Source organism: Brevibacterium aurantiacum (genome assembly GCF_003932995.1).
Lineage (GTDB): Bacteria > Actinomycetota > Actinomycetes > Actinomycetales > Brevibacteriaceae > Brevibacterium > Brevibacterium aurantiacum.
This window is the reverse complement of record NZ_CP025333.1, coordinates 3,968,978-4,026,648: the sequence shown is the minus strand read 5'-3', so window position 1 is coordinate 4,026,648 and position 57,671 is coordinate 3,968,978. Positions and strand designations below refer to the sequence as shown.

Here is a 57,671-nt window from a genome sequence, read left to right as displayed (position 1 = left end):
CCGCGGTGTATCCGGCCGGACCCGACCCGATGATCACCAATTGTGTATCAGTCATGTGAAAATTCCCTGTTTCTGCTCGCTGTGTTCTCAGTGCCCCGCTCGACGGCGGCACGGAATGCCTATCGTACTTGTAACGGTACGGCGGTTGCGACTATTCCGCACCTGCTGATGAGGGCAGCGGGTGGCTTTCTGCGCCGCTGGCGTCTGATTTGCGAAGTTGAGGAACAGCCGTCTGTCTATGATTCTTACTTGATGTCGACGGTGTTGACGATGGCGCGGAATCCGCCCTCGTCCTGGGGCAGCTCGGTGACCCAGAGAATCAGGTTGTCGGTTTCGACGTCATCATCGAGTTTGATCGTGACGCCATCCGAGTCGAACTCCCCTTCGCCCACCTTCTTTGCATCCTCAGGGTCGGAACCATCGCGAATCTCGAAGGTTCCCCCCGAGTTCGAAGACTTGACCTTGACCTCTTTCACCGTGGTCTTGTCTTCGAGTTCGAACAGCAGACCGACGCCGGACTTCAGGTTGCCGAAGGACGCCGAGTTGTAGCGGTCGGTGCGCCAGGACCCGTCGGTGTTGGGAACGACATCCTGAGCCTGGTCGTCGTTCTCCTCATTGTCGCCTTCGGGATCCAAAGCTGTGACCTTATCGATCTTCGGAGGTTTGGCCTGAGGTTCCTCTGTCTTCTTGTCTTTGCCGTCATCCGTGTCTGCCGGAGCCGAGGTTTCAGCGACTGGGTCGGGGTTCTCTTCGCCTGAGTTGAAGCTGAAGACGGCGATCGAGATGACGATGGCGGCGATGACCACCAGCGCGAGGACTAGCCAGGCGAATGGCCTTCGGGTGTTTTTAGGGTCCTCGTCCGAGCCGTCGCCGGTGTTCGTAGGCCCGCCTGGCGCTGCACCTGCACCGCCGGCCGCTGCACCCGCAGACCCTGCTGCTGCACTCCCTGCGCCAGACTTCTTCGCCGGTGCATCTGAGTTCGCTGTGCTGCTGCCGGTCGAGGCTCCTGCCGTTGCAGATTGCTTTTTGCCCGCGGACTGTTTCTTTCCTGCGGCCTGTTTTTTGCCTGCGGAACCGTCCGCTTTCGAAGCACCGGCAACCGCAGCTGCACCGGCGGCGCCGACAGCCGCCGCACCCGCGGCACCTGCAGCCCCTGCCTTGCCGGAGCGCGAGTTGTCGTCGGACTGCTTATCGGGCGAGACCGCGGGAACGGGAGCAGTCGTCCGAGCCGACTTGGTGTCTGAATCATCGACCGAATTGGGCGAGAGCCTGCGCACCTGCTTGGGCGGCGTGGAGGTGCTGGCCTCTTGCCGCTTACTTGCCGACGAGGCCTCGAGCGCGGCGATGCGCCGGCGGGCTTCGTCTTCCTTGGCCTTGGCGATGCGGCGTTCGCGTTCGTACTCGCGCAGCTGATGCTCGCGCTGCTGCTCATTGGTCTCGAACATCCCGCCCAGGAACCACGACCCGTCATCGTCTTCGTCCATGATGGCTCGAGTGTCGTTGTCGTCCCCGTCCATGATGACTCGGGTGTCGTTGTCGTCCTCGGCCTCTTCAACACTGTCCTCGGAGACGATGTCGAGTGCCTGAGTATCGGGATCCGAATCCTGAGCATCACGATTCATGATCGGAGAGGTCAGATTCTCGTCATACTCGTGATCGGCGTACGCGGAGTACTCCGAATAGGTCTGCTCCGGCTCCCATTCCTCCCAGTCCTGGGCGGCATTGTCGAGCTGGTCCTTACCGATGGGGAAGCTGGATGCCTCACGCATCTGCATCCGATCCGCATACTGTCCCGTCGTCTTTCCGACGACTCCCACAGCCAGTCCGCGAGTTCCCGGACGGGTGATGCCGATGCGAACCAGAGCTGCCTTGACCTGGTCGTCGCTGGCGGTGTTCGCAGGGGCAGAACCGATCGATGTCGATCGTGGTGCGGGCAGACTCGTTGCCTCGTCGAAGCTGCGGGGTGACTGGTTGAAGACGCTGTCGTTGTCGAGCACCGGTGCACGGTTGACGTAGCGCAGCAGCTCGGCATCCCACTCATCCAGGTAACCCAGCACCTCTGCCACTGATCCCGGTCCCGGATCAGATCCGGTGAGGATTCCGCTGACGAAGTCATCGAGTTCATTGGAGATCTCGGGATTGAGAGCCTTGGCGCGTGCGATGCGGGAGTTCTCACGACCGGCGGCGGGGATCCCGTTGAATGCTTCCTCAGACGGCCAATAGCCGGTGATGGCGGCATAGAAGAGCCGAATGAGCCCCAGTGCATCCTCGCGTGAGGCCTTCGTCGGCGTATAGTCCTCGGGCGAAATGACCCCGGTGCCCAGAGCCAGGGCGGCATCGATGCCGATGCCGGAGACCAGGACGGTGCCCTTGGTCGTGATTCCCACCGTGTTCGGGCGCAGGAACATATGGAACAGGCCGCGTCGGGCGGCGGTGACGAGAACCGTCCCGATCTCGCCGATGAGAGCGCAGGCGGCATCGATGGGAAGCGGTGATTTGGGGAGGATCTCACTCAGTGGCGTGACGGCGATGCGTTTGGACACGACATAGTCGAGTCCGTTCGAATGGCCGACGTCCAAGGTCGGGGCAATGCGATGATCGCCGAGGATGGAGACCCGTCGCGCTGCCTCGAGCACATCCGTGGATCCATCGGCATCGGCGACGTGGATGAGCACAGGTTCATCGAGGATGGCATCGAGGGCTGTGCACACTGCCCCCGCTTGCGGTTTCTCCTCGAGCCAGCGACGGTCGACCGTTGATACGACGTAACGACCGGCAACTACCATGCCGGGTTCGATATCGATCAGGGTGACCACCTCCAGAGGGGCTTCAGTGCGCAGGCTATTTTCTTAGTTTTCCAGCAACGACGCCAATAATCGAATGCAACTCTCTGACTTTCAGCAAATAACATGCTCCCAGGAAGACAATGAGCATGAGTGTGCCGACGGCGGCGGTGGAGACGAAAGCCTGCCACTGGCCCGACAGAGCGAAGTCCGGGAAGAAGAAGAGAAGACCGTAACCGGCAATTCCGGCAATCAAGGCTGCTACCAAGAACTTCATATGGGCGGTCAGGATCCCGCGGAGATCAATGTCGCCGAGGCGTTTCTTCAAGAGCGTGAACGACAGGATCATGGCGAGGAGATAGCCCAGACTCATCGCCAGGCCGATGATGGCCACCGTGACCGAATTCGGGAAGATCGAGGCCGAGAGCACCAAAAGGGATTGGAAGATCACCTGTGGAAGTTGGATGAAGAACGGCGTCTTCGCATCCTCATAGGCGTAGAAGACCCTCTGTGCCAGGTAGTTGGCACTGAAGGGAATGAGCCCGAACACCATAGCGATGATGACGAGCCCAACTGCCATTGCCTGTTCGCGGCCGTCGCCGGCGATGATCATCGCCACGGGCGAGGCGAGGACGATGAGCGCTGCCACGGCGAAGGAGTTGATGAGGCCGACCATGCGCACACCCATGGAGAAGTCGCCGACGACCGCCTCGGTGTCCTTGTTTGCGGCATTCTTGCTCAACGAGGTGAACAGTGCCGTGGCCAGCGATACCGCGATGAGCGAGTGCGGGAGCATGAAGACGAGATAGCCGTAGGAATACGCGGCGTTTGAGGCATTGCCCTCACCCGGGACGGAGGCTCCGGCAGCGACGCGGGAGATGATGAGGAAGCCGATCTGTCCGATGAGCATGGCCGAGAAGGTCCAGAACGCCACCTTTCCTGCTGTGGCCAGACCGACCCCGCGGAAGCCGAAGGTCGGCTTGTACTTGAACCCGATGCGCTTGAGCGGCCAGATCAGGATGAGTGCCTGAGCGACGACTCCCAACGTGGCTGATCCCGCCAGGAGAGCGATCATGCCCGGATCCCAGGTGCTCAGCCCATGCGGAGACGCTTTGTCCGTGCCGAACATCAGGATGAAGACCAATAGACCCACGATGGCCACGACGTTGTTGAGCACAGGTGCCCACATGTACGGACCGAACGAGGACTTGGCGTTGAGTACCTGGCCCAGAAGCGTGTAGAGGCCGTAGAAGAACAGCTGCGGCAGGCACCAATAGGCGAACGCCGTCGCCAAGGCCATCTGATCCGGACCCCAGCCCGAGGAGTAGAGCCAGACGAGCAGCGGTGCGGCCAGGGTCGCGATGAGGCCGACCGCCGCCAGAATGAGGAACGCCAAGGTCAGCAGACGGTTTGTGTAGTCTTCGCCCCCGTCCTTCCTCTTCGACGCCCGAACGAGCTGCGGGACGAGGACGGCATTGACAACACCGCCAGCCAGCAGCATGTACAGGGTGTTGGGCACCTTGTTGGCGACATCGAAGGCGTCGGCCTGAACCGCGGTGACCCCGATCGCCATTGCGAGCAGCGACGCCTTGACTAAGCCCAAAATGCGCGAGGTCAGGGTACCTGCGGTCATAATGGCCGAGGATTTGGCCAATGATGAAAGATTGGACAAGTCCTACCTCGTTTCCGATTCGTCGTTCTTCGCGCGGGCCATCGCATCAGCCAGCTGCTGTTCGGGGATCTTCCTGCGGCCGCGGGAGATCGTCTTGATCAAGCCGATCACGAATACGGCGGCCAGTGCCAATCCGACGACCGCCGTGCCGATGTTCTCCCAGTCGGCCCGCACTCTGACAAGCAGCGTCTCGTCCTTCGGCAGAACGACGTCATCGGTGGCGACCATCTCGATCGTCGTCGGCACGTCGGCGTTTGCCAGGCCTTTGACCGGAACGTCGACGCGCATGGTCTCCTCAGCTGGCACGACCACGGTTTCTGTGGGTTCGGCCCGCAGCTGCGGGGTATTCGGCTTCATCCTGATGCTCATCTTCGCCTCGGCGGAGGAATCGTTGACGATCGTCACCGGAATGGTCGTCTCCTCACCGGTGACCAGCAGCACCGAGGAGCCCTTCTCGAGATGGATGCTGTTCCTCACCTTCTCACTCGACGCCTGAGCCTCGTCAGCGCAGCGAGTCGCATTTCCACCGAGCGTCCATGCCACCGAGGTGCAGCTGAGCAGTTCGCGGTCCAGCCGAGCATTCGCTCCTGCCGGATCGGAGAACACACTGTTGAATTTCCTCTGCGTCGTCCGGGTCTCTGCAAGGCTCTTCACAGCCTTCGCGCCGATGGTCTTCGAATCCGTCCCGGTCTGCAGCACGCCACGGGGCACGACATCGGTGTCGAGGAGCTCATCGATGCCGGAGGGGTCGACCCACGGGGCGTCCGCGACGGCCCCGACCGTCTGCTCCCAGTTCGCCGAGGCTGCTGTACGTGGCATGGGCAGCAGCAGGTGCCGTGTCCGGTAGGGGGCCTCGGCCTGGATCGCAGCGGTCGTTGCGACCAATTCCGAGATCCCGGAGGCCGGATGGTCCGAGTCGGCTACCTGAGCGCTCTGCTTCGCCAGAGCCGAATCGCTGATCAGAGTGTCGATCGACGACTGAGCATCGGAGGTGAGTCGGGTCTTCGAATGGGCGTTGTCGTGGACGCCACCCAGAGAGGGCTGCTGGGTGTTGTCGAGGATCACTGCCTTGTCCCCGGCTTTGGCGAAGGCGGCCAGGTCAGAACGCTGAGCGGAGCCGGCGATGGGCCAAGCGATGTCGGTCTTGGCCTTCGGCAGGACATCCTTGACGATCATCCGCTGCTTCCGTGCGAAGGTCCCCAGGCTCTTCAGATCGCCCTTGCGCAGAGTCGTCTGATCGGGATCTCCGAAGGGCAGAGCGATGACGGTGTGCGACTGTGCCTCGTCAAGGAAATCCTGATACCAGGTGTCGAGGCGCTTGCGCTGCTCTTCCTGGGCCTTCAACTCATCGGCGGTGAGCCCGTCGGCACTGCCCTGATCATCGGAGTTCGCACCAGGGTCGGTGTCCTGGGCATCGGGTCCTGCGGTCGCCGTTTCGGTGTCCTGCGGAGTGGGTTCGTCGGTCTCCTCGGGATCCGACCCTTCATCCTCGGAAGCTGGGTCGGCAATCGCGGCCTCGAAGGAGGCGATGACCCTGGGGTCGACTGCGATGCCCACTCCAGGATTGTCGAGCACGTTCCTGATCGCGGTCAGGGAACCGCCCTTGCCGATCGCCTTGTCGAGTTCGTCGGGATCGATGATCCCGTCGGTGGTGTGAGCCGGAAGCGTCACCGGGGCGAGCATGCTGACCTTGGTCTTGTCGAACTTCGGGCTCGGATACCAGGTGGAGAATCCGACTTCTGAAGCCAGACGTCCGGTGTCATCACCGAGCTGCACACTCAGGCCGCGTGGACCCCAGGCCGAGACCGGAGAGGACTTCTGCAGCCCCAACTCATCGGCTGGGACGGAGAACGTGAATTCCGAGGAGGACCCGGCCGCGATCTCTTTGTCGAAGGCGGTGTCCACCTCAGTCATCGGATCTGCGTCCTCGGCCGAGTCCTGCCCGGCGTCCTCTGACTTCTCGCGAGCATCGGGGCCGTCGTTCTCGATGTCAGCGACCAGACGGTTCCGGGACTGATCGGTCTTCCAACTCTGGATCTTGCGTCCGGAGTTGAGCTTCTGTGTGGACATCGCCAGAGCCAGATTGGGATCGGAGATCGCCTGATCTGTGGGATTTGTGATCGTGCCGCGCACCGTGAGCGTGCCCTTCTCATCCACCCATGGTGTGACCTCGTCGAGGGTGATCGAGACCTCGGCGTCGCTCGAATCGGTGTTCGTCGCCGCACGTGCGGGGTCTGCTCCACTCATGAGCGGGACAGCGAAAACTGACCCTGCGAGCAGCAGGACTGTGCTCAGCAGGGCGAGGAGGAAACGCATATGGCTGATGGGTTTCACTGCTCCAATCGGGCGACCATCGGACGGGCGGCGGCAACGATGCGACGCTCATTGGCGAATGAGAGCCGGGAGCGCAGATCGTTGAACGGAATCCACGCAGCGTCGATCGCTTCCTGGTCAGGATCATTATCCACGGTCAACGTCCCCGACCGTGCACGCAACAGGAAGTGGTGGACGAGTTTATGGATTCGGATTCCGGTCACCGTGAACCAGTAGTCGACGGTGCCAAGGGGGCAGACAATCTGCCCGAGGATGCCTGTCTCCTCTTCCACCTCACGGCGAGCCGCCTCGGCGGGGGTCTCAATTCCTTCGAGGTGACCCTTGGGAAGGCACCATTCGATCCGTCCTGCCCGGTTGATCCGGGCGATCACGGCCACGGTCAGTTCCGGGCGTGTGAAGTCGACGACGATGCCCCCGGCGGATATCTCCTCTACCGTGGTGCGACGAGACGCTCTGGGTCCCGGCTTGGGCATCGGTGTGGTCATTCTCCTACCTTAGTAGGCGATTCTTGGAAGTGTCGTGGGGCGCGCTCCCGGTAGGCTGGACTCGGCTGTAGATGAGTCGTCTCCGATTGGAACGAACACGGTAGAACACGAAGGAGCTCGGTGGACCCGAAGACCGCGCACGCCCGTCTGTACGACAAGCTCGATGAGCTCGAGAACATCCTCGGGCCCTTGGGCAAGCGCTTCGCCGCGGCCGGATTCGAACTCGCGCTCGTCGGCGGCTCCGTTCGCGATGCACTGCTGGGCCGTCCGATGCCCGATCTCGACTTCACCACAGATGCGCGCCCCGATGACATCCTCTCCCTCATCTCCGACTGGGTGGACACTCATTGGGACATCGGCCGGGAGTTCGGCACCATCGGCGCGATCAAATCCGGTGCGCAGATCGAGATCACCACCTACCGCGCCGAGGCCTATGATCCGGAATCGCGGAAGCCGACGGTGCAGTTCGGCACAGACCTCGACGCTGATCTGGTCCGACGCGACTTCACGATCGGCGCAATGGCGATTCGACTCCCGGCGATGACCTTCGTCGACCCGTTCGACGGCTTCACCGACCTCGTCGAGGGTGTCATCCGCACCCCGGGCACCGCCGCGGATTCGTTCTCCGATGATCCCCTGCGCATGATGCGCGCCGCACGATTCACCGCTCAGCTGGGTCTCGATCCCGTCGCCGAGGTGGAAGCGGCGATGCGTGACATGGCCGATCGGATCGCGATCATCTCCGCCGAACGCATCCAGGTGGAGCTGTTCAAGCTGATGACCGGCATCGACCCGGCCGTGGGCATCGATCTGCTGGTACGCACCGATGTCGCCGATCATGTTCTGCCCGAAGTCGCCGGCCTGCAGCTCGAGACCGATGAGCATCATCGCCACAAGGACGTCTATCAGCACTCGTTGACCGTGCTGCGCCAAGCCGTCGAGCTTGAAGAGCAGTATGCGGCCAAACAACGCGAAGCCGGGTTAAGCGCCGATGATCCCAACCGCCTCGTGGTGCCGGACTTCGTCGTCAGGTTCGCGGCGCTGATGCACGATGTCGGCAAACCCGCGACCCGCAGGTTCCTGCCCGGTGGGGCCGTCACCTTCTATCACCACGATGCCGTCGGTGCAAAGCTGACGGCGAAGCGGATGAAGGCGCTGCGCTTCGACAAGGACACGACCAAGGCTGTCGGCCGCCTCGTCGAACTGCATCTGCGCTTCTACGGCTACGGCGACGCCGGCTGGACCGATTCTGCGGTGCGCCGCTACGTCACCGATGCCGGTCCACTGCTCTCCCGCCTGCACATCCTCACCCGGGCAGACGTGACCACCCGGAACAAGAAGAAGGCCGATCGGCTCGCCTTCGCCTACGACGATCTGGAGCACCGGATCGAGAAGCTCAGCGAACAGGAGGAGCTGGCAGCGATCCGTCCCGACCTCGACGGTCGCCAGATCATGGCCATCCTCGACATCAAGCCCTCGCCGCTGGTGGGCAAGGCCTACAAGCACCTGCTCGAGGAGCGGATGGAGCACGGCCCGCTGGGGCAAGAGCGCGCCGAAGAGGTTCTGCGGCAGTGGTGGGCCGAGAACGGGCCCACCGAAACTGAGCCTGGCGAACAGCCTTAGGCTCCACCCCGCCTGTTGTCCTCCTCACAGCAACTGATAGCTTCGTAAATCGCGTATGTTTGTGCTTGTCGTCACATGATGTGGCGCAGGCGACGATGTGAGGAGATCCGGATGACTGTGACCGATGAGTTCCGTGCAGCCAGAGACAAGCTGATCGAACTGCGCAGCGATGCTGCCGCGGCGGGCGACGGCTTCGAATGGCCGCGCTTCGACCACTTCAACTTTGGCATCGACTGGTTCGACAAAGTCGCCGAGGGCAACGACAACCCAGCGCTGTGGATCGTCGAGCAGGACGGTTCAGAGGGCAAGTGGAGCTATGCCGAACTCTCCCGCCGCTCGAACCAGGTGGCCAACTTCCTCCGCCGCTCCGGTGTGAAGCGCGGCGACCACGTCATGATCATGCTCAACAACCAGGTTGAGCTGTGGGAGACCATGCTCGCCGGCATCAAACTCGGCGCGGTCCTCCTGCCCACGACGACTCAGCTGGGTCCCATCGATCTCAACGATCGCGTCGATCGCGGCAAGGCCGAGTTCGTCATCGCAGGTGCTGAGGATGCCGCGAAGTTCGACGACGTCAACGCCGAGGTGGTCCGCATCGTCGTCGGTGCCGACGCCGCTCGTCAGCAGGACTACAGCTACGCCGACGCCGACGACGAAGACATCAGCTTCGACCCGCAGGGCACCTCGCGCGCCGATGACCTGCTCCTCCTCTACTTCACCTCGGGCACGACCTCGAAGGCGAAGATGGTCGCCCACTCACACGTGTCCTACCCTGTCGGCCACCTGTCGACGATGTACTGGATGGGCCTGACTCCCGGAGACGTCCACCTCAATGTCGCCTCTCCAGGCTGGGCCAAGCACGCCTGGTCGAACATCTTCACCCCCTGGATCGCCGAATCCTGCGTCTTCCTCTACAACTACACGCGCTTTGACGCGAATGCCCTGATGGAGACCATGGACCGGGTCGGAGTCACCAGCTTCTGTGCCCCGCCGACCGTGTGGCGCATGCTCATCCAGGCAGATCTCAGCCACCTCAAGAACCCGCCGAAGATCGCCCTGGGCGCCGGTGAGCCCCTCAACCCGGAGGTCATCGACCGGGTCAAGCAGGAATGGGATGTGCTCATCCGCGACGGCTACGGCCAGACGGAGACGACCCTGCAGGTCGGCAACTCTCCCGACCAGGAGCTCAAATACGGTTCCATGGGCAAGGTTCTGCCCGGCTACGACGTGGTCCTCATCGATCCGGCGACCGGCGAAGAGGGCAATGAGGGCGAGATCTGCCTGCGCCTGGATCCCCGCCCCTTGGGCCTGACCAGCGGGTACTGGTCAAACGAGGAGAAGACCGCTGAAGCCTTCGAGGGCGGCGTCTACCACACCGGTGACGTGGCCGAACGCGACGAGAACGGCTACATCACCTACGTCGGCCGCGCCGATGACGTGTTCAAGGCCAGCGACTACCGTCTGTCTCCGTTCGAGCTCGAGAGTGTGCTCATCGAGCACGAGGCCGTCGCCGAGGCGGCTGTGGTCCCATCGCCGGATCCCGTGCGTCTCGCTGTTCCCAAGGCCTACGTCGTCCCTGCCGGCGGATTCGAGCCCAACGCGGAGACCGCGCGAGCCATTCTCGCCTACTGCCGTGAGCATCTCGCCCCTTATAAGCGCATCCGCCGGCTCGAGTTCTCTGAGCTGCCGAAGACGATCTCCGGCAAGATCCGCCGCGTAGAGCTCCGCGCCCGTGAGGACCAGCTGCACCCGTTCAGCGGTGAACCGGTCGTCGAGGGCAAGGAGTTCGCCGACACGGACTTCGACCTCAAGGGCTGAGGGCACTCCCATCCCTCGCCGAGTGCTGAGGGATGGGAGTGCACAGTTCTGTGCACAGGGGTGGACCGACAGGCGGCCAACAGCTGAAAAATCGGCTAAATGTGAGCAATTCCGCACTGGATGTGGTCGATGACCGTGCTGGACGGTAAAATCCCTGGTGAGGGCGGATGAAAGACGCTACTCGCATGTACTGACAGGTAACTACTGGGGCAGAAGGGCGCTGGATTCAGGAGATTTTCACACTGTTCCAAAGAAGGCGTGCCACACTGAAGCTCAAGTGTGACCTTATCGAACCTCGTCGCCACGCAATGCGGCAGGCAAACTGACCTGGAGGACCTTGGGTGGCTAAGGGACAAGAACAAGCCAAAACCAGAGGCAAGAAAACAAAGAATATTCTCAACTATCCGCGCTCAGGTGTGCGCGGATGGACGCGTTTTCTGCCCAGCATCCGGCTGCTCGTCGTCGGCGGACTCAGCATCATCATCGCCTTGTGCGTGCTGTTCTCCATCGGCTACGCCGCCACGGACGTCCCTGAGCCCAATATCGAGGCCACTGGTCAGACGTCGACCGCCTACTTCAGCGACGGCAAGACTCCCATCGGTCAGTACAAGGTCCAAGACCGCAAGTCCGTGAAGATCGATGAGATCTCCGAGCCGATGCGCAAGGCCGCCATCGCCGCCGAGGACACTTCGTTCTATGAGAACCGCGGAATCTCGATCAAGGGACTCTCCCGCGCCGTTGTCGGCGTCGTCACGAACCAGTACGCCGGCGGCGGTTCGACGATCACACAGCAGTACGTGAAGAACTTCTACCTGACCAACGAGCATTCTCTGGATCGCAAGATCAAGGAGATGTTCATTTCCCTCAAGATCGACCAGCAGCAGAGCAAGGATGAGATCCTCGCCAACTACCTGAACACGATCTATCTGGGACGCCGGTCCTACGGCGTTGAAGTTGCCAGCCAGAACTACTTCGACAAGTCGGCGAAGGACCTCGATGTCAGCGAGTCGGCTCTGCTGGCCGCGATGATCCAGCGTCCGGGTGCAGCTGACCCTGCAGACAATCCCGAGGCCTACCAGGATCGCTTCGACTATGTTGTGAAGTCGATGGCCGATGAGGGCTTCATCACCGAAGAGCAGGCCGCCAAGGTCAAGATGCCCGAGGTGAAGGAAGCAAGCAAGGAAGAATCCCTCAAAGGCCAGACCGGCTACATGTGGGACTTTGTCCGGCGTGAAGCCCTGAATAAACTCGACATCGATGAAGCCCAGCTGGACCGCGGTGGCTACAACATCACCACCACCTTCGACAAGGATCGGATGAAGGAGGCCGAAAAGGCTATCAAGAACCTGCCGCCCGATCAGCCGGAGGGGATGCAGGCCGGCCTGATCTCGATCGATCCGGACTCCGGTGGCATCGAAGCCTTCTACGGCGGTGAGAACTACCTGGACCAGGCATTCAACGCCTCAACACAGAGTCATGTACAGGCCGGATCGACCTTCAAACCCTTCGCCCTCGTCGCAGGACTGGAGAACGGTGTGCGATTGACGGACCGGTACCCGGGGAGCGCGACGACATTCCCAAATGGCGGGTCTCCGTGGCCGGTGACAAATTTCGGTGGTGCGAACTATGGGCCGGTGACCCTGCTCAAAGCGACGCAGTCATCGATCAATACGGCATATGCAGCACTCAATGTGCAGGTCGGTCCTGACAAGACTGTCGATGTCGCTCAGCGAGCTGGCTTGAGTGGTAATTGCACGAAGGAACAGTTGGATTCGGGCGACACCGGCCAATGTTCGATTGATCTGACTCCGGATAAATCGAACGTTCTGGGCACGCCCAGCGTGAAGCCCATCGATATGGCCAACGCTTATGCGACCTTCGCCTCCAATGGCGTTCATCACGAGACCCATGCGATCAAGAAGGTCACCCAGGGCTCCGATGATGAAGAGGTGTATAAGCCCGAGACCAAGGGCGAACGAGTCTTCGACGATGCCGTAATGGCCGAAACGTCATATGCGCTGCAACAGGTGGTCAACAGCGGTTCAGGTGCCTACGCTGCCAACCTCGGTCGTCCAGCCGCTGGAAAAACAGGCACTACTAACAAGAACCTAGCTGCTTGGTTCACTGGCTATACGCCTAACCTGGCGACCTCGGTGGTCCTCTACCGTGAGGTTGATAACAAACCGATTCCGATTGGGCCCTACGGCGGCCGTGGCCAAGTGACCGGTGGCTCGTTCCCGGTTCAGGTGTGGACCGAGTACATGAAGTCAGCTCTCGAGGGTACAAAGGTTGAGCAGTTCCCCGAGCGCGGAGAGCTGCCGGACAAGCCGAAGCCCAAGAACACGAATGAACCGGTAGCGCCCGCCCCGAAGGAAGAGCCCAAGGCACCCAGCGGCAGCGACGGCGACGGCAGCGACGGCGGCGACGGGTCCGATAAGAAGGCCCCAGTCGACGAACCGAGCGAGAAGCCGAAGGATGACAAAGACAAGGACAAGGACGCCGACAGCAAGGACGGCGACGAGGGTCGCGAAGACAACGGTTCTTCGAAGGACGAAGGCGGCGATTCCGGCGGTGACGGTGACAACGGCGACGGTGGAGATACCGGCGGCGATGGTGACACTGGCGGTGGCGGCGACACCAGCGGCGGTGGTGACAACGGCGGCGGTGGCGACACCAGCGGCGGAGGTGACACCGGCGGCGGTGGAGATACCGGCGGTGGAGGTGACACCGGCGGCGGTGGAGATACCGGCGGTGGCAACAACGGCAACGGCGACCCACTCGGTCTCGGGGGCTGATAGCAGTCATCGGCCCTCGGGCCGGTAACCTCTAGTCATGCCTCAACAGCCCAGCACCCGGATCGCCGAGCCACTGCTCGGCGGTCCGGACGGCATTCACCTCGCATCGGCGGGTGCGCGGTTCCGGCGCGGTCAGGCATACATCTTCGCCGGAATCCTCGGTTTCACCACCTTCCTCGCCCTCGCACTGCAGGGTCCGTGCCTGAGCTCAGGCTACGAACAGCCGTCCGCCTCGGCGAGGATGTGCTCCGGGCCTCTGTCCATGGCATTCCTCGGAGAATTCAATCCCGAGGATGCCGTTGGACGCTCCCACGGGGGCATGCCGGGACTGTCCGCACTCGAGGTTCGTCTCGTCCACCTGGGCAAACTCATGACCGACGATGTCTCGGTCTTCATGGCGATGATCCTCATCATCAACGTCATCGCCTTCGCCGCACTCGGGGTCGCTCTTCTGGTCCTCGCCCGGCAGCGGGCCTGGCTGGTCGCAGCCTTCGCCTCGCCTGTCACCCTCTTCACCCTAGGTTCGACACTGGACCCCGTGGCATTGGCACTGAGCGTCTGGGCCATGACCATCTTCGTCGGATCCTCCCCGATGAGATCTCGTCCCTGGCTGTCCGGGGTCCTCCTTGGGATAGCCGTGTTCATCAACCCGTTGGCCCTGCTGGTTCTCCTCGCCCTCACCCTGGCCGGTCCGCGCCCCGCTGGACGACTGCGTCCCCGGGACCCGCGGATGATGCTCGCTGCGGTCACCATCACCTCGGCGCTTCTGCTGGTCATCGACGGCACCGCCATCGACCGGGTACTGCACTGGATGAGCGACGCCGTCGACGGCGGCTCCTTCGCCTCCATCCTGGTCATGGCACGCCTGGGGACCGCCGAGACCTGGGCACCGGTGTGGATCATCGCCAGTGCGGGAGTCATCGCCGCAATCGCCGTCTCCCTGTTCATGGTCCGGCGAACGGGACTCGACCCGGCCGTCGCCGCCTGCCTCCTCATCGGCGGCTGCCTGCTGCTGGCCCCCGCGATGATGCCCTGGGACAGCCTGTGGATCCTGCCGTTCCTCGCGCTGAGCGTTCGTCGCTGGTGGGTGCTCATCATCTGGGCTGTTGCGGAGACTGCCTTCGCCATTGCCATCCACCTCGGCGATGTCGCTGCCATCGAGCCCGACAAAGGACTCGAACCGACCTTCGTCGCGCTCCTGACTCTCCTGCGGCTGCTCGCACTCGTCGTCGTTGTCATCTGCGCGGGTGAGAATCTGTACCGACGACGAATCCGCGGTCGACTGCGCTCGGCACAACCACCTCGGCGCGTTGAAGCCGATCGTCCGGTCATCCGTGTGCAAGGGCACGGGGATCCGACATGACACCGCAGGTGCCCGTCCACTAGACTGTGTAGGTCTGTTCCCATTTCACGACAAGCGTGAGGGACGGAACGGATATGCATTTACCCTCCTGCCATGGAACGACCATGGCCGTAAAGACCAGAGGAGGTGGGTGACAGATGCGTCATTACGAGCTCATGCTCATTCTTGACAACGAAACCGACGAGCGGACGTTGGCTGACACCGTGGACAAGCTGATGAAGGTTGTCCCGGCTGAAAACGGAACCGTCGACAACGTGGACATCTGGGGACGCAGGCGCTTCGCCTACGACATCCAGAAGAAGTCCGAAGGCTTCTATGTCGTGGTTGATTTCCACGCAGAGCCTGCAACGACCAAGGAACTCGACCGCCAGCTCGGACTCAACGAGTCCGTTCTGCGCACCAAGATCCTCCGCCCAGACGCCAAGTAATAGCGTCAAGCACCTCGTTTCAAGGAGCAGTCAATGGCAGGCGAAACAGTCATCACGGTCGTCGGGAACCTGACAAGTGATCCCGAACTGCGATTCACACCTAACGGTGCTGCGGTCGCTAACTTCACCGTGGCTTCGACGCCGCGTATGTTCGACCGTCAGTCCAACGAGTTCAAGGACGGGGAAACCCTGTTCCTTCGCTGCTCGGTGTGGCGTGAGATGGGCGAAAACGTAGCCGAATCCTTGCAGCGTGGTACTCGGGTCGTCGTTCAGGGCCGCCTCAAGTCGCGGTCCTTCGAAACCAAAGAGGGCGAGAAGCGCACCGTCATGGAACTGGATGTCGACGAAGTCGGCCCCAGCCTGCGACGCGCCACCGCTCAGGTGACGAAGAACGAACGCAGCGGAGGCGGATTCTCCGGCGGCGGTAACTTCGGCGGACAGCAGCAGGGCGGAGGCTCCCAGCAGGGTGGCTTCGGTCAGCAGCAGTCTTCCGGCTGGGGCAACAACCCGCAGCAAGGCAACCCGAATCAGGGTGGCTCGCAGCAGGGTGGTCAGCGCCAGGGTGGTTACAGCCAGGGGAACAACGCACCGGCGAATGACCCGTGGGCATCATCGAGTCCACAGGGCGGCAACGGCGGCTGGGGCAACCCGGGCGCCGATGAACCGCCGTTCTAAACACGTTCAAGACATTTCGTAAATCAGGAGATACTCATGGCAAAGCCAGAGATCCGGAAGCCTATCAAGAAGAAGGCTAATCCGCTCAAGAAGGGCGAAGCGGCGAAGATCCACTACAAGGACACCGCTACGCTCCGTAAGTTCATTTCCGACCGCGGCAAGATCCGTGCTCGTCGCGTCACCGGCGTGACCGTGCAGGAACAGCGCGTCATCGCAAAGGCCGTCAAGAACGCCCGCGAGATGGCACTTCTGCCCTACTCGAGCACTGCTCGCTGATCGGAGGGAGAGAACATGCCTAATCGCAAAGTTATTCTGAACCAGGAAGTTGATGGTCTGGGAGCCGCCGGCGACATCGTCGAGGTTCGCGCCGGATACGCTCGTAACCTGCTCCTGCCTCGTGGCTGGGCATCTGCATGGACCGCGGGCGCGGAGAAGCATGTCAATGCTCTTCGCAAGGCTCGTCAGGCCAAGCAGATCGCTGACCACGATGAAGCAGTCAAGGTGAAGGCTCAGCTGGAATCCTCCAGCGCCCGCATCGAGCTCAAGTCCGGTAAGAACGGCCGCCTCTTCGGCGCCGTGACCCCGGCTCTTGTGGCCGAAGCACTGCACACCGCAACCGGACACGACTTCGATCGTCGTCAGGTTGCACTGCCTGCTCACGTCAAGACCTCCGGCAGCTACACAGCTACCGTGCGCGTCAATGACGAGATTACCGCGAACGCCAAGTTCGAGGTCATCGGCAAGGCCTGATGCTTCCGCAACGAGCCTGGCCGACCATCGGTCAGCCGGACTCGTAGTCGAAAGCAGAGCTGAACGTCGAGGGGACACTTTACAGAGTGTCCCCTCGACGTTTTTGTATGCTCTCGGTGAATTGGGGGCGCGAGTGGCGTGGCGCTCGCGCGGCGCTCGACGACGGTGCGGTCGTCGGGGCTTCAGAACAGGATGCGTTCGGGTGGCGGGAACTCCGTGAAGACCTCTTCATCTGTGGGAGCTAGTTCGAGATAGCTGGGGCTGTCGTCGTCGATGAACAGCAGCAGCATGCACCCGTCGACCGTGCCGTCGAGGATGACTCGGTTCGCGAAGTCTCCCTGTCCACCAGTGTCGTCTCTGCTCTCGTCGTCGACACGAGTTACCGGTCGCATGCCGATCGACGGGCAGGAACCGCACTCGCAGGGGTTCGTCACGACCACCTCGGCGAGGTTGGACTCCCAGGTCACACGCTGCTGCGGTGTGATTGGGGCGGGTTGATCCCAGGCCTCTCGCTGCGGATCGGTGAACGTGGCGCGGTCCTGATCATCGGGTGAGGGATGGGCGTGACGGATCATCGTCAGCGCGACCTCATGTTCCCGGGGCGTCAGTGGCCAGTACATGGCGCCAGGATACCAAGGCAGGCGCGCCGGCGGCAGGGCGCGAGGCCGGCCGGGCGTGCTGGCGACCTACGCGTCCGGCCGCCGCAGTCAGTCGCGCCCCGCCAACGACCTCAGCGCTGGCCGTAGTGTCTGCGGACGAAGAACAGACCGATGAGGGAGAGCACGGCGACTCCCATGTAGTACACGCTCGGCGAGTTCAGCGAACCGGTGATGTCGAGCAGCCACGTGAGCACCAGCGGAGCGATGCCACCGAGGAGCGTCACACCGATGTTGTAGGCCGTGGACAGTCCGGTGCCTCTGATTTCTGCCGGGAAGAGCACAGAGAGCATGCCCGGCAGCGGCGCGAAGTAGAACGCCATGATCACGCCGAGCACGGCGATGACGAAGATGAACGCGGGCACGCTGCGCTGGGTGACGATGAGCTGGAACAGCGGCCACGCGAGCACGAGAGCCGCGATCGCAGCATAGGTCATGATCCGCGCGGGACCGACCCGATCGGCAAGGCGGCCCACCAGCGGTGATCCGATCAGGCAGACGAGACCTGCCAAAATACCGCCGAGGTAGGCGGCAGTGGGTGAGATGCCCAGGTTGGACATGGCGAAGGTGGGCATGAAGAGGATCATGTACACGGAGATCGTGGCGACGCCGACCGACGCGGAGGCGGCCAGGATGCGACCCCAGTGGTTGGCGAAGAGCGTGCGCAGGGGCGACTTCGCCGGAGGCCTCGACGTGAACTCCTCGGTTTCGTCGAGTTTGGAGCGGATGTAGAGTCCGACAGGTCCGACGAGGAGACCGATGAGGAACGGCACCCTCCAGCCCCAGGAGTGGAGTGCCTCTTCGGAGAGATACGTGTTGAGGGCGAAGCCGAAGGCCGAGGCCAAGGCCATCGATGCTCCCTGGCTCGCGATCTGCCAGGAGGCGTAGTACATCTTCCGGTGCGGAGCGGTCTCCACCAGGAAGGTCGTCGCCGTGCCGAACTCGCCGCCGGCAGAGAACCCCTGCAGGAGCCTGGAGGCCAGGATGATGAGCGCTCCCCAGACCCCGATCTGCGAATAGGTCGGGGCAATCGCCATGAGCAGCGTGCCCAGCATCATGAGGAACAGGGTCAGAGTCAGCGCCGGTTTGCGGCCACGTCGATCGGCGAACCGGCCCAGGACCAGGCCGCCGATGGGGCGAACCAGGTAGGAGATGGCAAAGGTGGCGAAGGTGAGGATGAGGGAGAAGACCGGATCGCCCTCAGGGTAGAAGATCTCCGAGATCACAACGGCGAACGACGCGAAGACGATGATGTCGAACCATTCGAGGGCGGCACCGATCGAACTCGAGATGACGGCCTTGCGGGCGGCCAGGAGACGCTCCGGAGTCGCCTCGAGCACGGGCTCTTGCTGCGGATTCGCGGTGGAGGAACTCATGGTGCTCACTCTCCTTCCGTGCTGTGCTTGGTGCCTGCGCTGAGGTCGGTGATGAGATTGCCGATGAATGCTTCGCAGGCGGCGATCTGTTCGAGTTCGATGTACTCATCGGGAGCGTGGGCCTGGGCAATGTCTCCGGGGCCGCAGACGACGGTGGGAATGCCCGCGTTCGAGAACAGTCCCGCCTCGGTGCCGTAGGTGACCTTGTCATCACTGACGACTCCGCCCCACTGTCCGGCCAGGGAGACGATGTCGGCGTCGGCAGGAGTCTCACAGCCGGGAGCGGCGGCCTCAACGGTGAAGTCGACGTGGGCGCTGTCGTTCTCCGCACGCATCATGCGCTCGAGGCGGGCCGCCTCGGCGCGGAATCGCTCGACGAGCGCTTCACGATCCACAGATCCCAGGGAACGGAACTCGAACTGCACGCTCGCCTCGGCGGGGATCGTGTTGACGGCGATGCCGCCGCTGATCGTATTCGCCGTCACCGTGGTGAAGGGCACGACATAGTTCTCATCGAAGGGACCCTCTGTGCGGAACTCGGCGGCGACTGCATGGACGAAGGTGACGAACTCGGCGGCGTAGGCAATCGAGTTCACACCCTCTGGGGTCAGCGAGGAATGTGCCGCGACGCCGTGGAAGTCGACACGGAAGACGTTCATCGACTTGTGTCCGCGCACGACCCGCATGCTCGAAGGCTCACCGACGATGCAGCCGCGTGGGGCCACGCCCGCCTCGGTGATCTTGTCGACGAGGTCGATCGCGCCCACACAGCCGACCTCTTCGTCATAGGAGAAGGCGAGGTGGATGGGCTCCTTGAGATTCGCGGCTGCCAGCTCGGGCAGTTTGGCGAGGATGACACCGATGAAGGATTTCATGTCCGCGCTGCCGCGGGCGTAGAGCTTGCCGTCCCTGACCTACGGGGTGAAGGGATCGCTCGACCAGTCCTGACCGTCGACCGGTACGACATCGGTGTGCCCGGACAGGACGATGCCACCGCTGGTGGAACCATCGGCGGCGGGCAGTGTGGCCAGCAGGTTTGCTTTGGTTCCCTCGGCGTTGGGCACACGCTGAGATTCGATGCCTGCGGCCTTGAGACGGTCGACGACGTGGTCGATGAGTGGGAGATTGGAATCCCGGCTCGTGGTGTCGAAGGTGATGAGATCGGTGATCTCGGAAATGGTGGCCTCGGCCGGTTGTGCTGGCACGGCTGCTCCTGACTGTACGGGGGTGAACCGTCCGGTCAGCCTGAAGCGGAAACCTGGTCAGGTCCCCTCCCGTGCGGGACAGCGGTGACCAGACCCCGACACACTACGCCCGAAATGTTGGTGAGACTGCTCGGTCTCGTCAATTGAGACCATTCACCGGAGCGACGGTGAGGCAGTTCAGTGCAATGCGCCGATTCACAGGGAGAAGAATGTTGATTTGAGCGACTGCGCCCTACATTCTGCTACCTACGAATCCACCGACTCACCCGACGAGTCGTCTGAGGCAGTTGCCGGGTAGGTGACGCGTCTGTCCTTGTCGACGACGGTTCCCGAGCTGAGTTCGGCGGCGGTGGTCTGGTTCTTGCCCATGATGTGGGTGACTGGGTAGTCGTGTGCGAGCAGGTTGTCGGCGATGATGCGCCGGTGGCAGCGCCACCACACCGCCTCTGAACACATGAGCACACAGCGGTTGCTCGCGCCCCACTCAAGCAGCTGCTCGAAATCGGTCCGGAACTCCTCCGTCAGGGCGTGATCGGCATAGTTGTGGAAGCTGCGATTCTTCCACCACCCATTGATCTCGAAGTCGATGTCACGATTCACCGGGCGCCGGCCGGTCAGTCCCTCGAGCCGACGCAGGTCCACTCCCACCTTGGCCAGGTCATCGACGAGAGTATCCGCGTTGAACTGGGGATTCTTATTCGATCCGGGCAGCTTGCGGACGTCAACCACCACCTCGGCGGCGTTGTCGGTAAGAAGGTCGATGAACTCCTGAAGAGAATGGTTCGAGTGACCGATGGTGAAGAACTGCGAGCTGCTCACTATTTGTCGATCCGGTGGAGGGCCGTGCCCTTGTGAGCGGCGATGTGATCGGTCTTATCGCTCTTGATCTCGTACTGCGGCTCGTCCTTCGATGCCCGACGCTTGTGGCCTTTGTACTCGAAGTCGGAAGTGTGGACCTTCGTGATCGTGCCCGAGACCTCGCCGGCCTCCGAGTTCCACCCCACGTGGTCGCCCACATTGAACGTCTCTGCCATGTCATCCTCCCGGAAGTCGTCGAATGGTGCCTCTTCCCATCCAAACACGATGCGGCAATCGGCGACAGGGCGCAGACTCCACGACGCAGGTTCCCAGGCTCGGCACAGCCTGCCGATGCCCATGACGGGCCGCTACTTCGCTAAAGTCGATGGCAGGCGAAGAAGGGGGAACGATGTCGATCGAAAAAGCACCATCCGTGCCGCGTTTCGGCGGTCCGAGCGAGCTGACGCCGGAGGACCAGGAACGGGCGCGGGGTCTGCGCAAGATGCGGACGCTGGCGCTGTCGCTGCTCGTCCTCGCCACCCTCATCTTCCTTTCGACCCACATCTTCACCGACAATACCGGGGTTTGGGGCTTCGTCTCCCGTGCCTCGGAGGCTGCGATGATCGGTGCGATCGCCGACTGGTTCGCTGTCACGGCACTCTTCCGCCATCCACTCGGGCTGCCGATTCCGCACACCGCGATCATTCCCCGCAAGAAGGACACCCTGGGCGCGAGCCTGTCCGCGTTCGTCGCCGCGAACTTCCTCCACGCCGAGGCGGTGTCGACGAAGATCCGGTCCGCTCAGGTCTCCCACCGTGCCGGTGAGTGGCTGAGCAAGTCTGCCAACCGGGACCTCGTCGTCGACCGTGCCGCCGGTGGGCTCGAATATGTGCTGGCCCGCATCGACGACGATTCCGTCGTGGCCCTGACGAAGAATGTCATCATTCCGCGCCTGGTCGCGACCCGTAAGACTCCGGTGCTGGCGCAGCTGCTGCGTCAGATCGTCCTCGACGGGGCGCACCACAAGCTTGTCGACCTCATCGTCGCCGAGGCGTACTCCTGGTTGGGTGACAACCCGCAGGTCATCGATGAGATCGTCCACAACCGGGCCCCGTCCTGGGTTCCCGACTTCGTCAACGAGCAGCTCTCCAACCGACTGCAGCGAGAGGTGCTCGGCTGGGTCGCCGACGTCCGCGACAACGAATACCACAAGGCACGACAGGCCCTCGACGCCTGGCTCGTCGACCTCTCCGACGACCTGAACTCTGACACTCCACTGTCGGAGAAGGCCGAGGTCATCATCAACGACCTGCTCAGCCAATCCGGGGTCGTCGACTCCGTGCTTGAGATCTGGACTTCGCTCAAGCAGCTCCTGCGCCAGGCCATCATCGACCCCAACGGCGAGGTGCGCGGACGCATCTCCGAACTCATCGGAGAATTCGCCGGCAGGCTGCAGGAAGATTCGGAATTCTCCACCAAGATCGATGACCGGATCGCCACGACGGCCGGTGACCTGGCAGAGAGCTTCGGCCCCGAGATCGCCAGCGTCATCTCCGACACGATCGAACGATGGGATGCGAAGGAAGCCGCCGAGAGGATCGAGCTCTACGTCGGCCGGGATCTGCAGTACATCCGCATCAACGGCACAGTCATCGGCGCCCTCGTCGGTCTCGTCATCCACACGATCATCGTGCTGCTGCCTGGGTGATGCGCGGTAGAGCCGCCAGAATGAGCAGCATCGCTGCTCGGTGAGCAGACCCGCCGTGACGCAGCCGACTCAGCCTCAAGGCAGGTCGGGCTCGGTGTCCTCTTCCTGATGAATGAGCTGAATGAGGTTGCCCACTGTGTCGTCGAGGACGGCGGTGGTGACTGGTCCCATCGTCGTCGGCTCCTGCGTGAACGTGACACCGAGCTTTGACAGGCGATCATATTCGGCCTGGACATCCTCAACGGCGAACTGGTTGAGAGGGATTCCGTCGGCCTTCAGCGCAGAGGTGAAGTCGTTCGCGGCGGGGTGGCCCTTCGGCTCCAGGACGATCTCGACTCCGTCTGGAGCCTCGGGTGAGACCACGGTGAGCCAGCGGAAGTCGTCTCCGACCGGCACATCGACCTTCGGAATGAAGCCGAGCCTGTCCGTGTAGAACTTCATGGCCCGAGCCTGGTCGTCGACGAGAATGCTGATCCACTGTGCCTTCATGATGACTCCTCAGTTGTAGACGTGTCTTGGTTGGTCCTCGTCGTGAGTTCACCCAGAGTGGTTCACGCAGAGTGGCTCAAGTGCAGCGGAACCGTCGGGCAACCGCTACGCATTCACAATAGGCGGCTGATCGCCGATTGGTCTATCGGCAAGTCTGATCCCAAGCCAATCACCAGGTGATTCGCCGGAACTGTAACCCCTATTCCAAGAGTCGGGTTTTCCTCGCCGAGGTGGTGGGTCGTCTTCATAGTGGCACAAGTCCGTTTGCGAAAACATGGAGACATGACAAACACACAGCTTCCCGCGATCATCGCCGCCTCGAACGTGACCAAGCACTACAACCAGACCTACGCACTCGCCGGAGTCGATCTGGGCATCGGCCTCGGCGAATCCCTGGCCATTATGGGACCCTCCGGTTCCGGCAAGACGACCCTCCTGCACTGCCTGGCAGGCATCATCCGACCAGACGAGGGCAACATTCGCCTCCTGCCCACCGACCGCAGCGCCGCCGCAGAGATCACCTCGCTGAAGGAGAAGGGCCGCACCGCACTGCGCCGCGAGGTCTTCGGCTTCGTGTTCCAACAGGGCCTGCTCCTGCCCGAGCTCACCGCCTTGGACAATGTCGCGCTCGCCGCCATGCTCTCGGGGATGAAACGCTCCGATGCGACCGAGCATGCCCGCGCATGGCTGCAGCGCCTGGGACTGGCCGAACACCTGAACAAACGCATCGGACAGCTCTCCGGCGGTCAGGCACAGCGCGTGGCCATCGCCCGCGCTCAGGTCACCCAGCCCGTGGTCACCTTCGCCGACGAACCCACCGGTGCCCTTGACTCCTCCACCTCCACCGAGGTGCTCTCCGAACTTCTCGCCTCGACGACCGGCCGCGGATCCACCTTGGTCGTGGTCACCCACGATGAGTCAGTGGCCGCCCGGTGCTCTCGCATCGTCCGCCTCGCCGACGGCCGAATCGTCTCCGATTCTGCGAACCAGCCTGTGCAGAACCACCAGTACGTTCAGAACAACCGGTGATGCCGACCATGAATATCCTTCCCGTCGTACTGACCAAGAAATCCTTCACCTCGACGACCTCGAAGCTTGTCGCCATCGCATTCTTCGCATGCTCCACGCTCTTCCTCACGGTCGCCGGTGGTGCCTGGGCCTTCAACGACCGACCCGATGTCTCCGGATACGCCGAGGTGGCCGGGCTCTATCGCATGCTCGCGACCTTGGCCACGGTCTTCCTCATCGTTCCCGCGATCAGCTTGGGTGTCGCCTCGGCGAAGCTCAGTGCCCGGCGTCAGGATGAACGTCTGTCCACCCTCTCGCTGCTGGGCGCGAAGCCCGGCACCGTCCGCCTCCTCGCAGTTGCCGAACCCTTCATTCCCGCCTCGGCCGGGATCATTGCGGGCATCGCCGGTTACTTCCTGTTGGCCTTCCCGCTCAGCCTCCTCGTCTTCAACGGCCAGGCGCTCGGGTACTCTGCGCTGATGATGCCCCTGTGGCTGCTCGCCGCAGTCGTCATCGGACTGCTCTTCGTCTGCCTGCTCTCGGCGCTGCTCGGCCTGCGCAAGATCACGGTCTCACCACTGGGCGTGCGCACCCGGTCCTTGGTGCGGAAGTTCCCCGTGGCCCGTATCATCGCCGTGGTCGTGCTCGTGGTCGGAATGATCGGTGCGCTCGTCTTCTCACTGGACCGCAACCAACCGACGATGGTCTTCGTCGTTGCCAGCATCATCACGATCGGCATCGCCCTCCTGCTCATCAATGTCATCGGCGTCCTCGTCATGCGCATCCACGGCTGGTTCAGTCACAGGATGGCCCGCACACCCACGTCGATGATCGCGGCGTCGATGATCGCCGATGCCCCCGCACAGTACTGGCGTCGCGTGGCGGGTCTGTCGATGATCACCTTCATCGCGGTCGTCGGCGGTGCCGGAACGGCGATGATGCGGGCGAATCAGGGAGATCTCACAGCCGAGGACAAGGCCATCATGGGCCCCTACCAGTACATGGCCGATGACATCTTCACCGGACTCATCCTCACCCTGGCCATTGCCTTCGTCTTCATCGTCATCTCCGCGACGATCAACCAGGCAGCAGACATCCTCGACCGGGCATCGACCTACCGGGAACTGCACTCGGCGGGAATGACGCAGAAGATGATGCACCGAGTCACCGTCAACGCAGTCATGTCACCCATCGTCCTCGTCACCCTCGTGTCGCTGCTGCTGGGCGGAATCCTGGCCGGACTCATGGCATCGGCGAGCGACCTCGGCGATCCGCTGACCATCGGGGTCGTCGCATCTGTGCTCGTCGGCGGCGTGGTGATGGTGTGGCTTGGACTGCAGTTCACCCGTCCGCTCGTGCGCAGCGTCACCACCGTCAACGCCGCGGTCTGAGAAGGAGATCGACATGTCCACCGCGCTGCCGACAGCAACCCGCATCGTTCCCCTCGTCCTGGGGCGCAAGACACTGAGCTCATCGAGTTCGCTGCTGGTGATGAGTGCCTTCTTCGCCTGCGCCACTCTGTTCCTCACCGTCGCCGCCGGAGCATGGATGTTCTTCCAGGTCCCACCCAGCCCCGACCCGGACATGGCGGGTATGGACTTCATGTACAAGTTCCTCGCGAGCTTCGCGACCATTCTGCTCGTGATTCCCGCGAGCACCCTGGCGTCCGCCTCGGCGACCCTGTCCGCCAGGCGACAGGATGAGCGCCTTTCCACGATGTCGCTGCTCGGCGCCAGACGCTCGTCCATCGTCACTCTCGCAGTGGCCGAACCACTCGTGCCTGCGATCTGCGGAATCGTGCTCGGAGTCCTCGGTTACCTGGGTCTGGCCTGGCCGGTGAGCCTGATCCACTTCATGGGACATCCCATCGGGTACGAGAACATGCTCATGCCCGCGTGGCTGGTGGCGTCGGTGGTCGTCTTCCTCATCCTCGTGTGCATCGCCTCGGCCCTGCTGGGGCTGCGCAAGGTCGCGATCTCACCGTTGGGCGTGCGCACCAAGGCCCTGGAACGGAAGTTCCCCGTGGTGCAGGTGGTCATGGCAGCCGTGGTGATCCTGACCTTGCCGGTGGTCGTGATGCTGTCGAAGTCCGGCGGGTTGGGAATGGGGATCGTCCTCTCGGCAGGCATCGCCACCTTCGTTCTCGGTCTGCTCGTCGTCGACCTCCTTGGCGGACTCCTGATCAGGTGGTTTGCCCATCTGAGCGGGAACAGGGCACAGACTCCGGAACGACTCATCGCCGCGCGTCTAGTCTCCGACGAACCAAAGCGGTTCTGGCGCAGAGTCTCAGGCCTGGCGATGACCGCGTTCGTCGCTGCCGTGGGTGGAACGGGCATCTCGCTCATGCAACTCGGCCTCGATGCGGGTGACGAACCCGGGGCGCAGATGCAGGAAGCCGACAGGTTCCTGCTGCAGGACATCTTCACCGGAGTCATGCTCGTGATGGGCATATCGATCCTGCTCATCGCCGTATCGGCCCTGATCAACCAGGTTGCCGACATCTACGACCGAGCCGACACCTTCCAGGACCTCTATGCTGCGGGCATGGACCCGGAGACCATGCACAAGGCCATGGTGAGAGCAGTGCTGGGTCCGGTCATCTGGGTATCGCTGCTGGCCGGCGGGCTCGGTCTGGTCCTCGTGCTGCCCTTGGCTGGGGCCGCCCTCGTGCTCAAACCGATCACATTCCTCACAATTCTCGCGTCAGTGGTCCTCGGTATTCTCATCATCAGATCGGGACTGCAGCTGGCGAAGCCGATCCTCGTGACCGTGGCGACAGCTGGTCGTTCACGCGACTGAGGACATTCTGCGGCTTCTCGATCCAGGTACAGTTGGAGGGCGTTGAAAGCGGGTGTCCGCCGACGAGGTTCGAGGAAGAGGAAGACGATTGAGCAACAATCAGGGGTTTGACGGGATGAGGACCCCGCCGCAGGACGTCGAGGCGGAACAGAGCGTCCTCGGCGCGATGCTTCTGTCCAAGGATGCGATCGCCGACTGCGTCGAATCCATGACCGGCGACGACTTCTACAAACCTGCTCACGAGACTATCTACGAGGCCGTCCTCGACCTGTATTCGCGTGGTGAACCCGCGGACTCAGTGACAGTGGCGAACTACCTCACGAAGACCGGTGACCTCTCACGCGTCGGCGGTGCGGCGTACCTGCACACGCTCATCTCCTCCGTTCCGACGGCCGCGAACGCCGGCTACTACGCCGCGATCGTGCGCGAGCAGGCCGTGCTGCGCCGACTCGTCGAGGCCGGTACCCGCATCGTGCAGATGGGCTATGACGCCGAAGGCGACACCGATGAGGTCGTGAACTCGGCCCAGGCAGAGATCTACCAGGTCACCGAGCGTCACACCACTGAGGACTATGTGATCCTCTCCGACATTCTCAGCGATGTTGCCCAGGAGATCGAACGCAACGGCGACACCGATGGCCAGACCGCGGGCGTGCCGACCGGATTCACCGAATTCGATGCGTTGACCAACGGTTTCCACCCGGGCACGATGATCGTCATCGCGGCTCGACCCGGTGTCGGCAAGTCCACGCTGGCGTTGGACTTCATGCGCTCGGCCGCGATCCACCACGGCCAGGCCGCGGTCTTCTTCTCCTTGGAGATGGGCAAGAACGAGCTCGTCATGCGTCTGCTGTCCGCGGAGTCGGAGATTCCCCTGCAGAACCTTCGCCGTGGTGAGCTCTCCCCTCACGACTGGACGACTCTGGCCGCGACGGAATCGCGCATCAACGATGCTCCGCTGTTCGTCGACGATTCGCCGAACATGGCGCTGACCGAGATCCGTGCGAAGTGCCGTCGCCTGAAACAGCAGCATGATCTCAAGATGGTCTGCGTGGACTACCTGCAGCTGATGAGCTCCGGCAAGAAGGTCGAATCGCGTCAGCAGGAGGTCTCCGAGTTCTCCCGTTCGCTCAAGCTCTTGGCCAAGGAGCTCGAGATCCCGGTCATCGCGCTGTCGCAGCTCAACCGTGGCAGCGAGCAGAGGACGGACAAGCGGCCGATGATCTCGGATCTGCGTGAGTCCGGTTCGATCGAGCAGGACGCCGATATGGTGCTGCTCATCCACCGTGACGACATGTACGACAAGGAACACGAACGCGCCGGCGAAGCCGACATCATCGTCGCCAAGCACCGTGCGGGTCCGACCGCAGACATCTCCGTAGCCTTCCAAGGTGCGAAGTCCCGGTTCGTCAATATGCCGCAGTAGACTCTTCTGCACCAGCGGCTGCCGACTTGAGAGGGGCCGATGTCATGCGGAAACTGACCTTTGCGATGAACGTGAGCCTGGACGGCTACGTCGCCGCTCCTGGAGATGATCTTGGCTGGACCACGCCGAATGACGAGGTGTTCCAGTGGTGGTCCGATCGGGTGGGTGCGACTGCGCTGGCGCTGTACGGCCGGCGACTGTGGGAGGCGATGAGCTCTCACTGGCCGACGGCCGCCCAGCAGCCGGGGGTCACACCAGCAGAACACGAGTATGCGCGCAGGTGGCTGGACATGCCGAAGGTGGTGTTCTCTTCGACAATCAGTGCGGTCGACTGGAACGCGCGTCTGTTCTCCGGCGATGCCGTTGCTGAGATCACTCGGCTCAAGTCAGACGATGGTGGCCCCATGGACATCGTCGGCGCCACGCTCGCTTCCTCCGCCATGCGGGCCGGACTCATCGACGAATATATCCTCGTCACCTATCCGGTCCTGATCGGCGGCGGCACGCCCTTCTTCGCTGCACTCGACAACTGGGTGCATCTGAACCTGGTGGAGACTCAGTCGTTTCCAGGCGGAGTGAATCTGATGAGGTATGAGACCAGAGTGTGATCGCTCATACGTCGAACTCACTGACGAGGTTCGACCGGCTCTTTCCGCCTGGTTCTTTACATTCGTGCACAGAAGTTGTGGCCGTGAGGCTCATTTCGGAGTCCTCTCTGCCTAATATTGCAGATATGGACACAAAGCCCAACGACCTGCTGGTGCTGCTCACGGTTTCCCGATCGGCCAAGTTCACGACCGCGGCACAAACTTTGGGCTTGAACCACACGACTATTTCCCGGCGCATCGCTGCACTGGAGAAGGCCCTCGGCGGTCGAGTGCTGTCCCGTGCCTCCGGAGGCTGGGAGCTGACCGACCTTGGTCAGGAAGCCGTCCGAGTCGCGGAGCAGATCGAAGGCGCGGTGCATGGTCTCGGTGATCCCCGTCGCGGTCCCGATCCGATCACCGGAGTCGTTCGGATGACGGCCACCGACGGATTCAGCTCCTATGTCGCGGCCCCCGCGGTCGCTAAACTGCGGCGTCAGCATCCAGGCCTCAGCGTGGAGATCGTGACCGTGACACGACAGGCCCTGCAGCAGCGTTCGGGCCTGGATATCGAAGTGGTCGTCGGCGAACCCCAGGTCCACCGGGCCGAAGCGTTCAAACTCGGCGACTACGAACTGGGCATGTATGCATCCAGGGACTATCTGGCCGAACACGGTGCCCCGGCCACCGAAGATGAGCTGACCGAACATCGCCTCGTGTACTTCGTGGATTCGATGCTCCAGGTCGATGACCTTGATGCCCCGCGTCGCCTGGTCCCCACCATGAAGGACGGACTGTCGTCGACCAACGTGTTCGTCCACGTCGAGGCCACCCGTGCCAGTGCAGGCATTGGATTCCTGCCCTGCTTCATGGCCGATCTCCACGATGACCTCGTCAGGCTCTTCCCCGACACCCTGTCCGAACGGCTGCCCTATTGGATGGTGCTGCGCCCCGATTCGATGCGTCGCCCCGCCGTTGCCGCCGTCGTGCAGGCGCTCCGGGATCAGACTGTCGCCCGTGGTGAAGTGCTGCTGGGGAGGGGCGCTCGTCCAGGAGACGCTGGCTGAACTGCAGTTTCCGGTCACTTCGTATTCCAGCCTTCCGGTCAAGCGGAGTCGACATCGACCTCAACCGCTGCGGCGCCACGCAGGATCGCCACCTTCTCGGCCTCGGCTTCCACTACCTTCTTCGAACGGGCTGACAGCCGGTCGAATGATGTGACGGACATGTGCAGGTTCTTCCCCTTCTTGCGCGCTCGCCAGGTGCCTACGATTCGGCCGTCGACTAGGACTGTCCCCGGCTCACCGACGGTCTTGAACACGTCGCGATGGAACTGCTTGTCGATGATGGTCTCCCGATCGCGCCCCTGAATATAGGGGTCGCGCGGCGGGAGGAGCCGCACACCGGCTGGAGTGGGCGGTGACTGCAGGGCATCGAGATCCTCGGTCAGAACCCAGGCTCTGCGACCGTAGTCGACCTCGGTCATCTCGTTCTCGAGCAGGTCCCACCACGCCTCGCCTTCTCGCGCACGCACACCGAGCCACGAGGCGAAGTGTCCGCGCGTGGACGGCCCATAGGCATGCAGGTAGCGCCGGAGGAGCTCAGCCCGAGCGTCCTCCGGAGCCACGTCGGGAACGTCTGTGTCCAGCCATTCATCGAGCAGCACGAACGGTGCCTTTTCCCGTCCCGCGGAGCGAAGCAGATGACCTGCTGCAAGGTGAGGATGCGCAGACAGAAATGGACGACACCCTCTCCCAGAGGCTGTCCCTTGGCGTACGGCCCCTCACGCTCCCAGTCGGCACGCTTCTTCTTCGGCAATTCGCGAGCGATCAGCTCGGTCATCTCGGCTCCCAGGTCATTGACCGTGAGCCTGCGACCGGACAACACGGATCCGATCGTGTCACGGGTCCGGTCGACAACCTCGGCGAGGGACATCTCCAGCTTCTCGAGCGAGGCCTCGACACCGAGGATCAAGTGGCGGCGTCCATCCTCTGTGGGTGGGAGGACTCCAGTGGTGAAAACGGGAAGATCGCTTGTTGGAAAGAAGAAGGGTGCGCCGCGCATGGACCAGCTCTGCAACAGGCTCTTGTCCTTGGAGATCGCAGTGTTGACCGCTTCCCGAGCGACATCGGAGACGCGGGCATTGAGCGCGAGCAGAGCCGATCCGGGCGGACTGTTCTGAACCCCGCAGACTCCAGTGGCAGCGACCAGGGACCGCTTGTCCAGGCGCCGATTCAGGTTCTGCGCCTCAAGGCGGTACGCGATGACCTCGTCCCGGGTGACCTTCACGCTCATAGTTCCAGGCTATCGCGGCGGCTGCTCGGGCACATCGACGGAGTTTCTCAAGTTCAGAGGTCCATTGCGTAGACGAGGTGGATCGGCGACGAATGGGTGAGCGTGCGATCACGGTGCATGCCGATCTTCGCCGCTACGCGTTGGGAGGGTCGATTGTCGTGGTGGATGATCGCGACCAATCGGGACGCCAGCGCATGTGAACTGGCGAAATCACGGCAGGCGGTGGCCGCCTCGGCGGCGAATCCGAGATTCTGGGCAGAAGCCTTCACATGGAATCCGACCTCCAGGGCGGCAGCCTCGTTGACCTTCTGCCAGGTGAGACCGCAGTCTCCGATGAATTCGCCGTCGTGGGTTTCGATGACCCAGAGTCCGTGACCGTACTCGGCATAGTTGCGCTGATTCCAGTTGATCCACCCGGCCGCTTCCTCACGGTCCTTGGGGCGCGGGTAGTACTCCATGACCCGTGGATCGCCGAGGAGGTCCGCCATTTCGTCGAGATCATCCGGTGACATCTCACGGAATCTCAGGCGCGGCGTCGCGTTCGGTGGCATGGGCTTCAGGGTACTCCGCGTCAGCGCCACTAGGGTGGGTGTGAGCGAGGAAGGGAAGCGAATGAAGCGCACAATGCAGGTCAGTGACAGCATGATCATTGACGTCGATGCACTCACCTTGTGGGAACAGGTGGCGGATCCGACGCAGATGCCACGCTGGAGTCCCGAGAACACCGGTGCGCACACGCCTGCCGAATCCAGACCACTGCAGGTGGGCGAGGTCTTCGAAGGCAGCAACCGACGCAATCGGGCACGGTGGGTCACCGAATGCGTCGTCACCGCCTCGGAGCCGGGCCGCCGATTCGCCTTCGAAGTCCGCAAGATCGGTGCGAGTGCGCCGGCGATCAGCAGCGGAATCGCCACCTGGGTCTACGAACTCGAGGACCTCGGCGATCGCACACGGGTCACCGAAACGTGGAACGATGACCGCACGACCTGGCCGGACTGGGTCGCGACAGTCGTGGACCGAGTGCTCACCGGCGGTAGTTCCTTCGCCGACTTCCAGCGAATGAACATCCACAGGACGCTGACGTCGATGAAAGACGAGTTCGCGGATGTGGGGACGACAGGGTCGTCCTGAACTGTGAGCGCGTTTCCGAGGAAGAATGCAGAAAAATGAGAAACGCGAAAGGATGGCCAGTATGGAACTCAAGGATCTGGTCAAGGCACTCAACAACGGTCAAACAATCGCCAGCGACTCGCCCCTCCACGAGGTCATGCATCGCAGCAGCCAGGAAGCACTGCGCATCACAGCCGAGCTCAACGGTTCGTATCACGAACCCGACGAGGTCCGGCAGCTCTTGGCATCGCTGATCGGCAAGCCCGTGGACAAGACGGTCACCATGTTCCCGCCCTTCCACACCGACTTCGGGAAGAACACGACACTGGGTCGACGGGTCTTCATCAATTCCGGGTGCAGCTTTCAGGACCAGGGTGGCATCAGGATCGGAGACGACAGCCTCATCGGCCACAACGTCGTGCTGGCAACCCTTAACCACGACATCTCCCCGGACCGCCGCGGAGACATGCATCCTGGCCACATCATCATCGGCCGCAACGTGTGGATCGGTGCGAATGTGACCGTCCTGCCCGGAGTGACCATCGGCGACAACGCCGTGGTTGCGGCGGCCTCGGTCGTGACCAAGGACGTGCGCGCAGGAACCGTCGTGGTCGGGTCGCCGGCACGCGTGGTGCGCTCGGTCAACGACTGAGCAGTTCGCCCAGCCGTCGTCGGGCGCTGCCTCAGCTCCCCAACTGCGACAGTGCCGCAATCACCTGAGCCTTGGTGGCGATTTCAAGCGTCGGATCGATGACCGGGGCGAACTGGGGCGAATGGTTGGCGGGGATGTCAGAGTTCACGGTTCCCGCCTCGGCGGCCTTCTTGTACGCATCGGCATCGGCGCAGCCGATCATCCAGTAGGCGTAGGGAATCTCGAAGGCGTCGGGGATCTCGCTGAAGTCCTCCGAGGCGGTGGCGGGAGTCGCTGGCAGAACCACTCCGTCGTCGAAGTAGTCCTCAAACGCCTTGGTGACCGCATCGTTGGCGTCCTCATCATTGTCGGTGAGGGGGAACTGATCGTAGTACTCGAAGCTCGGTTCCTTCGGTGAGCCGGCGGCCTCGCATTCACCCTTGACGATGCGTTCGATCGAGGCGATGATCCGATCGCGAACCGTCATGTCGTAGGTGCGCAGGTTGAGCAGAAGTTCGGCCCGATCGGGAATGATGTTGGACTTCGAACCGGAGTTTGACGCACCGATCGTGACCACCGCGAACTCGCCGGGATCGGTCTCCCGAGACACGATGGTCTGCAGGCGCAGAACGATGGTGGCGGCGAGGACCACCGGGTCCACGGACAGATGCGGCATGGATCCGTGGGCACCGCGTCCGTGCACGGTGATCTTCACGGAATCACCGGCGGAGAGCACGGGCCCAGCCTTGGTGTTGACCGTTCCGGTGGGCATCGGCATGACGTGTTGGGCGTAGGCGATGTCGGGCTTGGGGATCTTCGATGTCAACCCATCATCGATCATCGCTTTGGCGCCGGCCGCATTCTCTTCCGAGGGCTGGAACAGTGCGATGTACGTGCCTGACCAGGCGTTGAGGTTCTCATTCAGCAGTCGGACCGCGCCCAACAGGGAGGTGATGTGAATGTCGTGGCCGCAGGCGTGCATGACACCGTCGATCGTGGAGGAGTAGTCGAGACCGGTGTCCTCGGAAACGGGGAGGGCGTCGATGTCGGCCCGCGCCAGAACGGTCGGTCCCTTGCCGTTCTCAATGACGGCGACAAGGCCGGTGGCCGAGATGCGCTCAGCGCTGAGTCCCATGTCTTTGAGTTCTGATTCGATCCGGTCCGAGGTCTTGTGCTCCTCGAGGCCGAGTTCGGGCTCCCGGTGGAAGTCTTTGTAGAGGTCGCGCTGCCAATCCAGCTGGGAGTCGATGGTGTCCAGGAAACCGGTATTCGTCATCACTTCTCCTCGTCAGAGAGTGTGGGTCGGGGATGACCCGTTCTCAGTTTTCCACGTTTGCAGGGGAGCCGAGGAGCCCGAGGGCGTGCAGGTCGTTGCGAAGCTGCTGGGCACCGGTGAAGAGCAGGCCGACGAATCCGAGCTGGTTTGCGGCATCGATGTTCGCCTGCAGGTCATCGACGAAGACAGTCTGCTCGGGTACGAGGTCGAAGCGTCGGCTGAGGAGGTGGAAGATCTCAGCGTCGGGTTTGATCAGCTTCTCTCTCCCAGAGACCACGATGTCTTCGAGCTCGTTGATAGCCGGTGCGACCTTCGGGGCATGGTGAAAGGTTTCGGCCGACCAGTTCGAGAGACCCAGCAACCTGATCTCCGAGGCCTTGAGCTCGGCGACGACCTCGGCCATTCCCTGAATCGGACCGGTCAGGGACCGATCGAAGCGGTCATAGTAGGCGGCGACGATCTCACCGTGCCGTGGATCTGATTCGGCCGCCCGTGCGACCACCTCTGTGATCGGAACCCCGCGATCGGCCAGCGTATTCAGCGTGCCGAAGTCAGCCTCGGCGGCAAAAGCATTCCACTCGTCGCGGGTCAGCTCATCGGCCAGAGGGCCAGTCTGATCCCAGCCTATGAGCACGTTGCCCAGGTCGAAGACGACGGTGGTGGGGTGCAGGTCGGTCGGCTGAGACATCGTGGAATCACCTATTCTGTGTGGGGACCTCAGGAGTTCCAACGCTACTCTCGGACAATCGCGCCTGCATCTGCTGAAGATGCTCGACGAGGGCTCGCCGAGCATCGTGTGGTTTCAGTTCTGTGGGCTGCCACACCAGATGGGATGCCAGACCGTCGATGACGGCGTGAAGCAGAATCACCTCGGTCTCGATGCGCTCGGGCCGGTCCTTGGCCTCCGCTCCAACCGCTTGGTCGATGATGATGCGGCAGGTCGTGCGCACTCGCCTCCAAGCGTCCTGCTTCGTCTCCTGCAGGTTCGGATCGGCACCCGAGGCGGAGAAGAGAGCGAGGTAGACCTCCATCTCGAGGCGTCGATCCTCGTCCAGAGGAAGCAGCTCTTCCGCGATGGCCTCGGCCGACTCCAGCGGACTCGGTGCACGCGGAAGTCTCCGTACGCGCTCGCCGGCCCGGTCGATGACCAGTTTCATGGCGAAGGCGAGGAGCTGGGACTGGCTTGCGAAGACGTGCCGGAGCGAACCGACGGACAGCCCGGCTTCTGCGGCGACCGAGCGCACAGATGCTCCGGCGACCCCGTCTCGAACGATGACCCGCCATGCTGCTGCGGCGATCTCCTCGCGCCGACTCTCATGATCGATGAGCTTGGGCACAAGAGATCCTTTCCGGTGGCAGGACAGCTGTATCACCGTAGCAACCGGAAGGGCTGCATGCATGGAGGTGAGTCGGCGGCGTCACAGCTGGTGAGTCATAGATTTTTAAGGCCCGAAGTACCGGCGCACGGAGGAAGGTATCCAGAGCAGGCCGATCATGAGGACGTGGAGAATATCCGTGGGGATCACGGCCCACAGGAACATTGCTCCCTGGGTGGCCGAGTAGAGGCTGAAATAGGTGGCGACAATCAGATAGACCGTCAACGTGATGCGAGCCCAATTGCGCCCGCGCAGGACTTTGGGAACTAACCAGAGCAGCAGGGCGACGTCGACGAGGTGGAGCACCACTGCGTAGACGATGGTCGCGACGAGGACCCAGTCCTTCCACTCGGGATCCAGACTGCCTCCGGTATCCTCCTCGATTGCAGCTCTGAGGCCAGCCTGATCGATCATCATGACGATGGGCAGGGCGATGAGCAGGATGATGCTGGCGACGACTCCGACCACCAGCCAGCGAAGCGCCAGCGGTGCAGGTGGCGGGTGTTGAGCTTGGGTATTGTGCTTGTTTTGGTAGTACGACTGTGATTCCATAATTGAAACCGTAGTTGCCAAGCGAGCTGTCGACAATGGCTCGGCGAACCTCAGCTCATTGCCCGCAAGAGGTTCATCATTCAGTGTTTCCGCATGACAATTTTTGAATTGCAATCTGCATGACATATCGTTGAGTACTCAATGAGTTGACAATGAAAGGTTGTGCTTCATGTTGGAGCTGTGTATGCGACTCGTTCGGGCGGACACCGAAATCCGGAGGAAGCTGGAGGTTCAGGGACTGACGCTGAACGATATGAGCGTGCTGCAGAGTCTGTGCGCTGCCCCGGATCGACGATTGCGTCGCGTCGAATTGGCTGATCGCCTGGGAATCACCCCGTCGGGGATTGCCCGCCTGGTCGCACCGCTTGAAAAACTTGGATACCTGGCGCGGGACTCCGATCCGCACGACGCGAGGATTTCACTCGTGTGCGTGACCGATGTCGGTGCCGAGCTCTACCAGGATGCCGTCAAGGTCGCCGAGGAGAAGGCCACCACCCTTCTGGGCGACGTCTTCGACGCCGCAGAACAGGAACAGCTGACCGAATTGCTGGGGCGCTTGGCTCCGTCTTTCGCGCGGCGACCCGTTGCGGCAGAGGACTGATGTCCGCGGACGCTCCTGCTCGGAACTGTCGCTGGATCCTCGCGGCATGACCGCAGGGTGTCAGCACTGCAGGATGTCAGCGTTGCTGAATCTCAGCCCCGGAACGCCGAAAAGCGTGTGGTCGTGCTCGGAGCAAGTGAGAACACAAGCTCCAAACGCGAACACACGCTTTTGGTAAAACTGAGGGTAACTTCGCTCCCGCGAGGTGATCGTTGCTGACGAATCAACAGCGCTCAGGCCGGGACCGGAGAGTTACGGGTTTTCTCAGAGGGGACGAACGCTGGTGGCCTGGAGGCCCTTGGAACCCATTTCCGAGTCGAACTCAACGTTCTGACCTTCGGTGAGCTCACGGTAGCCGGTCGATTCGATCGCGGAGAAGTGAGTGAAGACGTCTGCTGAACCATCGTCAGGCTGGATGAATCCGAAACCTTTTTCCGAGTTGAACCATTTCACGGTACCTGTAGCCATAATCTTTGTATCCTTATTTTAAACTGGTGATCGCCGAAGCGATCTGGATGGTCGGACCCTTTTGCGGGCCCGGCTGTTCACACTCTCAGAGACCTGATCTGATCGACAGAGTCGACAAGCTGATCGTCTGAGTGTGTGATTTCTCGTTGGATGGTCTGCGCATTGAACGCAGGTCCGACGAAAAACTGTGGTGAAACCGACGTTCCGGAATTCGTGCTGATGTGAAGAATCCTTGTCTCAGGCGAAAGCGGGAAAGCTCGGTATCGGTAATGCACTCGAAGGTGCGGGATGGAAGCCGTAGAACGGCTGGACTGAAAAGTATAAAAAATCTTATGAGGCGCGGACGGTAGACACGCGCCAACTGGCAACCGCACGGTGCCAAGCGAATCTACCTACGCTCGCGACACCATGTGCTCCGCACTGTTTCGTACGGGAACAATTTAACTCTAACAGAGTGTTTCGGGCATCGGTGCCAGAAAGTTCGGAGAAATTATAATTAGGATTGTATGCAATCCGTCGTCCACTTCGAATTGACGTTCTATGCAGCACCGCGAAACCGGCCCTTCCTCCGAAATCGGCCCACGCCGTCAGCGCCGCCTGGCCATGAAATACCGTCGCCGCCGCACCGTCGTCGCCATCCTCGCGGTCCTCGTCATCGCGGTACCGGTCACGGTCGTCACCCTTGTGAACGGCTTGAAGTCGAACATCACCTCCTCTCCTCTGCGAGCGGGAGGCGGCGAGGTGCCCGAGAAGATCACAGACGAACTCAACGTCCTCATCCTCGGCTCAGATACCCGGGAACTGGATGCCGATGACTACGGCTCAGGCGACGGTGCCCGCAGCGACGCGATGATCCTGGCCCACATCTCCGATGACTCTTCACGCATCGACGCCATTCAGATTCCCCGCGACACGATGATGGACATGCCTGCCTGTCAGGACACCGGCTCGGGGGCTTCGGAACCTCGGCGCGCCATGATCAATTCGGCGCTCAACCAGGGCCCGGCGTGCTCGGTCTCCGCGGCCGAAGAGCTCACGGGAGTCCGCGTCGATCACTTCATCGAAGTCAATTTCGACGGCTTCGCCACCATCGTCGACGCACTGGACGGAATCGTCGTCGATCTCGACGAACCCCTGTACGACGATAAGGCGAATCTCGATCTCCCAGCCGGAGAGCAGACGCTGCGCGGCACCGATGCCCTGGCGCTCGCGCGGACCCGGCACGCCGTCGGCGACGGCAGCGACATCTCCCGCATGGGCAACCAGCAGATGGTCATGGACTCGATCATCGACAGAGCCAAGAGCTCTCACACCCTGTCGCGGCCCGACCGGCTGTACAACTTCCTTGACGCGGTCACCTCGTCTCTGCGCGTCGATAATGACCTTGACTCGGTCTCGGCGCTTGGATCGCTGGCCTCGACAGTGTCATCGGTGCCCAAAGACTCGATCAGCTTCAACATCATGCCGTGGCAGCCGGCACCTGGCAATCAGAACCGAGTCGTCAAGTCTCCGGCAGCCGACGCCGTCTTCTCTGCCATCACGGCAGATGAGCCGATCGGCGACCTCGTCGACTGAACTGCACACGGTCGACTGAGCTACAGACGATCGACCGAACTGCGGACGATCGGCGCTGACCGGAGAGGCTGAGCGGCTGTCCGAACAGGAGTCCAGACTGCGAATGCGTCCAGACAGTATTCATAGTCGGCGTTTAGACTGCCCGGATGTCTACGATTGAAATCACCAAAGACAACTTCGAGTCAACCATCACCGACAGCTCGATCCTCCTTCTCGACTTCTGGGCCGACTGGTGCGGCCCCTGCAAGCAGTTCGCCCCCGTGTACGAAGAGGCCTCCGAACAGAACTCGGACGTGGTCTTCGGCAAGGTCGACACCGAGGCACAGCAGGAGCTCGCAGGTCTCTTCGCGATCTCCTCGATCCCGACGCTCGTCGCCTTCCGTGAGGGCATCGTCGTCTTCGCCCAGCCTGGCGCTCTCGCCGCACCCCAGCTCGAGCAAGTCATCACCGCAGTCAAGGACCTCGACATGGACGAAGTCCGCGCCGAACTGGCCAAGCAGGAAGCCGGAGTCGACCAGGCGGATCCCTCGGCCATTCCCGAAGATGCAAGCCAGTCAGCTCCCGAAGCCGGGCAGCAGGCCTCCGGACCAGGATCGGCACAGTGACCGAACCCCAGCAGGCTGTTTCTCAGGATTCCGCCTCGAATGAGGGAGTCCCTGACACCGTCGCTGCCTGGGAGGAGCGCTACGCCGGCACCGGCGAGGCGATCTGGTCGGGCAACCCCAACGAGTCGCTCGTCGCCGTGGCCCGCGGCCTCACCCCCGGCCGCGTCCTCGACGTCGGCTGCGGTGAGGGCGCCGACGTCACCTGGCTGGCCGAGCAGGGCTGGGACGCGACCGGAATCGACCTGTCCCAGACCGCAATCGACCGTGCCGGCGAGATTGCCGAGGCAAAAGGTGTGAGCGTGAAGCTCGAGGTCGCCGACATCACCACGTGGAGTGACCTCGAACCTCGCCGAGGCGGCTTCGACCTCGTCCTCGGCTGTTTCCTCCACACCCGGTTGCCCGACACCCGGGAAGAACTCGTCGGCCGCTTGGCTGAGTACGTTGCACCGGGCGGCAGAATTCTGCTCATCTCCCATGCGGAGATGCCGGACTGGGCCGAGAACCATGATGACGAACTGGGCCACGGACTCGGCCATCATCATGAACCGGTCACCCCGAACGGAGACTTCGCCCTGCTCATCGGCGGCAGCCCGGCTCGCTGGGAGATCGAACTGGGTGAGCTTCGCACCCGCGAGGTCGAAGGACCGGACGGGAAGCCATCGGAAATCGACGACAGCGTCCTCCTGGCGCACATGGTCACCGACTGAGGAGCCACCTCGGCGAGTGAGATCACCACATCTCACCTGGTGAAACACCGACGGATGATCGTGATCGATTTGGTCACCACCGGCCACCGAGAAGGGCTAGGATTGAGCCATGGCTCGGTTCAGTCCTCTCGAGTGGCCGGTGATCCGGCAGCTGCGATCCTCCGATGCGTCGGGGCGCGGCGAATCAGTGGTGTCCCAGAAGACGCGGGAGACCACCTCACGCAATGCCACCGCGGACAAGGTTGTGCAGTCGGTCTGCCCGTACTGCGCCGTCGGCTGTGGTCAGAAGGTCTTCGTCAAGGATGACAAGGTCATCCAGATCGAAGGCGACCCGGACTCACCGATCTCTCGCGGACGCCTCTGCCCCAAGGGCGCGGCCAGCGAACAGCTGGTCAACGCCAACGGACGCATCACCGACGTCCTCTACCGAGCACCACGAGCCAAGGACTGGCAGAAGCTCGATCTGGGCACCGCCCTCGATATGGTCGCCGACCGCTTCATCGAAGCCCGCCGCAATCACTGGGAGGACTTCGACGACAAGGGCCACCCTCTGCGGCGCACGATGGGGATCGCCAGCCTCGGCGGGGCGACCATCGACAACGAGGAGAACTACCTCGCGAAGAAGCTCTACACCGCGGCCGGGGCGATACAGATCGAGAACCAGGCGCGTATTTGACACTCCGCCACGGTTCCCAGTTTGGGAACCTCGTTCGGGCGAGGCGGCGCCACACAACCCGTCCAGGATATGGCGAATGCCGACTGCATCATCATCCAGGGATCCAATATGGCCGAGTGCCATCCAGTGGGCTTCCAATGGGTGACCGAGGCCAAGGCCCGGGGTGCACGCGTCATCCACGTCGATCCTCGTTTCACGCGCACCACCGCGATTGCCGATAAGCATGTCCCGATCCGGGCCGGCTCTGACATCGTGCTGCTGGGCGCGCTCATCAACCGTGTCCTCAGCGAAGGTCTGCACTTCGACGAGTACGTGCGTGCGTACACGAACGCCACGAACCTCATCAGCGAGAACTATCAGGACACGGAGGACCTGGACGGTCTCTTCTCCGGATTCGACCCAGACACGAACTCCTACGACAACTCGACCTGGTCGTATCAGACCGACGAAGCAGGCCGGGCGGTCAGGGATGAGAGCCTGAGCGACCCCAGGTCGGTGTTCCAGATTCTCAAGCGTCACTACTCCCGGTACACACCCGAGATGGTGGCCGAGAACTGCGGCATCAAACCCGCCGACTTCGAATATCTGGTCGAGTCCGTGACCCAGAACTCCGGACGCGAACGCACCACCTGCTTCGCCTACGCGGTGGGCTGGACCCAGCACTCCCTGGGCGCGCAGTTCATTCGCACCGCCTCGATCCTCCAGCTCCTGCTGGGCAACATGGGCCGACCTGGCGGCGGCATCATGGCTCTGCGCGGGCACGCCACGATCCAGGGCTCGACCGACATCCCGACCCTGTTCAACCTGCTGCCCGGCTACCTGCCGATGCCCAGTGCAGGAGTTCACGAGACCTTCGACGACTACGTCGCCGCTGTGGGCACCCCGGAGACCCATAAGGGCTATTGGGCCAACGGGCGCAGCTACGCCACCAACCTGCTCAAGGCGTGGTGGGGCGACGCGGCGACGAAGGAGAACAACTTCGCCTACGATTATCTGCCGAAGATCAACGGCGCCCACGGCACCTATCAGACGCAGGTCCGCATGCTCAACGATGGTGTCGACGGTTACTTCCTGCTGGGCCAGAACCCGGCCGTGGGATCAGCCAACGGTCGGATGCAGCGCATGGCGATGAGCCACCTGAAGTGGATGGTCGTCCGCGACTTCCGGCTCATTGAGTCCGCCACCTGGTGGAAGGACGGTCCGGAGATCGCCAGCGGTGAGCTCACAACCGAGGACATCGAGACCGAGATGTTCTTCATGCCCGCAGCCAACCACACGGAGAAGGCCGGCACCTTCACGCAGACGCAGCGCCTCGTTCAGTGGCGGCACAAGGCCGTCAACCCGCCAGGTGACGCACAGAGCGAACTCGACTTCTTCTTCGAACTCGGTCAGCGAGTGCGAGAGAAGCTGAAGGACTCGACCGACCCTCGCGACCGTCCGCTCCTCGACATGACCTGGGACTACCCGGTCGACGAGGAGGGCGAGGTCGACCCCGAATCGGTGCTGGCCGAGATCAACGGCTACTACGTCGGTGGAGAGAAGGACGGGCAGCCGCTCGACAACTTCAACCAGATGACCGACGACGGCTCTACCGCGGGCGGCTGTTGGATCTACGCGGGCATCTACGCCGGCGGGCAGAACATGGCCGCCCGGCGCAAGCCCCGCACAGAGCAGGACGAGACCGCCGCCGAATGGGCCTGGGCGTGGCCGGCGAACCGCCGCATCCTCTACAACCGCGCCTCGGCGGCACCGGATGGCACCCCGTGGTCGGAGCGGAAGAAATTCGTCTGGTGGGACGAGGAATCCGGCAAGTGGACGGGCAAGGATGTGCCCGACTTCCCGATCGATCGCGCACCCTCGGCCCGATCGGATCAGGCCCACGGCGGACCTGCGAATCTTGACGGAGATGATCCGTTCATCATGCAGGCCGATGGCAAGGGCTGGCTGTTCGCACCCAGCGGCATGGTCGACGGACCGATGCCCACACACTACGAACCGCAGGAATCGACGGTTGACAACCCGCTCTACGATCAGCAGAGCTCACCGACGCGCCTGGTCATGCGCCGTGAGGACAACCTGTCCGCGCCAGGTGCCGGCAATCCCGGTTCCGAGGTCTACCCCTACGTGTTCACGACCTACCGTCTGACCGAGCACCACACCGCCGGTGGCATGTCTCGGTGGCTGCCCTACCTGTCAGAACTTCAGCCCGAGATGTTCTGCGAGATCTCGCCAGAGCTCGCCGCCGAGGTGGGCCTGGAGCCCTATGGGTGGGCCACTCTGGTCTCCCCGCGCGCAGCCATCGAGGCCCGCGTGCTTGTGACCAGGCGAATGGCGCCGCTGACGATCGGCGGGAAGACCATCCACCAGATCGGCCTGCCTTATCACTGGGGTGTAGGTGGGGATGCCACGGTCGAAGGCGACTCTGCGAATGACCTGTTGGGTGTCACGATGGACCCCAACGTGTTCATCCAGAACAGCAAGTACGTGGCCGGAACGATCATGCCGGGCAGGCGTCCGCGCGGACCCGAACTCGTCGACTTCGTCGAGAAGTATCAGCGAGAGGCCGGGCTGAGTCCCGAATCGGGCAACCAGCTCGTCACCGTCTCCGACGCGGTGGTCGCCGAGTCGCTCGCCGCTGATTCTGCGGCCAGCAAGGGCGGGCATCCGCATCGCGGCGGCGACTCCGCCGTCGGTGTCACCCCCGGGCGCACCTTCGGAAGAGAAGCGACCGACAGTGCCGACGACCGCTCGGGTCGTGTCGATCTTCGACCCGCCGATTCCATCGACGAGAACAGGACCGAGACCGTGGGCGCGAACCGCGCGGACGACGGGGACCCGACCGACGGGGATCCGGACCGTGGCTACATCGGCAAGGATGCGGACAGCGCTCAGAAGGGCAACCTCGGCGAGGGTGCACGTGACATCAGCGGCCGAAAGGACGAGGCTGCTGACACGACTACCGTGGACAATAGAGGAAACGAGGAGGAGGACTGATGTCGACTTCGACTGTCGAGAACGACGCCGTTGCGGACGGGCACTGGCATGGTTCCGCGCACGAGCGCAAAGGGTTCTTCACCGACACGTCGATCTGCATCGGCTGTAAGGCCTGCGAGGTCGCCTGCAAGGAGTGGAACAACAATCCGCAGGACGGCACCTTCGAACTCCTCGGCTCTTCGTATGACAACACGGGCAGCCTCGGCGCCAACACCTGGCGTCACGTCGCCTTCATCGAACAGGACTCCGAGCGGATCGAAGCCGCCCGCGAATCCGGACGGAAACTCGTCAACCTCGGCATGCCGACGATCCGACCCCGCACGGACGAGAACTCAGGAACGCAGCCGCTCGGTGGCGCACTGGGCGCCGCGGAATCCGGATCCAACGGGGCCGGTGCCACTGGCGGTGGTCTACCCACGACACCGCCGATGGGCATCGACCTGCTGGCACCAGGAGCCCTGAGCCCGAGCGACCCGGAGGACATCGCCAAGCTCGACACGACGCCACCGGACACCGCTGACTTCCGCTGGCTGATGTCCTCAGACGTGTGCAAGCACTGCACCCACGCTGGCTGCCTCGACGTGTGCCCCACGGGTGCACTCTTCCGCACGGAATTCGACACGGTCGTCGTGCAGAACGATGTCTGCAACGGCTGCGGCACCTGCGTGGCCGGCTGCCCCTTCGGCGTCATCGAACGCCGTGATGACGGCACGATCAACACGCCCACCGACCGCGATGACCGCAAGGCCGCGGATATGGACGTGCCGGACAAGAACACAGCCAACAAGTGCACGCTCTGCTACGACCGCCTCGTCGATGGCCAGGAACCGGCCTGTGCGCAGACCTGCCCGACAGAGTCGATCAAGTTCGGCGACCACGAGGACATGGTCGACAAGGCCCACACCCGCGTTGCCGACCTCCACGCGAAGGGCATGACCGAGGCCCGTCTCTACGGCGCCAACCCGAACGACGGCGTCGGCGGAACCGGATCTGTCTTCCTCATCCTCGACGAGCCGGAGGTCTATGGCCTGCCGCCGGATCCGCGGGTGCCCACGAAGGACCTGCCCCAGATGTATGCCAAGGCGGGTATGGCCGCACTCGGCATGGTCGCTGCCGCCGGACTCGCGTTCCTCGGGAGCCGGCGTTGAGCACATCCGAATACGATTCCTACCGCCCACCTGAGCTCGATCGCGGACGGAAGAAGCGTCGCCGAGGCGGTCGCCCCGGTGGCCGTGGCGGCGGTCAGGGTTGGAAGAACCGCGGGGCCGACGGCAACCGTGAGATGCCGATGGTCGAGGATGTCGAATTCTCCTCTTATTACGGACGTGCCATCGTCAAGGCTCCGCCATGGGGCGATGAGATCGCGCTCTACCTGTTCCTCGGCGGCTTGGCCGGCGGCTCGAGCCTCTTGGGCCTCGGCGCCCAGTTCAGCGACCGCCCGGGTCTGCGCATCGCCACCAGGCTCACGGCGATCACCGCGACCGGCGTCGGGGGAGCGGCACTCGTGGCTGACCTCGGCCGTCCCGAACGCTTCCTCAACATGATGCGCGTGTTCAAAGTCAGCTCGCCCATGAGCCTGGGCACCTGGATTCTCTCCGGATTCGGCGTCGGCTCGGGAGTACTTGCCGCGATCGAAGTCGACCGGCTGACCGGTCTGCGGCTTCCGCTGGGGCCGCTGCGTCGAATTCTCCATGCTTTCGAGACTCCTGCCGCGCTCGAGTCGGCACTCTTCGCCACTCCTCTGGCCGCGTACACCGGAGCGCTCCTCGGCGACACCGCGGTCCCCACTTGGAACGCTGCTGGCCGCAATGGTCTCTCCTACGTCTTCGTGTCCTCGGCCGCAGTGGCTGCCGGAGGCACTGCGATGGCTCTGGCTCCCGTGCGGGAGAACGGACCGGCACGCCTGCTCGCTCTGGTCGGTGCCGCCGGAGAGGCGATCACGATGGATCGGATGAAGAAGGGCATGCACCCCGCCGAGGTGGATCCTCTCGAAGAGGGCGAACCCGGCCACAAGCTCCACCGGGCGGAGAAGCTGCTCATCGCCGGTGCGATCGGAACAGCCGCCGCCGAGGTGGGGGCTAGGGTGTTCGCAAAGAAGCTGGGGAAGGGTGCGGGTTGGAAGACTCGAACAGCGCTGCGTGCGCTTTCGGTCGTGTCCGGTACAGCACTCGCAGCCGCCTCGGCGTACACGCGATTCGGGGTCCTCGAAGCCGGCATCGAATCCACGAAGGATCCGCGCCACGTCGTCGAACCGCAGCGCGCTCGCCTCGAAGAGCGCCGCGCCCGCGGCATCACAGGCGACTCGATCACGACCGGGGTTTAGGCTCTTCGCGGACTGCCGGAGTCAGTGGGTGGAACCGCTGACCCGGAGCCGCGCCACCACCTGGCGCAACGGTGTGTTGCGTCATCACCGGTGAGGGATGCTCAGGACTTTCGGCAACGTGTGTTGCAAAATACAGCATGTGCAGTAACGTGGGATGTCTATGAAGGACGCAATCAAGGAACTGCTCAGTGACCGGCGCAGCCTCAAAGAAGCTGCGGTCGTGACTGTACTCGTCCCCGTCGTCCGGTACATCATGCACCTGATCGGCTGGGGCCACGGCTCATTTGGCTGGTGGGAGGTTATCCTCGGCGCGCTTTTGACCGGAGTCTTCTATTGGCTCTTCACCAGCGGATTCCGGCGCTTCCGCGATGAGGACGTCACGCCCTCCTGAGCGGAAGAAGTGGAGGGGTCTGCCACGATTTGAAGGTGCGCCGTGCCCGCAGCCCCCATCTCCTACCCTTGCCGTCACGGCATACAGGTACCCGTGCACCCCGCCCTGCCAGTGACTAAACCACCTGTTGCACAGGGTGCTTATGGCGCTAACGGTGAGGGGTGCCCAACGGGTCACCGCACGTGGACGCCCGATCCGACGACGATCTCGCCGATGATCGGCTGACCGGGAATCTCGCCGACGACGAGCAGTCCGCCCGAGGTCTGAGCGTCGGCGAGGAGGAGCAGGTCATCCTCGTTCACTGAGTCGTCGGCGGTGAGGCTGGGACGCACCCAGTCGAGGTTGCGACGAGTACCGCCTGAGACATACCCGTCCGCAATCGACTGATCGACTCCGCCGAGGCGGGGGACCGCAGCCGCGTCGATGACCGCACCGACGCCCGAGGCCCGAGCCATCTTGAACAGGTGGCCGAGCAACCCGAAGCCGGTCACATCCGTGGCCGCGCGCACGCCTGCGGCCAATGCCGCACGTGCCGCTTCGTCGTTGAGCGCGGTCATCGTGGCAACGGCCTCGGCGAAGTATTCGCCGGTCTGCTTGTGCCGGTTGTTGAGGATGCCCACACCGATGGGCTTCGTCAATGTCAGGGGCAGGCCCACCTCGGCGGCGTCATTGCGCATGAGCTCATCGGGATGAGCGATGCCGGTCACGGCCATGCCGTATTTCGGCTCGGGATCGTCGATCGAATGCCCACCGGCGACGGGGCACTTCGCCTGGGCTGCGACGTCGAGGCCTCCGCGAAGAACCTCGGTGAGCAGCTCCATCGGCAGCTTCTCGCGCGGCCAGCCGACGAGGTTGATCGCCGTGATCGGCGTCCCGCCCATCGCGTAGATGTCGGACAGGGCATTCGCCGCCGCTATCCGCCCCCAGTCGTAGGCATCGTCGACGACAGGGGTGAAGAAGTCAGCGGTCGAGAGCACCGCGAGGTCATCGCGGACCCGGACGGCAGAGGCATCGTCACCGTCGTCGAGGCCGACGAGGACATCGGCACCGGGTTGGCCGGTCAGGCCCTTGACCGCCTCTTCGAGCTCGCCGGGCGGGATCTTGCAGGCACAGCCTCCGCCGTGGGCGAATGAAGTCAGACGATCATCGATGGCAGTCATACCGCGAGACTAACACCGAGGTGAGACTAGTGCTAAAGGTGCTCATTTGACCATGATCGGGCGCCGCCTGATCGCCGGGGCAGCGGCACCGATGCATCAGTGTCGGACCCCCGACCGACCGCCGAGGCGGGCACGGGCGAGCCTCGCAATGACGAGTCCGCCGATGACCAGCAGAGCGCCCACAGCGGCCGTCACCAGCACCGGCCCGCCGGTTCTCGGCAGATCTCCGCCTCCGTCGCCCGAACCGTCCGAATTCGACCCTGGATCGGCGCCGCCGCTCGCAGAGGAGCCGTCATTCGCCGAACCGTCCCTGTTGCCGGACTGATCGGAGCCATCGTCGGATGAGTTGCTGTCATCCGAGCCGCCAGCAGACACTTCAGAGTCCGAGCCGTCCGCACTGCCCGAACCGTTCGCCTCGTCACCGCCGTCATCCGAGGCGCCCGATGCAGCAGATGTGCCGTCTTCTGACCCTGCCGAAGCCCCGTCGTCGTTCGAACCGTCATCCGAGGTTGCAGAAGCTCCGTCCTCATCGGCTCCGTTGTCAGACCCTTCGGCGTCCTCATCACCCTCGTCATCGCCTGGTCCGGGAGGCGGTCCGTCTCCGGCGACCTCGACCGTGGTCTTCGCGGTCTTGCTGTTGACAGTCACCTCCACGACTGCGGTGCCGGGGTTCTCGGCGGTGATCTCTCCAGTGGCCGGATTGATCCGGATCACTTCGGAGGCCGCCTCGGGTGCCGAGGATCCAGCCGCCTCGGCGTGAACCTTCGTTCCTGTCGCATTCTGCATATCCACCTCGGCGCCGGCATCGACGACGACACCGTCTCCGCCCCACTGTGCCGTTGCTGGCCAGCCGACCGGGACGGTGCGATCGCCTTGGGTGAACTCGGCGGAGATATCAGCGGACTGTCCGGCCACCATCGATGAGGGCGCGTCGACGGAGATGGAGTCCACCTGCGGCCTCGTCTCTGCGGCCAGCCAACCCACGCGGTCGGCGGTGCTCGGATTGTCTCCGACCTCACCCACGCCGGGGTCGATGCCGAGCATCGTCCAGCCGGTGAATCCCCCGGTGGCAGGCGTGCCCGCCGGATTCTTCCCTGAGTTGCCGTTGATGAGGTACGAGACTCCTTCGACGGCAGCCCCGTGGAAGACTCCGACGTGGCCGTTGATCACCGCGGCAGACTTTCCGCTGCTTTCCCGGAACTCGCCGAGCTTCTTCTCCAACTCCGCGGCCTCACGACGGTCACCGAGCTGGCTCGTCTTCGACGGCAGCGGATCCTGCGGAGGATGGTGGAAGAACACGGTGATGCCGGTGAGATGATCACTCTCATTCACCTCAGCGAGGGCATCCTCGAGTGCACGAAGCTGCTCGCTGTCGCTGCCGTGCAGGGACCCGGCCGAGGAATTCAAGGTGAGCACCTTCGTGCGTCCGACGGTCCTCGCAGTTGTCGGTGATCCGAACGCGGATTCGAAGTTCTCGATCTCCCCGCCCATGATCTCGTGGTTGCCGGGGACGTAGACGTAGGGGATGTCCTCGGTCCACTCGTCGGCGATGATCGACTCGGCGAGCTCGAAGTCGGCAGGTGAGGCCTCGTCGACGAAATCGCCGTTGATGACGAGAAGATCCGGGTCGGCCCTGCGGATCTCACGCAAGGTCCGCCGCGCGCCCTCGACCGATTCTGAGTTGGGATCTGTGGCGACGAACTGGGCATCGCTCATCACAGCAACCTGCTGGGGTCGGCCCGCGACGGAGCCGGTGCTCAGCAGGGCCGGATCGTGGATCGCCTGCGTCTTCGGGTCATCGGTCTGCGGGGTGGAGACCGCGCGCAGGTCGGCGATCGAGATTTCGCCCATGTACTTCTCGGCCGATCGAGTCTCCATAAAGCGGATCCGCTCGAGGGTCAGTGGCTGTGAGAGGCCGGCGGGCACGGTGAAGCGCACCTTCTGCCAGCCGTCGAAGGTGAGATGGTCCCCGTCGATGTTCGTCGTCGTCCCGTCGGCGGTCTTCACCTGCAGTCGGGGCCAGGCACCGGAACCATCGCCGCGGAGCATCATCTCGAAGGCCAAGGTGTTGCCCTCGACCGGCACCGGTTCCTTCGGGACGAGGTAGTAGCCTCTGGTCGCCGAGGAGGTGGTGAAGTCATAGGAGAGGTCGATGCTCGGCTTGCCGTCATCGGTGGGTTCTCCTGCCGTAAAGGAGCCTGTCGCGCGGTCCGAGGCGTCGGTGAATCCGGAGAGGTCGGAGAAGTCGAGCACTTCGGTCGATTCCGTGCCGACCGTCACAGGGATGGTCGTCGTGGCCTCGCCCACGGTGAGTCCGATCGATCCCGTGGGCGAATCGCCTTCGGCGGTGACGACGAGGCCGCCCGTTCCGTCGTCCTCAGTCGAGAGCCCCTCCGAGGACTCGATATCGATGTCCCGTGGCTCGATGAGGGCGCGCCGGCCCTCAGAATCGAAGCCCTGGACGCGCACCTTCTCGCTCGCCCCCGTCTTCTCGAGGTTGATCGCGCGAGTGCTCGGCTGCAGGCCGATGGCCTTACCCAGCACCCGCAGCTCCTGTCGCGCAGTGTGACCGCCGATTTGGTAGGAGACCCGTCCGGTCCCTGTCGCGTCGCCGGCTACACGAGCGGTGTCCTCATCCGCATCGGCGAGCGAGACGCCTCCGTCGGCAGAGAAGGTGCCCGAAGCGGCGATCGGCTCGAGGTTCGCGCCCAGAGCTGTGCCTGTGAGACTGCGGTGCAGCCCCTTGAACACGGAGTCCTCGTCTTCGATGACGGGCTCGATCTGCGCGTCGTCGATGGTCTGTGCCGGCGCATCGGAGTAGAAGACGAGGGCATTGCCGACCGAGCGTTCCTCTCCATCGGAGGGGTCATTCTGCAGCGCGGGTGCATCTGCTCCGGCTTCGCGTGCCAGCATCGTCGTCGATCCGCCGCCATCGAGATTGATGGCATTGTGAGCGCCGATGTCGGAGAAGAACTCGCCCATATCGTCGAGGCTCATTCCGCCCGATGATTCGCTGCGGCCGTCGATCGTGGTCACGAACAGTTCGGATCCATCCTTGCTGATGCCTACGGCTGTGCGCGGATGCGCGGTGGTCACCAAGCTGTCCTTGCCCATATCGGGGACTTCGCCGTCCTTGAGGACCTGGTGGCTTCCCCCGATGCCCAGGTCGACGTCCTCGCTGGGGCCGATCTCGATCTCCACCTCGTCGCCGACCTCGAGCTCAGACAGAGTCTTCGCTCCGGAGTCACGTCCGAGGAGGACCTGGCCGTTCTCGGGAACGTCCGGATCCCCGGCCTCGTCGATCATCCCGGAGGACTTCGTGACGGCGCCGTCGACGACGGTGACCCGCGCGACCTCCTCTGCCATCGCATCGGGTCCGCCGACGGGCCGATTGAGGGAGTAGTCACCCCAGGCCTCGTTGTAGACGCCGATCGCATCGCTCGACAGGTTCGGATTGTTCAGCCCACCGAGGTCTGTCTCCTCTCCGTCGGCGGTCAGTGTGCCCGCCGCCGAGAGCATCGTCACAGCGGCCTTCTTGTCGGCGAGGGTGAACGCCGGTTTGGGAGTCTGAGAGCCGATCCGCATTCCGTTCCTGCTCACCGAGGTGTAGATGGGGGCATAGGAGTGGTTGATATCGAAGAACGTGCCGTTGACCGCTGCGACTGCCTTCGCACCGTTCTTGCCTCCTTTCATGATCTCGCTCGTGGTGTCGTGGCTGGCGACCGTGCCGGTGTCGCGGACGTCGAGGGACAGGGAATCCGTGGTGAGATCGGCGGTGAGAACGTTTCCGTTGTTCCAGCCACCGTCCTCAAGACGCGAGAAGTCCGTGACCTCGAGGCCCGGTGCGACCCGCTCCGTCTCGGAGGAGCGGAGGACCGACCCGTCTTTGCCCAGATCCTCATTGCTGGGCGGGGCAGCGCTCGCCGGCACCGAGGTGGCCAGGAGTCCGCCCGGCCCCATCGTCCCCGGAGCGAGGAGTGCAGCGATCACTGCGAGAACGAGAACGAATGACCTGGTGAACGCGGCATTACTCGACGAAGGCAGGGTGTGTGAAGACATGGGGTCTTTCTGGAAAGACAGCGGGGAGACCCGGCTAGCCTAAGGCGACCATGACAACACCTGAGCAAACCCTGAGTGAACTCGGTCAGAAGAGTGAAAGCGGGTGTGAAGGGTGCGCCGTCTGTCAATCGACCATGTCTGCCGCCACTACCGCGAGGTCTCGGTGCTGCCAGGCCACGCGAGGTGTCAGCCCTGCCTCGCTCAGCCAATCGAGTTGTTCGGCCAGCGGGCTGGGGGTGTCGATGACCCCGTCGATCGGCGTGATCACATCTGCCGGATCGGGTGGAACGACGAGATCTGCGAGCACGAACCGGCCGCCAGGAACAAGGACCCGTGCGATCCGTGAGAACAGATCGGCCTTCCCCTCCCCGCCGAGGTGATGCACCGCAAGCGTCGACATGACGAGGTCGAAGGGACCGTTCGGCAGCGAATCCTCCAGCCGCCCGAGGCTCAGCGTGCTGCGGTGATGATCGAGAACCTTCCTGGCACCGGCCAGCATCTCCTCACTTTCGTCGATGCCGTGGATGTGAGCCTGCGGCAGTGCCTCGGCGACCCGTCTGGCGGTCAGCCCGCTGCCCACCCCGAGGTCGAGGATCGTGCGCGGATCCGCCTCGGCGACGGCTGCGGCAAGCTCACTTTGGAGCCGTCGGTAGTCGGGGATCTCCTCGGCCATGACGTCGAGGTAGGTGTTCGGATCCCAAGTGAAATCCGACATGATGTGTCCTTTCATCGGCGTGAATCGGTCAGTTCATTGGCATCGCCGATGGTTCCAGGAAGGCGACGATGCCGTCCACGATGGCGGCATTGCGCCAGGAGAACAGAGCATCGAAGGCGTGTTGGGCGCCGGGCAGCTCGACGTACCAGGTCGTGTTCGGCGACCCGGTGCGAATGTGGTCGTACAGGGCTCGAGCTTCTTCGACAGGAACCCAGGAATCATGATCACCGTGTGCGATGAATATCGGCGGTGCCGTTGAGGGGTCAAGAGCCAGAGGCGTTGACGGCTGTGACTCGTCCTCGCCTCGGCCGAAATATCGACCGATCCACGGGTACAAGCACACAGCGGCAGCGATCCGCGGCACCGCCTCGGCGGAACTCGGAGGAGCCAGCGCGGTCGTCGCGGTCATATGTGCGCCGGCCGAACTGCCGGCCATGACGATCCTCGTGACATCGCCGCCGTGGATCTCGGAGTTGTCCCGGGCCCATCGCAGGACAGCGCGCGCATCGTCGAGATGGTCGGTGAATCCCGCGTCGGGCCGCAGGCGATAGGTGGCGCTGATGCACGTCCAGCCCTGAACGGCCAGACGATGAAGTAGGACGCGGCCCTCATTCCGGTTGCTTCCGGAGGAATAGCCGCCGCCGTGGAAGTAGACGAGGATCGGGCCGAACAGATCACCGTTCCTGTGCCGGTAGACGTCCAGGCGCTGGCGAGGATGATCGCCGTAGGGCAAGCGTCCGATTCGTTTGACCGCCCCTGGCCGCAGAGGCACCGGGACGACGAGCGGTCGTATCCAGCTTTGAGCCGCATCGTTGCTGATCTGCACACCGTGGTCGGCAGCGGTCGAGGCGACCACTGACCGGGCACGGGTTGCTCGCCTGGTCAGTTCGAGGAGACCGACGAACTCGAGCCCCGCGACGATGAGCAGCACGGATCCGAGAAGACCGTGCACATCGCCTTCGCTGAGTGCCAGGACAGTGGAGAAAACGAGGAGGAGTGCTGCCAGATGCGGGATCTCGTTGATGACCATCGTGAGGTAGAAGGCGAGGATTCCGAAGCGCGTGACCCTGATCAGGGCGGTGAATGTGCACACCCCGATGATGAGAATTGTGATGATGTAGCCGATCGGCATGGATGTCCCCTTCGACATCGGAGAGCGCGCCGCCCCTCCACTTTCAGGCTAGCATTCTGCGTTCGAGGCGAGAAGCCTCTCCCGGAGGTCAGTGTGGACACAATCAGCGTTGTCCCTGTCCAGGCGGGGAGCCGGGGCCCTGCACGCCGGGGTAGGATTCTTCACGGAGGCGTCCGAGTCCTGGTGGGCTCCCCGGTCTTCAAAACCGGTGAGACCGAGTATCTCGGTCTGGCGGGTTCGATTCCCGTCCGCCTCCGCCACCAGCATCGTCGGTGTCGTCGCGCTCGACCGCAGTGAAGGAGAATGCAGCCTTGGCCCATACGGATCCGCGGCGCAGCATTCCGCGCACCGATCACCTCCTCGACCTCCCGGAGGTCATCACCGCAGGTGAGAGGCTGAGCCAGTCGACGATCAGGGCGATCATCGTCGAAGCTCAGAAAGCCGCTCGCGCCGGTGAGATCCCCGTCGCCGAGGTGGTCCCCACCGTCATCGAACACCTGAGTTCCCGTTCGGCCTCCTCACTGACCCCGGTGCTCAACGCCACCGGAATCATCGTCCACACCAACCTCGGCCGCGCTCCTCTGTCCGAACCGGCGCGACGGGCCGTGGCCAGTGCGGCCGGCTACGTCGATGTCGAGATGGACTTGGAGACCGGTCGACGCAGCAAGCGGGGGATCGGTGCGAAGCAGGCGATTCTGCGAGCCTGCCCGGGAGCCGACGACGCACTGATCGTCAACAATGGTGGCGCTGCGCTGCTGCTCGCGGTCACTGCGCTGCGCGGTGACGAGGTGACAGGAAACGACGGTTCGGCCGGTGCGAGCGACGCGTCGGTGGCAGGCGAGATCATCGTCAGTCGCGGGGAACTCATCGAGATCGGTGCTGGCTTCCGCCTGCCCGATCTCATGGCGACGACCGGTTCCCGGATTCGGGAAGTCGGCATGACGAACCGCACCCATCTCGACGACTACGCCGAGGCAATCACCGATCGAACAGCAAGCCTGCTCAAGGTCCACACGAGCAATTTCAGAGTCGAAGGCTTCACCGCCTCCGTCGAGATCGCTGCGCTGCGTGAACTCGCCGACGACCATGAACTCCCACTCATCGCCGATCTGGGCAGCGGACTGTTCGAACCCGACCCCTACCTGCCCGATGAGCCCGACATCGCCAGTGCGCTCGCCGCCGGAGCCGATGTCGTCATCGTCAGCGGCGACAAACTCCTCGGCGGACCGCAGGCCGGACTCATCCTCGGCCGCAGCGATGCCGTGCAGCGCATCGCGAAGCACCCCCTGGCCAGGGCGATGCGCACCGACAAACTCACGCTGGCCGCAATCGAGGCCACGGTCGCGAACACCGAGAACCCGGTCCAGGACGCTCTGCACATCGACGTCGATCGGCTCAGGGAACGTTCTGAGCGCCTGGCTGGCCTCGTCTCCGGGACCGTTGTCGCCCACGACGGGCGCGTCGGCGGCGGGGGAGCCCCCGGCGTTCCCCTTCCCGGCTGGGCCGTCGAAATGCCCGAGGAGCTCGCCCGCCCGCTGCGCCTCGGCAACCCGGCAGTCGTCGCCCGAGTTCACCAGGGACGATGCCTCATCGACCTGCGCTGCGTCCCCGAAGCCGATGACGATCTAGTCGGCGAGGCCGTGAACCGAGCTCGTGGGAACCATGCCTGAGATGTACGTTCTCGCAACCGCCGGCCACGTCGATCACGGGAAGTCCACCCTGGTCAACGCCCTGACCGGGATGGAACCGGACCGCTGGGCAGAGGAGAGGAAACGGGGTCTGACGATCGACCTCGGCTTCGCCTGGACGACGCTGCCGTCCGGGCGGGAGCTCGCCTTCGTCGACGTTCCTGGGCATGAGAAGTTCCTCGCGAACATGCTCGCAGGCGTCGGCCCGGCCCCCATCGTGTGCCTCGTCGTCGCAGCGGACAAGGGGTGGCAGGCCCAGTCGAGTGACCACCGGGACGCGATCACCGCGCTGGGCATCACCCGCGGCCTCGTCGTCATCACCCGCGCGGACCTCGCCCCCGAGTCGCTCCCAGCGACAGAGGCCCAGGTCAGAGCCGAACTGCGGGGCACACCGCTGGCTGATGCTCCGGTGCTCACCGTCTCCGCGACCACCGGGGACGGTCTCGACGAACTCGTCGCGACGCTCGATGCTGTCACCGCCGAGGCTCCTGCCCCCGACTCCGAGGCCCGACTGCGGCTGTGGGTCGATCGCGCCTTCACGATCAAGGGCGCCGGCACCGTGGTCACCGGCACGCTCACGGCCGGAACCCTGCACACCGGTGATCGTCTGCGCCTCGTCGGGGAGACCTCGGACGAGGCGACGGCCGTCCGCGGTCTGCAGAGCCGGAACTCCTCCGCCGAGGTGGTCGTCCCCAGTGCCCGTGTCGCCGTGAATCTTCGTGACGTCGCAGCCGATGACATCCACCGCGGTGACGCTCTCATCAGTGACGATGCGTGGCCGATCGTCGAGGTCATCGACGTGCGCCGGACCATGGGCCAACTCCTCGATGAGGGCGTGCACGGGCTTATGCTCCACATCGGCACCGCCGCGGTCCCGGTGCACATGCGGCCCTTCGACGGCGACCACGCCCGCCTCACGCTCGAACGCCCGCTGCCGCTGCAGGTCACGGACCGGATCGTCCTGCGCAGCCCCGGCAGCCGCAACGTCTTCGCCGGAGTCGTCGTCCTCGACGTCGACCCACCCGAACTCAGCCGCCGAGGCGCCGGCACCAGACGAGTCCGTGAGCTGGAAGGTCGTCCGGAGACCGGGGATATCCTCGCCGAGGTGGCCCGCCGGGGAGCCGTCGAACGGGCCAGATTGGTGCGCTTCGGTCTGAGTGTGCCCGAGGACCTGTCTGACGCTGTGGTGAATGCGTCCGGGGGATGGCTCGTGCACCGGCCGACCCTCGAGAACTGGGTGGAAGCGGCCGCGTCCATCGTGAAGGCGAAGCTGGCGGCAGAGCCCTTGGCAGCTGGCGTCCCCGAGAAGGCATTGGCTGAAGAGCTGCGCCGCCTCGACCCTTCGCTGCCCGGTGATCATAATCGCGAACTCGTCGCCGCGATCGCCTCCCGCGCCGGCCTGGAGACAGTCAAGGGTATGGTCCGCCCTCCCGGGCATTCCGCGGATCTGGGCCCTGCCGAGGCGGGTGTCGCCGAAGTGGAACGACGCTTGGCGGCCAATCCCTTTGCCGCCCCCGAAGCTGATGACCTGCGAGAACTTCGTTTGGGTGTGCGGGAGCTTGCTGTCGCCGAGTCCGCGGGACGACTCCTGCGCCTCGGCGATGGTGTGGTCGTGTCACCACGGACACCCGCACAGGCGATGCGGCTGCTTGCGGGACTGGACCAGCCGTTCACGACGAGCGCTGCTCGTAAGGCTCTGGGCACCACGCGTCGCGTCGTCATACCCCTGCTCGAATACCTCGACGGTCGCGGTTGGACCCGCCGTATCGACAACACCTCACGCGAGGTTGTGAGGTAGGAGATCGGCGTCCTGAATGGAGTCTGACTCGCACCTGCGAGCGACCCGATGGGCAGACCGAGACCCGGGTCACGGGCGAGTTCGGGCGGCGCATGGTGCCGCAGAGCGGTCAGCGAATTCTGAGCTGATGCTCACGAATCCCTCCCGATTCGTTGCGGCGAGACGAAGCCACCTATGAGCCTCTCGGCATTGAACCGACTTCCTGTGTCCGACAGTGTGGTGTGAGGCGTTTACCGGAGCATCCCTGTGCCGAAAGCAGGAGACAGACGTGGACCGGACCTAACCAGGACGCCGTCAGGGCAGCTCGCCCGATCCAACAGGAAAGTGAGAACAGATGAAACGCGTGCGCACATTTGCGGTGACTGCACTGTCCGCTGCCGTCATCGCAGGGGGTCTCTCCCTGGCTGCGGCGACCTCGGCCTCGGCCGATCCGATCTCAGGAGCCGTCGACCAGCCGGGCGACAATGCCTCGGGCCCCGGTCAGGACCAGGGTGACGGCACGGCCGTGGGCATCGACGATCCGGACGAGCTCAGCTCCGAGCAGATCGACAATGCACGCACCATCATCGGCGTCGGCAAGGGCGCGGACCTGTCGGAGAAGGCCCAGACGATCGCCGTGATGACCGCACTGCAGGAGTCGAGCCTGCAGAGCCTCGACGGCGGGGACCGGGACTCCGTCGGAGCGTTCCAGCAGCGCCCCTCGATGAACTGGGGATCGGCCAAGCAGGTGGAGGATCCCGTCTTCGCGTCGAAGTCGTTCTATG

Annotated in this window: 49 protein-coding genes, 1 tRNA gene and 3 pseudogenes (2 of these 53 running past the window's edge); 29 read left to right on the top strand and 24 right to left on the bottom strand. The window is 63.4% G+C overall.

Annotated elements, in window-relative coordinates; translation table 11 throughout:
* The 5 genes from trxB to CXR25_RS18475 all read right to left on the bottom strand — a co-directional run.
* Positions 1-55, bottom strand: the 5' end (the start) of a protein-coding gene (gene trxB, locus CXR25_RS18495; RefSeq protein WP_096146171.1) for a thioredoxin-disulfide reductase. Its footprint begins 941 nt before the window's first position; 55 of the gene's 996 nt are visible here — the first part of the coding sequence; it begins with the start codon at positions 53-55; its stop codon lies off the left edge, out of view.
* 190 nt (positions 56-245) lie between these two features.
* Positions 246-2,816 carry a protein kinase family protein gene (locus tag CXR25_RS18490; protein ID WP_096161513.1) on the bottom strand — a complete coding sequence of 857 codons (2,571 nt, stop codon included), beginning with the start codon at positions 2,814-2,816 and terminating at the stop codon, positions 246-248.
* 25 nt (positions 2,817-2,841) lie between these two features.
* The gene (gene murJ / locus CXR25_RS18485; protein WP_096146169.1) at positions 2,842-4,455 is read right to left on the bottom strand and encodes a murein biosynthesis integral membrane protein MurJ; all 1,614 of its coding nucleotides are present in this window, start codon (positions 4,453-4,455) and stop codon (positions 2,842-2,844) included.
* Positions 4,456-4,458: 3 nt separating this feature from the next.
* Positions 4,459-6,789 (bottom strand): DUF6049 family protein, encoded by a 2,331-nt coding sequence (locus CXR25_RS18480; RefSeq protein ID WP_125240871.1) that lies wholly within the window; start codon positions 6,787-6,789, stop codon positions 4,459-4,461.
* Complete coding sequence (locus CXR25_RS18475) at positions 6,786-7,274, bottom strand: NUDIX domain-containing protein (RefSeq protein ID WP_096146167.1); 489 nt, start codon at positions 7,272-7,274, stop codon at positions 6,786-6,788. Before CXR25_RS18475 ends, CXR25_RS18480 begins: the two co-directional genes overlap by 4 nt.
* Positions 7,275-7,394: 120 nt before the next feature.
* Between CXR25_RS18475 and CXR25_RS18470 the strand changes: the two genes are divergently transcribed.
* The 8 genes from CXR25_RS18470 to rplI all read left to right on the top strand — a co-directional run bounded on the left by CXR25_RS18470 (position 7,395) and on the right by rplI (position 16,726).
* Positions 7,395-8,897, top strand: coding sequence for a CCA tRNA nucleotidyltransferase (locus CXR25_RS18470; RefSeq protein WP_125240870.1), 1,503 nt, complete (start codon positions 7,395-7,397; stop codon positions 8,895-8,897).
* Between the two features lie 111 nt (positions 8,898-9,008).
* Positions 9,009-10,715, top strand: a complete 1,707-nt coding sequence (locus CXR25_RS18465; RefSeq protein WP_125240869.1) for an AMP-binding protein — start codon at positions 9,009-9,011, stop codon at positions 10,713-10,715.
* A 341-nt stretch (positions 10,716-11,056) separates the two neighbouring features.
* Positions 11,057-13,510, top strand: coding sequence for a transglycosylase domain-containing protein (locus tag CXR25_RS18460; protein WP_241212357.1), 2,454 nt, complete (start codon positions 11,057-11,059; stop codon positions 13,508-13,510).
* 37 nt (positions 13,511-13,547) lie between these two features.
* Positions 13,548-14,873, top strand: a complete 1,326-nt coding sequence (locus tag CXR25_RS18455; protein WP_125240868.1) for a hypothetical protein — start codon at positions 13,548-13,550, stop codon at positions 14,871-14,873.
* Between the two features lie 137 nt (positions 14,874-15,010).
* The gene (rpsF, locus tag CXR25_RS18450; RefSeq protein ID WP_009882765.1) at positions 15,011-15,301 is read left to right on the top strand and encodes a 30S ribosomal protein S6; all 291 of its coding nucleotides are present in this window, start codon (positions 15,011-15,013) and stop codon (positions 15,299-15,301) included.
* Between the two features lie 33 nt (positions 15,302-15,334).
* Positions 15,335-15,976 (top strand): single-stranded DNA-binding protein, encoded by a 642-nt coding sequence (locus tag CXR25_RS18445; protein ID WP_009882766.1) that lies wholly within the window; start codon positions 15,335-15,337, stop codon positions 15,974-15,976.
* 36 nt (positions 15,977-16,012) lie between these two features.
* Complete coding sequence (gene rpsR / locus CXR25_RS18440; protein WP_009882767.1) at positions 16,013-16,252, top strand: 30S ribosomal protein S18; 240 nt, start codon at positions 16,013-16,015, stop codon at positions 16,250-16,252.
* Positions 16,253-16,267: 15 nt separating this feature from the next.
* Positions 16,268-16,726, top strand: coding sequence for a 50S ribosomal protein L9 (gene rplI, locus CXR25_RS18435; protein WP_009882769.1), 459 nt, complete (start codon positions 16,268-16,270; stop codon positions 16,724-16,726).
* Between the two features lie 182 nt (positions 16,727-16,908).
* Here rplI and CXR25_RS18430 read toward each other — a convergent pair whose 3' ends face one another.
* The 6 genes and pseudogenes from CXR25_RS18430 to CXR25_RS18410 all read right to left on the bottom strand — a co-directional run bounded on the left by CXR25_RS18430 (position 16,909) and on the right by CXR25_RS18410 (position 20,997).
* Entirely contained in the window at positions 16,909-17,346 is a 438-nt protein-coding gene (locus CXR25_RS18430; protein WP_125188604.1) for a hypothetical protein, read from the bottom strand.
* A 110-nt stretch (positions 17,347-17,456) separates the two neighbouring features.
* Positions 17,457-18,758, bottom strand: a complete 1,302-nt coding sequence (locus tag CXR25_RS18425; RefSeq protein WP_096157826.1) for an MFS transporter — start codon at positions 18,756-18,758, stop codon at positions 17,457-17,459.
* A gap of 5 nt (positions 18,759-18,763) precedes the next feature.
* Positions 18,764-19,657: pseudogene (locus tag CXR25_RS18420) on the bottom strand (M20/M25/M40 family metallo-hydrolase); the annotation flags it as partial.
* A 15-nt stretch (positions 19,658-19,672) separates the two neighbouring features.
* Complete coding sequence (locus CXR25_RS19085; RefSeq protein ID WP_226984299.1) at positions 19,673-19,963, bottom strand: hypothetical protein; 291 nt, start codon at positions 19,961-19,963, stop codon at positions 19,673-19,675.
* Positions 19,964-20,209: 246 nt separating this feature from the next.
* On the bottom strand, positions 20,210-20,782 hold the full coding sequence (locus CXR25_RS18415) for a DUF488 domain-containing protein (RefSeq protein WP_096146161.1): 573 nt from the start codon (positions 20,780-20,782) through the stop codon (positions 20,210-20,212).
* A complete protein-coding gene (locus CXR25_RS18410; protein WP_029416912.1) occupies positions 20,782-20,997 on the bottom strand; it encodes a hypervirulence associated TUDOR domain-containing protein in 216 nt (71 codons plus the stop codon). The genes CXR25_RS18415 and CXR25_RS18410 overlap by 1 nt, the downstream gene beginning before the upstream one ends.
* Positions 20,998-21,170: 173 nt before the next feature.
* Here CXR25_RS18410 and CXR25_RS18405 point away from each other — a divergent pair, with 173 nt between their 5' ends.
* Positions 21,171-22,469, top strand: coding sequence for a DUF445 domain-containing protein (locus CXR25_RS18405; protein ID WP_096168434.1), 1,299 nt, complete (start codon positions 21,171-21,173; stop codon positions 22,467-22,469).
* A 75-nt stretch (positions 22,470-22,544) separates the two neighbouring features.
* On the opposite strand, the gene CXR25_RS18400 is transcribed toward CXR25_RS18405, so the two are convergent.
* Positions 22,545-22,958, bottom strand: a complete 414-nt coding sequence (locus CXR25_RS18400; RefSeq protein WP_125240867.1) for a VOC family protein — start codon at positions 22,956-22,958, stop codon at positions 22,545-22,547.
* A 282-nt stretch (positions 22,959-23,240) separates the two neighbouring features.
* Between CXR25_RS18400 and CXR25_RS18395 the strand changes: the two genes are divergently transcribed.
* From CXR25_RS18395 to CXR25_RS18370, 6 genes are all read left to right on the top strand, one after another.
* Positions 23,241-23,987, top strand: coding sequence for an ABC transporter ATP-binding protein (locus CXR25_RS18395; RefSeq protein WP_125240866.1), 747 nt, complete (start codon positions 23,241-23,243; stop codon positions 23,985-23,987).
* Positions 23,987-25,357, top strand: coding sequence for an FtsX-like permease family protein (locus CXR25_RS18390; RefSeq protein WP_125240865.1), 1,371 nt, complete (start codon positions 23,987-23,989; stop codon positions 25,355-25,357). Before CXR25_RS18395 ends, CXR25_RS18390 begins: the two co-directional genes overlap by 1 nt.
* A 13-nt stretch (positions 25,358-25,370) precedes the next feature.
* Positions 25,371-26,765 (top strand): FtsX-like permease family protein, encoded by a 1,395-nt coding sequence (locus tag CXR25_RS18385; RefSeq protein WP_009882783.1) that lies wholly within the window; start codon positions 25,371-25,373, stop codon positions 26,763-26,765.
* A 115-nt stretch (positions 26,766-26,880) separates the two neighbouring features.
* The gene (gene dnaB / locus CXR25_RS18380; RefSeq protein ID WP_050773361.1) at positions 26,881-28,191 is read left to right on the top strand and encodes a replicative DNA helicase; all 1,311 of its coding nucleotides are present in this window, start codon (positions 26,881-26,883) and stop codon (positions 28,189-28,191) included.
* Between the two features lie 44 nt (positions 28,192-28,235).
* The gene (locus CXR25_RS18375; protein ID WP_009882789.1) at positions 28,236-28,799 is read left to right on the top strand and encodes a dihydrofolate reductase family protein; all 564 of its coding nucleotides are present in this window, start codon (positions 28,236-28,238) and stop codon (positions 28,797-28,799) included.
* Positions 28,800-28,924: 125 nt separating this feature from the next.
* Positions 28,925-29,842, top strand: a complete 918-nt coding sequence (locus CXR25_RS18370; protein ID WP_125240864.1) for a LysR family transcriptional regulator — start codon at positions 28,925-28,927, stop codon at positions 29,840-29,842.
* Between the two features lie 38 nt (positions 29,843-29,880).
* Here CXR25_RS18370 and CXR25_RS19180 read toward each other — a convergent pair whose 3' ends face one another.
* The 3 genes and pseudogenes from CXR25_RS19180 to CXR25_RS18360 form a co-directional block, all read right to left on the bottom strand.
* Positions 29,881-30,441: a DNA glycosylase AlkZ-like family protein gene (locus CXR25_RS19180; protein WP_276330397.1), complete on the bottom strand. Its 561-nt coding sequence runs from the start codon at positions 30,439-30,441 to the stop codon at positions 29,881-29,883.
* A gap of 107 nt (positions 30,442-30,548) precedes the next feature.
* Positions 30,549-31,070, bottom strand: a pseudogene (locus CXR25_RS19175) (DNA glycosylase AlkZ-like family protein); the annotation flags it as partial.
* Positions 31,071-31,123: 53 nt separating this feature from the next.
* A complete protein-coding gene (locus CXR25_RS18360) occupies positions 31,124-31,621 on the bottom strand; it encodes a GNAT family N-acetyltransferase (RefSeq protein ID WP_069601182.1) in 498 nt (165 codons plus the stop codon).
* Between the two features lie 61 nt (positions 31,622-31,682).
* Between CXR25_RS18360 and CXR25_RS18355 the strand changes: the two genes are divergently transcribed.
* Both CXR25_RS18355 and CXR25_RS18350 read left to right on the top strand, forming a co-directional pair.
* A complete protein-coding gene (locus tag CXR25_RS18355; RefSeq protein ID WP_125240863.1) occupies positions 31,683-32,201 on the top strand; it encodes an SRPBCC family protein in 519 nt (172 codons plus the stop codon).
* A 61-nt stretch (positions 32,202-32,262) separates the two neighbouring features.
* Positions 32,263-32,832: a DapH/DapD/GlmU-related protein gene (locus CXR25_RS18350; RefSeq protein ID WP_069601180.1), complete on the top strand. Its 570-nt coding sequence runs from the start codon at positions 32,263-32,265 to the stop codon at positions 32,830-32,832.
* A gap of 31 nt (positions 32,833-32,863) precedes the next feature.
* Here the strand turns inward: CXR25_RS18350 and CXR25_RS18345 are convergent, their stop codons facing one another.
* The 4 genes from CXR25_RS18345 to CXR25_RS18330 form a co-directional block, all read right to left on the bottom strand.
* Positions 32,864-34,087 (bottom strand): amidohydrolase, encoded by a 1,224-nt coding sequence (locus tag CXR25_RS18345; RefSeq protein WP_096146158.1) that lies wholly within the window; start codon positions 34,085-34,087, stop codon positions 32,864-32,866.
* A gap of 43 nt (positions 34,088-34,130) precedes the next feature.
* On the bottom strand, positions 34,131-34,775 hold the full coding sequence (locus CXR25_RS18340; protein ID WP_096179143.1) for an HAD family hydrolase: 645 nt from the start codon (positions 34,773-34,775) through the stop codon (positions 34,131-34,133).
* 7 nt (positions 34,776-34,782) lie between these two features.
* Positions 34,783-35,424, bottom strand: a complete 642-nt coding sequence (locus CXR25_RS18335) for a TetR/AcrR family transcriptional regulator (protein WP_069601177.1) — start codon at positions 35,422-35,424, stop codon at positions 34,783-34,785.
* Positions 35,425-35,529: 105 nt separating this feature from the next.
* Positions 35,530-36,015, bottom strand: coding sequence for a hypothetical protein (locus tag CXR25_RS18330; RefSeq protein WP_096146156.1), 486 nt, complete (start codon positions 36,013-36,015; stop codon positions 35,530-35,532).
* 169 nt (positions 36,016-36,184) lie between these two features.
* On the opposite strand from CXR25_RS18330, the gene CXR25_RS18325 reads away from it, so the two are divergent.
* Positions 36,185-36,616 carry a MarR family winged helix-turn-helix transcriptional regulator gene (locus CXR25_RS18325; RefSeq protein ID WP_069601175.1) on the top strand — a complete coding sequence of 144 codons (432 nt, stop codon included), beginning with the start codon at positions 36,185-36,187 and terminating at the stop codon, positions 36,614-36,616.
* Between the two features lie 264 nt (positions 36,617-36,880).
* On the opposite strand, the gene CXR25_RS18320 is transcribed toward CXR25_RS18325, so the two are convergent.
* Complete coding sequence (locus CXR25_RS18320; protein WP_069601174.1) at positions 36,881-37,084, bottom strand: cold-shock protein; 204 nt, start codon at positions 37,082-37,084, stop codon at positions 36,881-36,883.
* A gap of 540 nt (positions 37,085-37,624) precedes the next feature.
* Here CXR25_RS18320 and CXR25_RS18315 point away from each other — a divergent pair.
* From CXR25_RS18315 to CXR25_RS18280, 7 genes and pseudogenes are all read left to right on the top strand, one after another.
* Positions 37,625-38,659 (top strand): LCP family protein, encoded by a 1,035-nt coding sequence (locus CXR25_RS18315; RefSeq protein WP_101557589.1) that lies wholly within the window; start codon positions 37,625-37,627, stop codon positions 38,657-38,659.
* A 146-nt stretch (positions 38,660-38,805) separates the two neighbouring features.
* Complete coding sequence (locus CXR25_RS18310; protein WP_069601172.1) at positions 38,806-39,264, top strand: thioredoxin family protein; 459 nt, start codon at positions 38,806-38,808, stop codon at positions 39,262-39,264.
* On the top strand, positions 39,261-39,971 hold the full coding sequence (locus CXR25_RS18305) for a class I SAM-dependent methyltransferase (RefSeq protein ID WP_069601171.1): 711 nt from the start codon (positions 39,261-39,263) through the stop codon (positions 39,969-39,971). Before CXR25_RS18310 ends, CXR25_RS18305 begins: the two co-directional genes overlap by 4 nt.
* A 109-nt stretch (positions 39,972-40,080) precedes the next feature.
* A pseudogene (gene fdnG / locus CXR25_RS18295) lies at positions 40,081-43,242 on the top strand (formate dehydrogenase-N subunit alpha); the annotation flags it as partial.
* A gap of 398 nt (positions 43,243-43,640) precedes the next feature.
* Positions 43,641-44,789, top strand: a complete 1,149-nt coding sequence (locus CXR25_RS18290) for a 4Fe-4S dicluster domain-containing protein (protein WP_125240861.1) — start codon at positions 43,641-43,643, stop codon at positions 44,787-44,789.
* Positions 44,786-45,964, top strand: coding sequence for an NrfD/PsrC family molybdoenzyme membrane anchor subunit (nrfD, locus tag CXR25_RS18285; RefSeq protein ID WP_125240860.1), 1,179 nt, complete (start codon positions 44,786-44,788; stop codon positions 45,962-45,964). The genes CXR25_RS18290 and nrfD overlap by 4 nt, the downstream gene beginning before the upstream one ends.
* Positions 45,965-46,124: 160 nt before the next feature.
* Entirely contained in the window at positions 46,125-46,355 is a 231-nt protein-coding gene (locus CXR25_RS18280; protein ID WP_096157816.1) for a hypothetical protein, read from the top strand.
* Between the two features lie 173 nt (positions 46,356-46,528).
* On the opposite strand, the gene selD is transcribed toward CXR25_RS18280, so the two are convergent.
* From selD to CXR25_RS18260, 4 genes are all read right to left on the bottom strand, one after another.
* On the bottom strand, positions 46,529-47,515 hold the full coding sequence (gene selD / locus CXR25_RS18275) for a selenide, water dikinase SelD (protein WP_096168419.1): 987 nt from the start codon (positions 47,513-47,515) through the stop codon (positions 46,529-46,531).
* Between the two features lie 96 nt (positions 47,516-47,611).
* A complete protein-coding gene (locus CXR25_RS18270) occupies positions 47,612-51,574 on the bottom strand; it encodes a phosphodiester glycosidase family protein (protein ID WP_125240859.1) in 3,963 nt (1,320 codons plus the stop codon).
* 124 nt (positions 51,575-51,698) lie between these two features.
* Entirely contained in the window at positions 51,699-52,289 is a 591-nt protein-coding gene (locus CXR25_RS18265; protein ID WP_096158910.1) for a class I SAM-dependent methyltransferase, read from the bottom strand.
* 28 nt (positions 52,290-52,317) lie between these two features.
* Positions 52,318-53,421 (bottom strand): alpha/beta hydrolase, encoded by a 1,104-nt coding sequence (locus CXR25_RS18260; protein WP_164514002.1) that lies wholly within the window; start codon positions 53,419-53,421, stop codon positions 52,318-52,320.
* Between the two features lie 165 nt (positions 53,422-53,586).
* Between CXR25_RS18260 and CXR25_RS18255 the strand changes: the two genes are divergently transcribed.
* The 4 genes from CXR25_RS18255 to CXR25_RS18240 all read left to right on the top strand — a co-directional run.
* Positions 53,587-53,681, top strand: a tRNA-Sec gene (locus CXR25_RS18255).
* A gap of 51 nt (positions 53,682-53,732) precedes the next feature.
* On the top strand, positions 53,733-55,091 hold the full coding sequence (selA, locus tag CXR25_RS18250) for an L-seryl-tRNA(Sec) selenium transferase (RefSeq protein WP_101557581.1): 1,359 nt from the start codon (positions 53,733-53,735) through the stop codon (positions 55,089-55,091).
* A gap of 1 nt (position 55,092) precedes the next feature.
* Complete coding sequence (selB, locus tag CXR25_RS18245) at positions 55,093-56,907, top strand: selenocysteine-specific translation elongation factor (RefSeq protein ID WP_164514001.1); 1,815 nt, start codon at positions 55,093-55,095, stop codon at positions 56,905-56,907.
* Between the two features lie 334 nt (positions 56,908-57,241).
* Positions 57,242-57,671, top strand: partial view of a hypothetical protein gene (locus CXR25_RS18240; RefSeq protein ID WP_096168422.1) — the 5' portion only. Its footprint extends 179 nt past the window's final position; only the first 430 of its 609 coding nucleotides appear in the window; it begins with the start codon at positions 57,242-57,244; its stop codon lies beyond the right edge, outside the window.

Excerpts from the sequence above, each read along its gene's own strand:
- CXR25_RS18405 (WP_096168434.1), top strand. The coding sequence starts at position 21,171 with ATGTCGATCGAAAAAGCACCATCCGTGCCGCGTTTCGGCGGTCCGAGC.
- dnaB (WP_050773361.1), top strand. The coding sequence starts at position 26,881 with ATGAGGACCCCGCCGCAGGACGTCGAGGCGGAACAGAGCGTCCTCGGC.
- CXR25_RS18310 (WP_069601172.1), top strand. The coding sequence starts at position 38,806 with ATGTCTACGATTGAAATCACCAAAGACAACTTCGAGTCAACCATCACC.
- CXR25_RS18400 (WP_125240867.1), bottom strand. The coding sequence starts at position 22,958 with ATGAAGGCACAGTGGATCAGCATTCTCGTCGACGACCAGGCTCGGGCC.
- CXR25_RS18370 (WP_125240864.1), top strand. The coding sequence starts at position 28,925 with ATGGACACAAAGCCCAACGACCTGCTGGTGCTGCTCACGGTTTCCCGA.
- CXR25_RS18350 (WP_069601180.1), top strand. The coding sequence starts at position 32,263 with ATGGAACTCAAGGATCTGGTCAAGGCACTCAACAACGGTCAAACAATC.
- CXR25_RS18425 (WP_096157826.1), bottom strand. The coding sequence starts at position 18,758 with ATGAGTTCCTCCACCGCGAATCCGCAGCAAGAGCCCGTGCTCGAGGCG.
- CXR25_RS18455 (WP_125240868.1), top strand. The coding sequence starts at position 13,548 with ATGCCTCAACAGCCCAGCACCCGGATCGCCGAGCCACTGCTCGGCGGT.
- selB (WP_164514001.1), top strand. The coding sequence starts at position 55,093 with ATGTACGTTCTCGCAACCGCCGGCCACGTCGATCACGGGAAGTCCACC.
- rpsR (WP_009882767.1), top strand. The coding sequence starts at position 16,013 with ATGGCAAAGCCAGAGATCCGGAAGCCTATCAAGAAGAAGGCTAATCCG.
- CXR25_RS18430 (WP_125188604.1), bottom strand. The coding sequence starts at position 17,346 with ATGTACTGGCCACTGACGCCCCGGGAACATGAGGTCGCGCTGACGATG.
- CXR25_RS18475 (WP_096146167.1), bottom strand. The coding sequence starts at position 7,274 with ATGACCACACCGATGCCCAAGCCGGGACCCAGAGCGTCTCGTCGCACC.
- rplI (WP_009882769.1), top strand. The coding sequence starts at position 16,268 with ATGCCTAATCGCAAAGTTATTCTGAACCAGGAAGTTGATGGTCTGGGA.
- rpsF (WP_009882765.1), top strand. The coding sequence starts at position 15,011 with ATGCGTCATTACGAGCTCATGCTCATTCTTGACAACGAAACCGACGAG.
- CXR25_RS18340 (WP_096179143.1), bottom strand. The coding sequence starts at position 34,775 with ATGTCTCAGCCGACCGACCTGCACCCCACCACCGTCGTCTTCGACCTG.
- CXR25_RS18355 (WP_125240863.1), top strand. The coding sequence starts at position 31,683 with ATGAAGCGCACAATGCAGGTCAGTGACAGCATGATCATTGACGTCGAT.
- CXR25_RS18260 (WP_164514002.1), bottom strand. The coding sequence starts at position 53,421 with ATGCCGATCGGCTACATCATCACAATTCTCATCATCGGGGTGTGCACA.
- CXR25_RS18265 (WP_096158910.1), bottom strand. The coding sequence starts at position 52,289 with ATGTCGGATTTCACTTGGGATCCGAACACCTACCTCGACGTCATGGCC.
- CXR25_RS18385 (WP_009882783.1), top strand. The coding sequence starts at position 25,371 with ATGTCCACCGCGCTGCCGACAGCAACCCGCATCGTTCCCCTCGTCCTG.
- CXR25_RS18345 (WP_096146158.1), bottom strand. The coding sequence starts at position 34,087 with ATGACGAATACCGGTTTCCTGGACACCATCGACTCCCAGCTGGATTGG.
- CXR25_RS18410 (WP_029416912.1), bottom strand. The coding sequence starts at position 20,997 with ATGGCAGAGACGTTCAATGTGGGCGACCACGTGGGGTGGAACTCGGAG.
- CXR25_RS18330 (WP_096146156.1), bottom strand. The coding sequence starts at position 36,015 with ATGGAATCACAGTCGTACTACCAAAACAAGCACAATACCCAAGCTCAA.
- CXR25_RS18315 (WP_101557589.1), top strand. The coding sequence starts at position 37,625 with ATGCAGCACCGCGAAACCGGCCCTTCCTCCGAAATCGGCCCACGCCGT.
- CXR25_RS18290 (WP_125240861.1), top strand. The coding sequence starts at position 43,641 with ATGTCGACTTCGACTGTCGAGAACGACGCCGTTGCGGACGGGCACTGG.
- CXR25_RS18395 (WP_125240866.1), top strand. The coding sequence starts at position 23,241 with ATGACAAACACACAGCTTCCCGCGATCATCGCCGCCTCGAACGTGACC.
- CXR25_RS18445 (WP_009882766.1), top strand. The coding sequence starts at position 15,335 with ATGGCAGGCGAAACAGTCATCACGGTCGTCGGGAACCTGACAAGTGAT.
- CXR25_RS18270 (WP_125240859.1), bottom strand. The coding sequence starts at position 51,574 with ATGTCTTCACACACCCTGCCTTCGTCGAGTAATGCCGCGTTCACCAGG.
- CXR25_RS18360 (WP_069601182.1), bottom strand. The coding sequence starts at position 31,621 with ATGCCACCGAACGCGACGCCGCGCCTGAGATTCCGTGAGATGTCACCG.
- CXR25_RS18325 (WP_069601175.1), top strand. The coding sequence starts at position 36,185 with ATGTTGGAGCTGTGTATGCGACTCGTTCGGGCGGACACCGAAATCCGG.
- CXR25_RS18390 (WP_125240865.1), top strand. The coding sequence starts at position 23,987 with ATGCCGACCATGAATATCCTTCCCGTCGTACTGACCAAGAAATCCTTC.
- CXR25_RS18465 (WP_125240869.1), top strand. The coding sequence starts at position 9,009 with ATGACTGTGACCGATGAGTTCCGTGCAGCCAGAGACAAGCTGATCGAA.
- selD (WP_096168419.1), bottom strand. The coding sequence starts at position 47,515 with ATGACTGCCATCGATGATCGTCTGACTTCATTCGCCCACGGCGGAGGC.
- CXR25_RS18320 (WP_069601174.1), bottom strand. The coding sequence starts at position 37,084 with ATGGCTACAGGTACCGTGAAATGGTTCAACTCGGAAAAAGGTTTCGGA.
- CXR25_RS18375 (WP_009882789.1), top strand. The coding sequence starts at position 28,236 with ATGCGGAAACTGACCTTTGCGATGAACGTGAGCCTGGACGGCTACGTC.
- CXR25_RS18280 (WP_096157816.1), top strand. The coding sequence starts at position 46,125 with ATGAAGGACGCAATCAAGGAACTGCTCAGTGACCGGCGCAGCCTCAAA.